The organism is Roseivirga ehrenbergii (assembly GCF_001593005.1).
Taxonomy (GTDB): Bacteria; Bacteroidota; Bacteroidia; order Cytophagales; family Cyclobacteriaceae; genus Roseivirga; species Roseivirga ehrenbergii.
In genome coordinates, this window is the sequence record NZ_LQZQ01000004.1 from 57,672 (window position 1) to 115,342 (window position 57,671).

General features: G+C 38.8%; 55 protein-coding genes and 1 tRNA gene (2 of these 56 cut by a window edge). 27 read left to right on the plus strand and 29 right to left on the minus strand.

The window, feature by feature from the left end:
• Window positions 1-241, minus strand: the beginning of a protein-coding gene (locus MB14_RS05265; RefSeq protein ID WP_062590243.1) for an alkane 1-monooxygenase. Its footprint begins 851 nt before the window's first position; only the first 241 of its 1,092 coding nucleotides appear in the window; its start codon is at window positions 239-241; the stop codon falls past the left edge of the window.
• Between the two features lie 16 nt (window positions 242-257).
• Window positions 258-719 (minus strand): type I restriction enzyme HsdR N-terminal domain-containing protein, encoded by a 462-nt coding sequence (locus tag MB14_RS05270; protein WP_062590246.1) that lies wholly within the window; start codon window positions 717-719, stop codon window positions 258-260.
• Between the two features lie 32 nt (window positions 720-751).
• Between MB14_RS05270 and MB14_RS05275 the strand changes: the two genes are divergently transcribed.
• Entirely contained in the window at window positions 752-1,525 is a 774-nt protein-coding gene (locus MB14_RS05275) for an AMP nucleosidase (protein ID WP_053222791.1), read from the plus strand.
• Window positions 1,525-3,159: an amidohydrolase gene (locus MB14_RS05280; RefSeq protein ID WP_062590248.1), complete on the plus strand. Its 1,635-nt coding sequence runs from the start codon at window positions 1,525-1,527 to the stop codon at window positions 3,157-3,159. The genes MB14_RS05275 and MB14_RS05280 overlap by 1 nt, the downstream gene beginning before the upstream one ends.
• A 266-nt stretch (window positions 3,160-3,425) precedes the next feature.
• Here the strand turns inward: MB14_RS05280 and MB14_RS05285 are convergent, their stop codons facing one another.
• The 12 genes from MB14_RS05285 to MB14_RS05340 form a co-directional block, all read right to left on the minus strand.
• Window positions 3,426-3,890 (minus strand): ExbD/TolR family protein, encoded by a 465-nt coding sequence (locus tag MB14_RS05285; protein WP_062590250.1) that lies wholly within the window; start codon window positions 3,888-3,890, stop codon window positions 3,426-3,428.
• Between the two features lies 1 nt (window position 3,891).
• Window positions 3,892-4,560: an ExbD/TolR family protein gene (locus MB14_RS05290; protein WP_062590253.1), complete on the minus strand. Its 669-nt coding sequence runs from the start codon at window positions 4,558-4,560 to the stop codon at window positions 3,892-3,894.
• Between the two features lie 7 nt (window positions 4,561-4,567).
• Complete coding sequence (locus MB14_RS05295) at window positions 4,568-4,930, minus strand: hypothetical protein (RefSeq protein ID WP_062590255.1); 363 nt, start codon at window positions 4,928-4,930, stop codon at window positions 4,568-4,570.
• Window positions 4,931-4,951: 21 nt separating this feature from the next.
• On the minus strand, window positions 4,952-5,749 hold the full coding sequence (locus MB14_RS05300) for a MotA/TolQ/ExbB proton channel family protein (RefSeq protein WP_062590258.1): 798 nt from the start codon (window positions 5,747-5,749) through the stop codon (window positions 4,952-4,954).
• Window positions 5,750-5,842: 93 nt separating this feature from the next.
• Window positions 5,843-5,929: transfer RNA gene (locus tag MB14_RS05305), tRNA-Ser, on the minus strand.
• A gap of 99 nt (window positions 5,930-6,028) precedes the next feature.
• Window positions 6,029-7,078, minus strand: coding sequence for an asparaginase (locus tag MB14_RS05310; protein ID WP_062590260.1), 1,050 nt, complete (start codon window positions 7,076-7,078; stop codon window positions 6,029-6,031).
• The gene (locus MB14_RS05315; RefSeq protein ID WP_062590262.1) at window positions 7,075-7,845 is read right to left on the minus strand and encodes a TatD family hydrolase; all 771 of its coding nucleotides are present in this window, start codon (window positions 7,843-7,845) and stop codon (window positions 7,075-7,077) included. The genes MB14_RS05310 and MB14_RS05315 overlap by 4 nt, the downstream gene beginning before the upstream one ends.
• On the minus strand, window positions 7,842-8,954 hold the full coding sequence (locus tag MB14_RS05320) for a glycosyltransferase (RefSeq protein ID WP_062590264.1): 1,113 nt from the start codon (window positions 8,952-8,954) through the stop codon (window positions 7,842-7,844). The genes MB14_RS05315 and MB14_RS05320 overlap by 4 nt, the downstream gene beginning before the upstream one ends.
• A complete protein-coding gene (locus MB14_RS05325) occupies window positions 8,951-9,571 on the minus strand; it encodes a polysaccharide deacetylase family protein (protein WP_062590266.1) in 621 nt (206 codons plus the stop codon). Before MB14_RS05325 ends, MB14_RS05320 begins: the two co-directional genes overlap by 4 nt.
• Window positions 9,558-10,778: a GAF domain-containing SpoIIE family protein phosphatase gene (locus MB14_RS05330; protein WP_062590268.1), complete on the minus strand. Its 1,221-nt coding sequence runs from the start codon at window positions 10,776-10,778 to the stop codon at window positions 9,558-9,560. The genes MB14_RS05325 and MB14_RS05330 overlap by 14 nt, the downstream gene beginning before the upstream one ends.
• A gap of 5 nt (window positions 10,779-10,783) precedes the next feature.
• A complete protein-coding gene (locus MB14_RS05335) occupies window positions 10,784-11,038 on the minus strand; it encodes a hypothetical protein (protein WP_062590270.1) in 255 nt (84 codons plus the stop codon).
• Window positions 11,039-11,047: 9 nt separating this feature from the next.
• Window positions 11,048-12,154, minus strand: a complete 1,107-nt coding sequence (locus MB14_RS05340) for a glycosyltransferase (protein ID WP_062590272.1) — start codon at window positions 12,152-12,154, stop codon at window positions 11,048-11,050.
• A gap of 80 nt (window positions 12,155-12,234) precedes the next feature.
• Here MB14_RS05340 and ruvC point away from each other — a divergent pair, with 80 nt between their 5' ends.
• Together ruvC and MB14_RS05350 are read left to right on the plus strand one after the other, a co-directional pair.
• Window positions 12,235-12,798, plus strand: coding sequence for a crossover junction endodeoxyribonuclease RuvC (gene ruvC, locus MB14_RS05345; RefSeq protein ID WP_062300535.1), 564 nt, complete (start codon window positions 12,235-12,237; stop codon window positions 12,796-12,798).
• Between the two features lie 141 nt (window positions 12,799-12,939).
• A complete protein-coding gene (locus MB14_RS05350) occupies window positions 12,940-14,007 on the plus strand; it encodes a PAS domain-containing sensor histidine kinase (RefSeq protein ID WP_062590274.1) in 1,068 nt (355 codons plus the stop codon).
• On the opposite strand, the gene MB14_RS05355 is transcribed toward MB14_RS05350, so the two are convergent.
• The 5 genes from MB14_RS05355 to rsmA all read right to left on the minus strand — a co-directional run bounded on the left by MB14_RS05355 (window position 14,004) and on the right by rsmA (window position 18,211).
• Complete coding sequence (locus MB14_RS05355; protein ID WP_062590276.1) at window positions 14,004-14,402, minus strand: HIT family protein; 399 nt, start codon at window positions 14,400-14,402, stop codon at window positions 14,004-14,006. The genes MB14_RS05350 and MB14_RS05355 overlap by 4 nt on opposite strands.
• Before the next feature lie 2 nt (window positions 14,403-14,404).
• Window positions 14,405-14,881, minus strand: coding sequence for a transcription elongation factor GreA (greA, locus tag MB14_RS05360; RefSeq protein WP_053222807.1), 477 nt, complete (start codon window positions 14,879-14,881; stop codon window positions 14,405-14,407).
• Between the two features lie 240 nt (window positions 14,882-15,121).
• On the minus strand, window positions 15,122-16,081 hold the full coding sequence (locus tag MB14_RS05365; protein WP_062590278.1) for an NAD(P)-dependent oxidoreductase: 960 nt from the start codon (window positions 16,079-16,081) through the stop codon (window positions 15,122-15,124).
• A gap of 4 nt (window positions 16,082-16,085) precedes the next feature.
• Window positions 16,086-17,444, minus strand: coding sequence for a magnesium transporter (gene mgtE, locus MB14_RS05370; RefSeq protein ID WP_062590280.1), 1,359 nt, complete (start codon window positions 17,442-17,444; stop codon window positions 16,086-16,088).
• Window positions 17,432-18,211: a 16S rRNA (adenine(1518)-N(6)/adenine(1519)-N(6))-dimethyltransferase RsmA gene (gene rsmA, locus MB14_RS05375; protein ID WP_062590282.1), complete on the minus strand. Its 780-nt coding sequence runs from the start codon at window positions 18,209-18,211 to the stop codon at window positions 17,432-17,434. Before rsmA ends, mgtE begins: the two co-directional genes overlap by 13 nt.
• 146 nt (window positions 18,212-18,357) lie before the next feature.
• On the opposite strand from rsmA, the gene pdxA reads away from it, so the two are divergent.
• From pdxA to MB14_RS05425, 10 genes are all read left to right on the plus strand, one after another.
• On the plus strand, window positions 18,358-19,380 hold the full coding sequence (gene pdxA, locus MB14_RS05380; protein ID WP_062590285.1) for a 4-hydroxythreonine-4-phosphate dehydrogenase PdxA: 1,023 nt from the start codon (window positions 18,358-18,360) through the stop codon (window positions 19,378-19,380).
• A gap of 161 nt (window positions 19,381-19,541) precedes the next feature.
• Window positions 19,542-20,096: a YceD family protein gene (locus tag MB14_RS05385; RefSeq protein ID WP_062590287.1), complete on the plus strand. Its 555-nt coding sequence runs from the start codon at window positions 19,542-19,544 to the stop codon at window positions 20,094-20,096.
• 24 nt (window positions 20,097-20,120) lie between these two features.
• The gene (gene rpmF, locus MB14_RS05390; protein WP_053222813.1) at window positions 20,121-20,312 is read left to right on the plus strand and encodes a 50S ribosomal protein L32; all 192 of its coding nucleotides are present in this window, start codon (window positions 20,121-20,123) and stop codon (window positions 20,310-20,312) included.
• A gap of 187 nt (window positions 20,313-20,499) precedes the next feature.
• Window positions 20,500-21,498 carry a beta-ketoacyl-ACP synthase III gene (locus tag MB14_RS05395; RefSeq protein ID WP_062590290.1) on the plus strand — a complete coding sequence of 333 codons (999 nt, stop codon included), beginning with the start codon at window positions 20,500-20,502 and terminating at the stop codon, window positions 21,496-21,498.
• 52 nt (window positions 21,499-21,550) lie between these two features.
• The gene (gene efp, locus MB14_RS05400) at window positions 21,551-22,114 is read left to right on the plus strand and encodes an elongation factor P (RefSeq protein ID WP_062590292.1); all 564 of its coding nucleotides are present in this window, start codon (window positions 21,551-21,553) and stop codon (window positions 22,112-22,114) included.
• A gap of 30 nt (window positions 22,115-22,144) precedes the next feature.
• On the plus strand, window positions 22,145-22,615 hold the full coding sequence (gene accB, locus MB14_RS05405; RefSeq protein WP_062590295.1) for an acetyl-CoA carboxylase biotin carboxyl carrier protein: 471 nt from the start codon (window positions 22,145-22,147) through the stop codon (window positions 22,613-22,615).
• A gap of 65 nt (window positions 22,616-22,680) precedes the next feature.
• A complete protein-coding gene (accC, locus tag MB14_RS05410) occupies window positions 22,681-24,024 on the plus strand; it encodes an acetyl-CoA carboxylase biotin carboxylase subunit (protein ID WP_062590297.1) in 1,344 nt (447 codons plus the stop codon).
• 249 nt (window positions 24,025-24,273) lie between these two features.
• Window positions 24,274-25,569: a glycosyltransferase family 87 protein gene (locus MB14_RS05415; protein WP_084375969.1), complete on the plus strand. Its 1,296-nt coding sequence runs from the start codon at window positions 24,274-24,276 to the stop codon at window positions 25,567-25,569.
• A 3-nt stretch (window positions 25,570-25,572) separates the two neighbouring features.
• Window positions 25,573-26,556, plus strand: a complete 984-nt coding sequence (locus MB14_RS05420; protein ID WP_062590302.1) for a glycosyltransferase family 2 protein — start codon at window positions 25,573-25,575, stop codon at window positions 26,554-26,556.
• Window positions 26,546-27,286 carry a class I SAM-dependent methyltransferase gene (locus MB14_RS05425; protein ID WP_062590304.1) on the plus strand — a complete coding sequence of 247 codons (741 nt, stop codon included), beginning with the start codon at window positions 26,546-26,548 and terminating at the stop codon, window positions 27,284-27,286. Before MB14_RS05420 ends, MB14_RS05425 begins: the two co-directional genes overlap by 11 nt.
• 14 nt (window positions 27,287-27,300) lie before the next feature.
• Here MB14_RS05425 and MB14_RS05430 read toward each other — a convergent pair whose 3' ends face one another.
• Together MB14_RS05430 and MB14_RS05435 are read right to left on the minus strand one after the other, a co-directional pair.
• Window positions 27,301-27,864, minus strand: coding sequence for a DUF3109 family protein (locus MB14_RS05430; RefSeq protein ID WP_062590306.1), 564 nt, complete (start codon window positions 27,862-27,864; stop codon window positions 27,301-27,303).
• Window positions 27,865-27,867: 3 nt separating this feature from the next.
• On the minus strand, window positions 27,868-28,695 hold the full coding sequence (locus MB14_RS05435) for an FkbM family methyltransferase (protein ID WP_062590308.1): 828 nt from the start codon (window positions 28,693-28,695) through the stop codon (window positions 27,868-27,870).
• 248 nt (window positions 28,696-28,943) lie between these two features.
• Between MB14_RS05435 and MB14_RS05440 the strand changes: the two genes are divergently transcribed.
• The 3 genes from MB14_RS05440 to MB14_RS05450 are packed head-to-tail and all read left to right on the plus strand — an operon-like array spanning window position 28,944 to window position 32,486.
• Window positions 28,944-30,044, plus strand: a complete 1,101-nt coding sequence (locus MB14_RS05440) for a glycosyltransferase (RefSeq protein WP_062590311.1) — start codon at window positions 28,944-28,946, stop codon at window positions 30,042-30,044.
• 9 nt (window positions 30,045-30,053) lie between these two features.
• A complete protein-coding gene (locus tag MB14_RS05445; RefSeq protein ID WP_062590313.1) occupies window positions 30,054-30,821 on the plus strand; it encodes a glycosyltransferase family 2 protein in 768 nt (255 codons plus the stop codon).
• The gene (locus MB14_RS05450) at window positions 30,822-32,486 is read left to right on the plus strand and encodes an ArnT family glycosyltransferase (protein ID WP_062590314.1); all 1,665 of its coding nucleotides are present in this window, start codon (window positions 30,822-30,824) and stop codon (window positions 32,484-32,486) included.
• Between the two features lie 13 nt (window positions 32,487-32,499).
• Here the strand turns inward: MB14_RS05450 and MB14_RS05455 are convergent, their stop codons facing one another.
• The 3 genes from MB14_RS05455 to MB14_RS05465 form a co-directional block, all read right to left on the minus strand.
• Entirely contained in the window at window positions 32,500-33,279 is a 780-nt protein-coding gene (locus MB14_RS05455; RefSeq protein ID WP_084375970.1) for an FkbM family methyltransferase, read from the minus strand.
• 75 nt (window positions 33,280-33,354) lie between these two features.
• A complete protein-coding gene (gene ahcY, locus MB14_RS05460; RefSeq protein ID WP_062590328.1) occupies window positions 33,355-34,662 on the minus strand; it encodes an adenosylhomocysteinase in 1,308 nt (435 codons plus the stop codon).
• Window positions 34,663-34,726: 64 nt separating this feature from the next.
• Window positions 34,727-35,656 (minus strand): biotin--[acetyl-CoA-carboxylase] ligase, encoded by a 930-nt coding sequence (locus MB14_RS05465; RefSeq protein ID WP_311316237.1) that lies wholly within the window; start codon window positions 35,654-35,656, stop codon window positions 34,727-34,729.
• Here MB14_RS05465 and rsfS point away from each other — a divergent pair.
• From rsfS to MB14_RS05485, 4 genes are all read left to right on the plus strand, one after another.
• Entirely contained in the window at window positions 35,541-35,888 is a 348-nt protein-coding gene (rsfS, locus tag MB14_RS05470) for a ribosome silencing factor (RefSeq protein WP_062590332.1), read from the plus strand. The two genes, MB14_RS05465 and rsfS, sit on opposite strands and share 116 nt — an antisense overlap.
• 70 nt (window positions 35,889-35,958) lie before the next feature.
• Window positions 35,959-38,034, plus strand: coding sequence for an ATP-dependent zinc metalloprotease FtsH (gene ftsH / locus MB14_RS05475; RefSeq protein ID WP_062590334.1), 2,076 nt, complete (start codon window positions 35,959-35,961; stop codon window positions 38,032-38,034).
• Between the two features lie 96 nt (window positions 38,035-38,130).
• Window positions 38,131-38,892: a UDP-2,3-diacylglucosamine diphosphatase gene (locus tag MB14_RS05480; RefSeq protein ID WP_172796101.1), complete on the plus strand. Its 762-nt coding sequence runs from the start codon at window positions 38,131-38,133 to the stop codon at window positions 38,890-38,892.
• The gene (locus tag MB14_RS05485) at window positions 38,882-39,685 is read left to right on the plus strand and encodes a hypothetical protein (RefSeq protein ID WP_132644080.1); all 804 of its coding nucleotides are present in this window, start codon (window positions 38,882-38,884) and stop codon (window positions 39,683-39,685) included. Before MB14_RS05480 ends, MB14_RS05485 begins: the two co-directional genes overlap by 11 nt.
• Here the strand turns inward: MB14_RS05485 and MB14_RS05490 are convergent.
• The 3 genes from MB14_RS05490 to MB14_RS05500 form a co-directional block, all read right to left on the minus strand.
• Complete coding sequence (locus MB14_RS05490; RefSeq protein ID WP_062590339.1) at window positions 39,682-41,043, minus strand: TolC family protein; 1,362 nt, start codon at window positions 41,041-41,043, stop codon at window positions 39,682-39,684. The genes MB14_RS05485 and MB14_RS05490 overlap by 4 nt on opposite strands.
• Before the next feature lie 111 nt (window positions 41,044-41,154).
• Window positions 41,155-41,868, minus strand: coding sequence for an ABC transporter ATP-binding protein (locus MB14_RS05495; protein WP_053222831.1), 714 nt, complete (start codon window positions 41,866-41,868; stop codon window positions 41,155-41,157).
• Between the two features lie 38 nt (window positions 41,869-41,906).
• Entirely contained in the window at window positions 41,907-43,160 is a 1,254-nt protein-coding gene (locus MB14_RS05500; protein ID WP_157716544.1) for an efflux RND transporter periplasmic adaptor subunit, read from the minus strand.
• A 585-nt stretch (window positions 43,161-43,745) separates the two neighbouring features.
• Between MB14_RS05500 and MB14_RS05505 the strand changes: the two genes are divergently transcribed.
• From MB14_RS05505 to MB14_RS05530, 6 genes are all read left to right on the plus strand, one after another.
• Window positions 43,746-45,122: a sigma-54-dependent transcriptional regulator gene (locus tag MB14_RS05505; protein ID WP_053222833.1), complete on the plus strand. Its 1,377-nt coding sequence runs from the start codon at window positions 43,746-43,748 to the stop codon at window positions 45,120-45,122.
• Window positions 45,112-46,461, plus strand: coding sequence for a sensor histidine kinase (locus MB14_RS05510; protein ID WP_062590341.1), 1,350 nt, complete (start codon window positions 45,112-45,114; stop codon window positions 46,459-46,461). Before MB14_RS05505 ends, MB14_RS05510 begins: the two co-directional genes overlap by 11 nt.
• Before the next feature lie 52 nt (window positions 46,462-46,513).
• Window positions 46,514-46,756 (plus strand): acyl carrier protein, encoded by a 243-nt coding sequence (locus MB14_RS05515; RefSeq protein ID WP_053222977.1) that lies wholly within the window; start codon window positions 46,514-46,516, stop codon window positions 46,754-46,756.
• A 127-nt stretch (window positions 46,757-46,883) separates the two neighbouring features.
• Window positions 46,884-47,729 carry a UDP-2,3-diacylglucosamine diphosphatase gene (locus tag MB14_RS05520; protein WP_062590342.1) on the plus strand — a complete coding sequence of 282 codons (846 nt, stop codon included), beginning with the start codon at window positions 46,884-46,886 and terminating at the stop codon, window positions 47,727-47,729.
• Window positions 47,730-48,881, plus strand: coding sequence for a glycosyltransferase family protein (locus tag MB14_RS05525; protein ID WP_062590347.1), 1,152 nt, complete (start codon window positions 47,730-47,732; stop codon window positions 48,879-48,881).
• A 74-nt stretch (window positions 48,882-48,955) separates the two neighbouring features.
• Window positions 48,956-49,939 (plus strand): bifunctional methionine sulfoxide reductase B/A protein, encoded by a 984-nt coding sequence (locus MB14_RS05530; RefSeq protein ID WP_062590350.1) that lies wholly within the window; start codon window positions 48,956-48,958, stop codon window positions 49,937-49,939.
• Between the two features lie 35 nt (window positions 49,940-49,974).
• Here the strand turns inward: MB14_RS05530 and pbpC are convergent, their stop codons facing one another.
• On the minus strand, window positions 49,975-52,401 hold the full coding sequence (gene pbpC, locus MB14_RS05535; RefSeq protein WP_062590352.1) for a penicillin-binding protein 1C: 2,427 nt from the start codon (window positions 52,399-52,401) through the stop codon (window positions 49,975-49,977).
• Window positions 52,402-52,455: 54 nt separating this feature from the next.
• On the minus strand, window positions 52,456-57,671 hold the 3' portion of the coding sequence (locus MB14_RS05540; RefSeq protein ID WP_062590355.1) for an alpha-2-macroglobulin family protein. Its footprint extends 340 nt past the window's final position; 5,216 of the gene's 5,556 nt are visible here — the last part of the coding sequence; its start codon lies beyond the right edge, outside the window; its stop codon occupies window positions 52,456-52,458.

The window sequence follows — 57,671 nt, forward strand, 5'->3', positions numbered from 1 at the left end:
ATTGAAAAACTGCCCAGATGTAAGTAATAAAGCGATAATAGAATTGTTCCGAAATGATTAGCGCATCAGCGTCCTCCATATTCTCAGGATCTTCCCCAATAAGCGAATCAGCTAGAGGGATTATGATGAACACAAAGCCAATGGTAAGGTAATTCCACCAACCGCCAAGGTAAAAACCGAGAATGGCAAGTAATGGAATTATAAAAGCAGTAAGAAAGCCGATTCGTTTGATCCAACTCATATTGAAAAATACGAAATCAAATCATGGCTTTCAACTCCTGAAGGCTAGGTATTTTCTCTAAGAAACTTACTTTCTGATTTACTTCATCAAACCAACAAGCATAATGCGCCATACCATTGGTAACAATCAACAATTTGGCTTTGAGTGTTTTATTATACACCGCAATTTGATCAAATGCATTTTGAGTGATTTTTACCGAAGGTGCCTTACACTCTACAATTACAAGCGGTTTCATGAATTCATCATAAAGCAGAATATCAGAGCGCTTTTGCAATTGATTGTATTTATTCCCCGTCTCCACACTCATTCGGCTCATAGAGTACCCCAAATTACTAGCGAGAAAATGAATAAAGTGCTGACGTACCCATTCTTCTGGGGTAAGTACAACAAATTTCTTCCGTATAGGGTCAAAAATAACTAATTTGCCGTCCCTTTTATCGAGGCGATATTCATAGGCCGGCAGGTTGAGTGAATCCATCGAACAAATGTAACTGAACCCAAAACTTATACATGAAAACTAAGCAAGAAATTGTTGAAAACTGGCTCCCCCGCTATACTGGGGTTCCCAATGAAGACTTCGGAGAGTACATTCTACTAACTAATTTTATTACCTATGTAGAAATGTTTGCCAACAAGTTTGGGGTTGAAATTAAAGGCGTAGGCCGCCCAATGCAATCAGCAACAGCAGAAAACATCACCATTATCAATTTTGGAATGGGAAGTGCCATGGCTGCTACGGTAATGGATTTACTTTCTTCCATTTCGCCTAAAGCAGTTCTATTCCTAGGCAAATGCGGTGGTTTGAAAAAGAAAACTGCCATTGGTGATTTGATTCTACCTATTGCCGCCATTCGTGGCGAGGGAACCAGCGATGACTACATGCCACCTGAAATTCCAGCATTACCTTCTTTCCGTTTGCAGAGATCTGTCTCTTCTATGATCAAGAAGCATGAGCGCGATTACTGGACTGGCACCTGCTACACTACTAACCGTAGGGTGTGGGAACATGACAAGGCCTTCAAGAAATACCTTCGTAAAATTAGAGCGATGGCCGTTGATATGGAAACCGCTACGCTTTTCACTGTGGGTTTTGTAAATCAAATTCCTCATGGCGCCCTCCTTTTGGTATCTGACAATCCGATGATTGCAGAAGGGGTCAAAACCGAAGAAAGTGATAAAAAAGTCACTTCAAACTTCGTTAACGACCATTTAGAAATAGGGATTGACGCACTAAGAGAGCTCAGAGACTCTGGTGATTCTGTAAAACACTTAAGATTCGAATAATGAAAAAACTATTAGCAATTGCCGCAGTAATGTCCCTATTGTGGTCGTGTGGAGGAAAACAAAAAGCTGACCTGATTATTCACAACGCTACGGTGTATACCGTAAATGATGAATTCACTGTTGCAACCGCTATCGCAGTGAAGGACGGAAAATTTGTTGGCGTTGGGTCAGACGAAGAAATTCTCAAAGACTTTGAATCTGATGAAACCATTAATTTAGAAGGTGCCCCTGTTTACCCAGGGCTGATTGATGCACATGCACACTTTTACCGTTATGGTTTAGGTTTGAAAAATGCAGATTTAGTTGGCACAAAATCCTTTGATGAAATTCTTGAAATTCTTCAGGCACACCGCAAAAAATACCCAGACGATGAATGGATAGTTGGTCGCGGCTGGGATCAGAATGATTGGGAAAACAAAGAGTTTCCGAGCAAAGAAAAACTCGATAAATTATTCCCTGATGTGCCTGTCTTCCTTTCTAGGGTTGATGGCCATGCAGCTTTGGCAAATTCCGCTGCCATGAGTCAAAGCGAGATTTTCGGTAAAACAAAGGAAGTAACTGGAGGTAAAATCTACTTCGATCAGAATGGAGAACCAACGGGGCTATTGGTAGACAACGCCATGGATTTGATTGGCAAATACATTCCTGAGCAAACTCGAGCCGATCAAATTGAAGCTCTTATTATGGCGCAACAGAACTGCTTTGAGGTTGGCCTTACTGGCGTTGTAGACGCTGGCTTAGAGGTAAGCACAATTGAGTTAATCGATTCATTGAATAAATCAGGCGAGCTTAAAATGAGGCTTTACGCCATGGTAGCTCCTTCAGAAGAAAGTATTGATTACTTTAAAAAGAAGGGTAAGATCAAAACAGATTACCTCAATGTTCGCTCGTTTAAAGTGTATGGCGATGGCGCCTTAGGTTCTCGCGGTGCAAACTTATTAAGTGATTACTCTGATGACCCAGGAAACGCTGGCTTTCTATTAGAGAAAGAATCGACTTACGATGAACTGGCGAAAGTAATTTATGACATGGGCTTTCAAATGAATACTCATTGTATTGGTGATAGAACTGATCGTGTTATTCTCGATATCTATGCCAAATACCTTCCTGAGGATAATGACTTAAGATGGAAGATTGAACACGCACAGGTAGTTTCTAAAGAAGATGTTCCAAAATTCGGAAAGTATAATATCATCCCATCAGTACAGCCTACGCATGCTACTTCAGATATGTATTGGGCTGCAGAAAGATTAGGGGAAGAAAGAGTAAAAACGGCTTATGCCTTTAAAGATTTGCTCGACCAAAACGGTTATATCGCATTGGGTAGCGACTTCCCTGTGGAAGACATTAATCCTATGTATGGTTTTCATGCTGCAGTGGCTCGTCAGGATGCAGAAAACTGGCCAGAAGGCGGATGGCAGGCTGAAAACAAACTTAGCAGAGAAGAAGCGCTTAGAGGCATGACCATCTGGGCAGCTTATTCTAACTTTGAAGAAAACGAGAAAGGAAGTATTGAAGTGGGCAAATTTGCCGATTTCATCTTCACCCAAAAGGACATGATGAAAGCTCCTGAATCAGAACTTCGAAACTTAAAAGTAACCGCCACTTATTTGAATGGCAAGAAGGTGTATTAAGAACACCTTTTACTTATTATTAACAACAGAGGGGCTCTTGCACAAGAGCCCCTCTGTTGTTTTAGAGCGTTCTACTTGAAAACCTCCGACTTATGTATGCTAGGTAATACTCGAAACTTATATTGGTCTCATGAGGCGTCCTATTATAGCTCAAACAGCTTGTTGGCCTCTGAGTAGTAATCTGATTATTAAATATCGAAGTAGACAACCGGAATAAAAAAAGGCTGCCAAATGGCAGCCTTTTATATAATGTAGTTTTATCAAAACTAGTTATCATCTGTTTTTTGAGGTGTAGCATAAATGATCTTACGAGCATTTGCTTCTCTCAATTCAGTTTGAATATCAACAATAATCCCCATCTTGGTTTCCTTATCTACTTTAAGAGAAATTGTGATTTGATCACGCTCAACTTCACTAAGTTGATCTTTCTCTGTGTTCACCCATTGAACAATACCGTCAATTGCAATAAATGCATCGTTGGCTTGGATTAATGATTCTGTACCAAAAATCTCAGGTTCTTTAGGCTCACCTACGTATAGATAGGTTACAAGCTTCTTCTTTTCAAGCTTTACTAATTGCTCAGCTCTTGGAATATCTTGCTTTACCAAAATCTCTGTTTCTCTCATCACAGTAGTTACCATGAAGAAAAACAAAAGCATAAAGATAATATCAGGCAATGCCGCAGTTGGAATGTCCTGACTGGACTCACTTTTCTTCTTAAACTTTGACATATTAACCTCCTACTTTACTTGGTTCTGCAATCGAGATCGACTTAGGAATTCCTGAACGAGCTCTATCATATAAATCCAAATCTCTTGGATCGTTTCTATTCAATTTTCTAAACTCCTCAGCAGTCAAACCTACTCTTTCACCATATACTCGGTTATAAGCAGCGTTTAGCTGATCAAGAATTTCTATGAAAATCTCATAACTACTTCCTCTATCTGCTTTAAGCGATACAATAGCAGCATTTGGTCCATCAGATGATTTATCTGATCTCAACTTACTATTGATGTATGCTTTCATTGAAGCAGGTAAAGATTCATAGGTTTGTCTATCACTCACTTTTTCTCCAGTAGGGCCTTTCTCAACGTCAGACATTTTACCGAAATTCAAAATGAAGTCATAAACCATATCTCCTATCAAAGATGGGTCATCTAGTGTCTCTCCTTCCACCATCAACTTATTCAGAGAGTTTACCTGAATTTTAAAGATATTTCTCTCTTGTTGCTTCACTGGTTCTGGCTCTTCTTCATCCTGTTTAGGAGGAAGTAACAAGGTCAAACCTTTGTTGGTGGCGATTTGAGTAGTTACCAGAAAGAATATCAATAATAGGAAAGCGATGTCGGCCATTGAGCCGGCATTTACCTCCTGACTTCCTCTGTTCTTACTTCTTGCCATAATTAAATTATCTAACGACTCTTGCGATTGACGAATAAACTAAACCTACAACCGCCAATACAAGTAGTACTAAAGTTGTGGTCATTGCTCCACCTATTAATCTATAGGTAGTTAACGTAGATGCTGCATTAGGGTCAACTTTATTAGCTTCAAAAGCTCTTTGGCTAACAAGGTCTATCTCAGCAGGTGCCATTGAATATCCAATAAAGAATATCAATCCCAACACTACTATTCCAATGCCGCTCTTAATTAAACTCTTAGGATTGCCTAAAGAGTTAATTAGGTTCATTACAATAGCAGCAACCGTTGCTACAGCAAGCAGAATGTAGGATGCATATAATCCTAAATCAATTAATTGGTCCTGATCCATAATAATCTATTTACAGGTTAATTACTTAGACAAATTGTGCTTCACTAGCAAATCAACCAAAGAGATTGACGCGTCTTCCATTGAGTTAACAATTGAATCGATTTTTGAAACACAGTAGTTGTAGAACAATTGAAGGATAATCGCAACGATCAAACCAGCAACTGTTGTTAAAAGGGCTACTTTAATACCACCAGCAACCAAAGAAGGAGAAATATCACCTGCTGCTTGGATCGCATCAAAAGCACCAATCATACCGATTACAGTACCCATGAAACCCAACATTGGAGCCAATGAGATAAATAGTGAAATCCAAACTAGACCTCTTTCTAACCTACCCATTTCTACAGAACCATAAGCAATAACAGATTTCTCTACCATTTCAATTCCCTCTGACATTCTCATAAGGCCTTGAGTAAAGATAGATGCTACTGGGCCTCTAGTGCTTTTAGTTACTTCTTTAGCAGCTTCAACCCCACCAGACTCAAGAGCGTCTTCTACTTTGCTCAAAAGCTTGTTTGTGTTAGTTGTTGCCATATTAAGGCTGATAATTCTCTCGATTGCGATAGCAAGACCAAGAATTAAACAGATTAATACAGGAGACATAAAGGTAGGATCTCCTTCAATAAATTTTTGCTTGATAACCTGATCGAATGAGTCAGCAGGAGTGTCTGCAAGTTCATCTGAATAGTCAGGGCTTTCTGGTATTGTGTTTTCTACTTGCTCTGTTGTAGCTCCTTCTTGAGCATCGTCTTGAGCGTAAGCATTGAATCCAATCGACAGAACGCCTAAGATCATCAATAGTGAGAATAACTTTTTCATAGTCTAGTTTTGATTAATAAAGGTTAAAACGGTTTCTAAATTATTAATAATTATTGTTAAAAGAAATTATACTTAAGTTTTTAGTTGATCATGCGGAGAGAGAGGGATTCGAACCCTCGATACCCTTTCGAGTATACACGCTTTCCAAGCGTGCTCCTTCAGCCACTCGGACACCTCTCCTCAACTTTTATCAACAAATGCGCTTATCGCAAGGTGACAAATAAATCAATAAAATAACCTTTATGCAAATTGATTTATGTTTTTGTCAATCAATAAAAATCAGTTCATTTCGCCCGAAATAGCACTGGTCAATTTTTCTCTAAGTTCATCTAATTCAGTGCTTCTACCAAATAAGTGCATCATTTTAGTTGTGGCGGCCTCTGTTGTCAAATCTCCTCCACTAATAACGCCTATTCGATTTAAAGCACTACTGGCCTCATATTTACCTTGAATAACATTCCCTCCATTACATTGTGAAACATTTAACACAACAACTCCCTTGTTTACAGCACTTTCCAATAAGTCTAAAAACCAAGGCTGATGCGGAACGTTACCCGAACCATAGCTCTCCATAACTATCCCTTTAATAGATGGGGTATTCAATAAGTGTCTTACCACATGCTCGTTAATGCCTGGGAACAACTTTAAAATAACAATATCGTCCTTTAATTCCGGGTAAAATATAAGTTTAGAATCGGGTTCATAGGCCTTTAAAACGGCATAATTATAATCTATCACAATGCCAGCCTCCGCCAATGCAGGGTAGTTTTCAGATTCAAAAGCATCGAAATGACGACTTTCAACTTTTTTTGAACGGTTTCCACGCAACAATAAGTGGTTAAAAAAGATGCATACTTCTGAAACCACAGGCGCTCCATTTCTCTTATCAGCGGCAATTTCTAATGCTGTAACAAAGTTTTCCCTCCCATCTGATCTGGGGGAAGCAATAGGCAATTGAGCCCCTGTGAAAATAACTGGCTTGTTCAAACCTTGTAGCATAAAGCTCAAAGCACTAGCAGAATAAGCCATAGTATCTGTGCCATGCAACACGATAAAGCCATCGAAAGCTGTGTAATTATCTTTTATGGTTTGACCAATTTGTACCCAATGCTCGAGTTTTACATTCGAGGAATCAATTGGAGGGTCGAAGGAAATTACCGACAGGTTAATATTTAATTCCTTCAACACCGGTATTCTGGCTACTACGCGTTCAAAATCGCAAGGTACTAGCGAACCGTTTTCGTCATAGTCCATCCCCAAAGTACCACCAGTATATACTATAAGTATAGATGCTTTTGGGTTAGGCGAAAATTCTAGGGTTGAAATCATGACTGCACTTTAAATAATGAATTGGCATTTTTAGTGGTAATGGCTTCAATTTCTTCTACCCCAACTTGCCTTAAATCTGCAATTTTTTGAGCTACCAACTTTAAATAGGAAGGCTCATTCCTTTTTCCTCGATGAGGAACAGGTGCCAAATAAGGGCTGTCGGTTTCTAAAACCACATGATCCATATTTAATTGAGGAATTACCTCATCCATACCACTGTTTTTGAAGGTAACCACTCCACCTAAACCAATATGAAAGCCAAGTTTGTGAATACGTTCTGCTTGCGCTACAGAACCATTAAAGCAATGAAAAACACCTGTAAGGTTATCTTCTTTAAGTTCTTCCACCAAGTCGATGGTCATATCTAATGATTCTCGACAATGGATTATAATCGGTTTTTGATATTGTTTTGCCCAAGCTACTTGAACTTTAAAGGCCTCCACTTGTTGATTGATAAAGGTTTTATCCCAGTATAGATCTGTACCCATTTCACCGATGGCTACAAACTCGCGCTTTCCAAGCCACTCTTCAACAATATAAAGTTCTTTCTGAAAATCGCCCTTTACAGAACACGGGTGAAGCCCCATTGTAGCCACACACAAACCTGGATATTTTTCTTCCAACTCCATCATTCCATCAATTGATGTATGATCAATATTTGGCATGTAGATTTTAGAAACCCCCTCTTCTCTTCCTCTTTCTAATACCTCATCTATGTCCTTTTCAAACTGCTCGGCATAAATATGGGCATGAGTTTCAATCATCATTTAAACTTTCTTTTCTTCCAGCTGACTCTAGGGTTCAGCATTAAAACAACAAGGGCAAATGTATCTAAAAGAGCAATAATAAATGGCTTGAAGATACTAAACTTAACACCAACTTGATCTAGCGTACTCTTAACTTGATACTGTTTAATGTTTTCGATCAGTAGTTTTAATATTATTAAGGAAATCAATACAACGAGCGCTGTTGAGTTTGTGAGAAGTAACAACACCACCAGCATTTCAATCAGCAGCAGGCGATAAAGGATGAACCCGATACCAGAAAGCGTTCTGTAACTTAGAACCCCCTTGAGCCAGCGTTTTCTCTGATCAACATAGTCTAAAATCCTTTTTATAGAAAAAGTAATGCCTGCTCCTTTATCAATAAGTTGTGCTGTTTTCAAGCCAACTTTTCTAGCGGACAATAACAATTTCAGATCCTCTACTTTAGTTTTGCCAAGGGTTTCGAAACCACCAATTGTTTGATATGCCTTTTTCGAAATCAGCATATTATTACCCAAGGCAGTAAGTGTATTTCCGTAATCCGAAAAAACCTTTAGGCTATGAATACTATTTTGCCAATCCATTTTCTGAATGGATGAAAAATAACCTTCGGCTTTCACTTCGGTATAACCACTCACTACATCAAAGCCTTGAACTGCTTGAGCGATCATCGTTTTTAGCCAATGCTGGGTAACTGTGACATCTGCGTCTAAAATAACTAAATAGTCACCTTCCGCCTTGACCGCCAATTGCACCAAAACATTGGATTTAGCAATGAGGCCATTTATATTAGGATGAATAGGAATGGATTTGATATGAGGGTATTTATTGATCCAAATGTCTATTATGCTCTGGGTACCGTCTGTTGACAGATCGTTTCCCACCAATACCTGAAGCCTTTCGAGTGGATAATCAATATTTGCGATAGCGTTAAGGCATACCTCCAAATTCTCTTCTTCATTTCTGGCAGCAATGAGAATGGATACTTTAGGCCAGGTTTGAATGGAATTAATTTCAACAGTTTTAATGAAAAAACGCTTAAATCTCCAGATTAAGACCAGTTCTGAAAGTAAGATAAGCGCAAACGCAACAAGCAAAACTTCACCAATCATAACGGTTTAAAAGTAAAACCTTTCGATTGAAAATGCTCTAAATAGCGAGGTAATGCATATTGAAGGTTATCAAAAGCCTTCAGGCTGTCATGGAATACAATAATACTTCCTGATTTAGAATACTGAATACTCTTTTTCAATACCGTTTCAGCCGATAGTTTTTGTGAGAAATCACCTGAGAGCACATCCCACATAATGATTTTTCGAGAAGACAATTGTTTGATTTGCTTAGAGGTGATCTTACCATAAGGAGGCCTAAACAACCTTCCTCCTTCGCCATACTTTTGAAGTTTTTCTTCACACTTCAAGAAATCTTTAAGGTATTCAGTAGCGTCTGTTCCCCACCCTTTTACGTGATGATAAGTGTGATTACCAACCGAATGCCCTTTGCTGAGCACTTCCTTAAAAATGTCGGGATGCTTGTTTATATTTTCTCCAACACAAAAAAAAGTAGCCTTTGCATCAAACTCACTCAACATTTTCAATACCCAAGGTGTAACTTCTGGAATTGGGCCGTCATCGAAGGTTAAATAAATGACTTTTTCATTACTTGATTGTTTCCAAACTAAGCTAGGGTAAAGCCATCGGGCAAATATGGGTGTTTTATGGAGCAACATTATTTACCCTACAAGATAAGAAAGTAAGGTCATCGGCAAAGGCATTTTCCTTTTTGAATCCCTCTAACTCTGTCATTAAATCATTGTGGGTAGTTTGAAGGTCTTTATTTTTATGATCCACCAAGAATTTCCTTAGTCTTTCTTCGCCAAACTCTTCTCCCGCACTATTAAAAGTTTCGGTAAGGCCATCTGTAAACATGAAAAGTGAGAATTCTTCTACATTTTCGATTTCACCTTTATCCAAAAATGGAAGTGGATCAAATGCTCCTAACACTGTGCTTCCTTCACTCAAAATCACTACCTCGTCTTTTGTAATCAAAACCGGGTGATTATGGCCACAGTTAAAATAGCGAAGGTTCTTTTTATCAAAGTCGTACACGGCTAAAAAGAAGGTTATAAAGTTTTCACCCTTAGCGTTGTGCCATGTCTGATGATTCAATTCATGTATTACCTGCTCTGGATTTTCAGCATTACGGCTTAAAGTTCTTAATACTGCCTGAAAATTAGACATTAATATAGCCGCAGGCATTCCCTTTCCCGATACATCGGCAATACAAACTAGAAATTGATTTTCGTTGGGAATAGGAATATAATCGTAATAATCTCCACCCACAGTTTTACAAGGCTGGTAGAAGGCCTTGATTTCTAATTTTTCAGAATTGGGCAAAACATCAGGAAAAAGATAGTTCTGAACATTTCTAGCAATTTCCATTTCGCGCTGAATGGCCTGTTGCTCAAGTTGTTTTCTGGCCAATCGCTTATTTTCAATCGCCACGAGAATGACATTACTCAAGGCTTGTATAAAAGTAGTATCGGCTCCTTTTTCTTCTTCTGAAGTTTTAATAAATACAAAAGCGAGCAGTTTCTCTTTATGAGTAACAGGAATTATGATATCAAATTCACTAAAACATGAAATCGAGAGTTTTGCGTCAGCCACTGCTACAATCTTCTTCAGATCAAAACATCCCGTATCGAGTGGTATTTTAGCGAAATCCTTTTTTGTGCCGAACTGCACCTTACAATCCCAGTCTAGGTCCTTTACATACAATACCATTTTAGATAATTGCAGATTGGCCCTAAGGGTAAATTCATAAATTTTATAGAGGTCATCTTCCGGAAGGTTATCGTTCACTGCTTGGGTAATTTCCAAGAGTGCGCTTACCTCCATTTCCTTTCTATAAAACTTACGTTGAAGTGTATCTTGCATAGTGCTTAACGACCGTTGTGAACTAATAAGCCTTCTTTGGTAGCCAAATAAAAATATGAAGTGAGATCATTCCCCAACTCACTCAATGCAATTGGCATTTCTGCTTGGCGGTCACCATAGCATTTCACCCAACCCTTGCTCAACAGCCCTGAGAGTACTTCTTTAAGTTCGCTTTCTGCCAACTGCGTTTCTTCCAAAACAGCATTGAAAGGCTGAACGAAGTAAAGCTCATCCAAAACATCAAACTCATTGTCGGTCATATTATTGTACTAGATTTTGAAACTTCTTTCCTTCCATTGAAAACGCCCAAAGTTAGATGCCAAACCAACATAAAGCACGTAAAAAGGATAAAAGGTTTGTAACAGAAGGAAGTGGGAAAGCGAATAGGCTTGTTTTAAATCTCGGAAGTAGTTTCTAATTAACAATAACTCCAGAATCATCTTTATTGACCAAAGTGCAACCACAGCTATTAATGACATTTCCCCAAAAAGAAATAAGAACACCAATCCTAGAGAAGCCATTTGCACTAAATAAACAAACAAGGCCGATATTATTGTAGACCATCGCATGCCGACTTTCCATTTGCTTGCCCATCGCTTTCGCTGCTGCAAAAAATCAGACCATTTGGTATGTGCTAAAGTATGTACCACAGCTTCGGTGTCCTTTGCAAAGACTACACCCTTAGGATACTTCTTCGCAATTTTCATCATCAGCAATTCGTCATCTCCTGAAGGTGTTTGTTCTATTCCTGAAAAGCCCTCCACTTCGTTAAACACCGATTTCCTATAGGCTAAATTCGCCCCGTTGGCCATGGTGGGTTTACCTAAACCAATCAACGCTGCGGAAGAAGCCAGCACTGCACCAAATTCAATCCGTTGTAATTTTTGAAAGAAACCGCCTCCTTCTAAAACCACAGGTCCGGTGACCATTTGTGTTTGGGAGTTGTTAAAACCAGAAGTCATAGCTAATAGCCAGTTTCTATCAAACCAGCAATCTGCATCTGTAGTCACTATAATCTCACCAGTAGCCTGAGCAGTACCCGCAGCTATAGCGGCTTTCTTTCCTTGGGTTCCTTCTAATGAAATAATACTGAAAGAGAATGGGATATCTTTCTCAACCAGCCGTCTTAACACATTCAGGGAATCATCGGTAGAGTGGTCGTTTACGAAAAGTACTTCAAACCATGGGTATGTTTGAACCTTCAGTGCCTCCACTAATCGCTTCAGATTTGCTTCTTCATTTCTGAAAGGAATAATCACAGACACTTTCCCTTTATACTTTTCAGCACTGGTAAAGGGCATCTGTTGCCAAGCAACAATGGAAAAAAACAGAAGTAGCAAGTAACTAAAAACAATACCTGCGACAAATAGAACCATATGCGAATTACGCGGAAAGCATTTGGATTTAAAACCTTGTTTTGAATTACAGAAATAGAAGGTTTATTTATCTTGCGCCTATGCCATTAGCCAAAGCTCCTATTAAAGAGAAAATCATTCTCGGTATCGACCCTGGTACCAGTATTATGGGCTATGGACTAATCTTGGTTTCTGGCAAAAAAATCACGCTCCTTCAGTTTGGCGTTATTCACCTTAGCAAATACACTGGGCACGAACTAAAACTGAAGAAGATCTTTGAAAGGGTTACTTCTGTTATTGAAGAATTTCAACCCGATGAAATGGCGCTGGAAGCTCCCTTCTTTGGAAAGAACGTTCAATCCATGCTCAAACTAGGAAGAGCGCAAGGCGTAGCCATGTCCGCTGCTTTGGCCAGAGAAATCCCAATTACTGAATATGCTCCTAAAAAAGTGAAGCAATCTGTAACTGGCAATGGTAATGCCTCCAAAGAGCAAGTTGCAGCTATGCTGAAAACATTATTAAAAATTGAAACCCTCCCTAAGCTGTTCGATGCAACAGATGCTTTAGCAGTAGCGCTTTGCCATCATTTTCAAGGCGGAAGTCAACAAAGCGGCAACAAAAGCTGGAAGTCATTTATCTCTGACAATCCCGGCCGAGTTAAATAAGGATAACCAATTTCTTTATTATTTTATATCATCATTCAATTATAATACATATAATTACCTAATCAGCATACATCCTAAAACAGTCCTTTATGTATAATTCGCTCGGGATTTTTGGGCATTTACTGAAAGGATAAACCTTATATGAATAAACTTAGATTGAACTCGGATTATTTCTTCAAGTTTTCGCCAGACTTACTTTGCATTGCTGGGTTCGATGGATTCTTCAAAAGGATAAATCCTGCCGTTTCAAACCTTTTAGGTTACACCGAAGAAGAACTATTGTCACGGCCTATTAACAGCTTTATCCACCCACTTGATAGAAATCTAACCGCTGAATATCGAGAGAGCATTAAAAAAGGCAAGCCTCTTATGAATTATGAAAACCGCTATTTAAAAAAAAGCGGAGAAACAGTGTGGTTATCATGGACATCAATGCCTTTAAATGAAGACAACTTGGTTTATGCTATTGCCAAAGACATAACTCATAAAAAGAAACTAGAAGAAGAGCGGAATGCTTTATTGGCCAACCTTTCAATGATGAATAAGAAGTTGAAAGACTTATCATTCACCACTTCACACGACTTGAGAGAGCCTGTGAATAATCTATTTGGCATTCTCCACCTTTTAGATACCTCTGAAATTAAAAATCCAGAAACCTTAAATTTGATTGAGCTTCTGAAAAAAACGGCCGAAAAACTTGAGCTTAAAATGAACAAGCACCTTAATGAGCTGAGTGAAAACGCTAAAGTTTCAGTGAAGATTGAAGATGTATCATTGGCAGAGGTATTAAAAACCGTGCAAGACTCTATTGGCGCATTAATAAGTAATTCAAAAGTGGTTTTTCAGATTGATTTCACCGCCTTTCAGACCATAAGTTTTAACAGGGATTATTTGGAAAGCATTTTCCTGAATCTCATTACCAATTCAATCAAATATGCCAAACCAAGTACCACTCCCATTATAACCATAAAAGCTAAAATGGTGGGGGAAGTTAAACGTCTGACATTTACCGACAATGGTATTGGCTTTGACAAAGATGCCGTAAAAGATAGAATTTTTGGTTTGAGCCAAACCTTCAACACCCGCCCAGAAAGTAAAGGCATAGGCCTCTACCTTGTTCATACCCACATGACCAACCTAGGCGGTCATATTTCAGTAGAAAGTAAAATTAATGAAGGAACAGAGTTTACGCTTTCCTTTAAAGGTTAGGCTTGATACTTTGCCTTTATCTTTTCAGCCATTTCGGCCAATTCTTCTTGACTTAAACTTAGCTTGGGTTTGCTAAAGTCGATATCAGAAATATTCTGAAGCGGAATTAAATGAATGTGAACATGGGGTACTTCAAGACCAATCACAGCCACGCCAATTCTTTTGCAAGGTACAGCAGCTTCCACTGCCTTAGCTACCTTTTTAGTGAAGCTATGTAGGTTCATGTAAGCATCTTCACCCATATCAAAAATATAATTCACCTCCTCTTTAGGAACGCATAATACATGACCTCTTTTCAATGGATTAACATCCAGAAATGCAATATTATTATCGTCTTCTGCCACTATATGGCCGGGAATTTCTCTGTTAATGATTCGAGTGAAGATACTTGGCATAATTATTCTAATGTAATGTCTAATATTTCGAATTGCATAGTGCCAGCAGGAGCCTTTACTTCTGCAATCTCACCAATTTTTTTATTCAAGAGTCCCTTGCCGATTGGTGATTCATAAGATATTTTTCCGGCCTTCAGGTCCGCTTCTTTTTCGGATACCAAAGTGTATTTTACTACCATGCCGTTTTTAACGTTTTTGATTTTAGCTGTTGAAAGGATTGAAACTTTAGAGAGGTCTACGTTTTCATCTTTCATGATTCTCGCATCACCCACAACTGTTTCTAGCTCAGCAATTCTCATTTCCATGAGACCTTGAGCATCTTTTGCAGCATCATATTCAGCATTTTCACTCAAATCACCTTTGTCGCGCGCCTCAGCAATCTGCTTCGACATGTCCGCTCTCCCTTTGGTTTTAAGGTGATGAAGCTCATCCTTCAATTTCTGCAAGCCTTCTTCCGTGTAATATGAAATTCCAGCCATAGTTTTAATTGTTTAATTTGTTATGCTATAAAAAACAAAGAACGGCTCCTAACAGAAACCGTTGCTTTAAATACAAAAATCGCCCGCAAAGGCGATGTATGCTCCAAATTTAAGCAAAATATATATACTCTCCTACTAACAGCAAGTTTACTCTGGTAATTGAAAAGGGCTTAAAATTAGATTTGAGGTATATTTATCAGCTTTCAAATAACTCAAAATGGTAATTAACCACCTCCTAAGTCAAGCCTTATTTGATTCTGACATTATGTGATAATGTGAAGCGATTTTCCCTACCAATACTTCGTTAATTCTTTTGTAAGAAGAGAATGTCCAGCCGCCTACATGCGGAGAAAAGACTATATTTTTCCGTGAAAACAAATCGGTAAACTGATTACGCTCATCTTCGGTCAGATTGTCGAACTTCTCCTTATCTAAAACATCAAGGGCAGCACCTTTTATTTTGCCTGAGTCCAACAATTCCAAAAGGTCTTTTGTTGGTAAAATCTCTCCTCGGGCGGTATTCAAAAGGTAAATATCCTTTCTGAAATTCTGAATAAAGTCTTTATTCACCCAAGCTCGAGTTTCTTCATTTAAAGGAATATGAAGACTAAGTATATCAGATTTGTCAAACAATTTCGCCAAGCTTACTTCCTCTACGTTTTTGGTTCCAAAACCCTTTTTATACTTGTCGTACACCAATACACGGCAATCAAAAGCCCTAAGTCTTTGCACAAAAGCTTGCCCCATGTAGCCATAGCCAATAATACCAATGGTTTTATCGCTAAGTTCGTCACCTCGGTTACCCTCTCTGTCCCAAACCCAATTTCTTACTTCGGCATCTGACTTTATAATATTGTTCAACATGGATAGCAAAAGCCCCATGGCGTGCTCGGCCAATGCATCTCTATTTCCTTCTGGGGCATTCAGAATTTCTATCCCCTTTGATTCCACGTACTGAACGTCAATTTTATCTAAGCCTGCTCCCGCTCGACCTATCACTTCTAATTTAACAGCAGCGTCAATCAGCTCCTGATCTACATCCGTTTTAGAACGAATGAGCAAGCCTTCATAATTACCAATAATACTGAGCAATTCACTTCGCGAAACCTGGGGTTGATAATCGGCATCAATTCCAATTTCTGAAAGCAATCCACAGATGCTCTGATGCATGTCATCTACAATCAAAAACTTCTTCTGCATAAGCTTAGAGTAATAAGTTGGCAATCAATAAATACACGGTTATTCCCAACATATCGTTGGCCGTGGTAATAAACGGTCCGGAAGCCAAAGCCGGGTTAATACCCAACTTATCTAATATCAACGGGGTTGCCGTTCCTGTAAACGAGGCCAGCAAAACTACGGCTTGAAGTGCAATAGCTACCACTAAACCGAGTTTAATTTCTCCATATAAATAGACAACGAAGAAGCTGATTGAGCCTAACACTAAACCTGTAAACATGGCAATAGCTACCATTTTCAAGAGTCGTTTTCCTAAACTATCGGTAAATACTGATTTAGTGGCTAAACTTTGAACTACAAGGGTTGAAGACTGCACTCCTACATTTCCGCCCGTAGCCATAATCAACGGTATAAAAAGGGCCAAGCCTGTAATGGTTTGAATTTGATCTTCAAAACCTCGAATTACATAAGCACCCACAATTCCACCTACCAAACCAATAATCAGCCACGGCAATCGGGCTTTCAGAATCACCCAAATGGTATCATCTTCCTCAACATCCGAAGATATACCCGACATCAACTGTCTGTCTTCTTCGGCCTGATCGGTAATTACATCTACAATATCATCTATGGTAATTCTACCCACTAGTTTTCCTTGAAGGTTGACTACGGGCACCACATCGAGGTCGTATTTTCGCATGATGTCAGCTACTTCTTCTTCATCCATATAGGTTTCAACAGAAATGACATCATCATCATAAATCTCACTGATGTGCGTATTATCATTGGCTAGCAAAATATCCTTCACGGAAACTTTACCCAATAGCTTATATTTATCGTCAACTACATAAACCGAGTAAATACGATCAACATTTTCACGCTGCCTTCTAATTTCTTCAATGGTCTGAACAATGTTCCAATTTAAATTGGCGATGATCATCTCCTTCGCCATTAAACCTCCTGCACAATCCTCATCATAGCGCATTAGCTCATGAATATGGGCAGCAGTATCTGGATCAATAATTTCAGAAATTACTTCTTCTCGTGTTTTGGCCGGAAGTTCATTGATGATATCTACCGCATCATCAGAATCCATTTCAGTAATGTAATCGGCTACTTCTTTAGGCGTAAAGTTTTCTAAGAATTTGGTTCTAGTGTCTTCTTCAAGGTCTTCTATAATTTCTGCCCCAACCTCATTATCCAATATATCTATGACATATTTGGCCATGTCGGCATTCAACTCATCTAGTAAGGCAGAAATATCGGCGGAATTCACCCCTTCCATCGTGTCGCGGATAAAGGCACTATTTTTTTCCTCAATGGCTATTTCCAGCGCACTGAGGTATTCTTTAGAAAGTTCAAAAATGGTTTTTACTTCTGACACGATGATATAAGATTCGTCAGTTCCACATACTGGTCAACAGAAAGCGTTTCTGCCCTTTGATCGAGCACTTTTTCTCCGCTGAGTTCCTCTGGCAAATTTATTGGTTTTAGTGCGTTGCGCAATGTTTTCCTTCTCATTTGAAAACCTGCTTTTACTACTCTTCTGAAAAGCACTTCATCGCAATCCAGGGCTTCTCTTTCGTTTCTTTTTAACCTAATTACCGCGCTATTTACCTTGGGAGGAGGGTTGAAAACATTAGGAGGAACCGTAAATAAATATTCTAGCTCATAATAAGCCTGTAAGAACACACTTAAAATTCCGTAGGCTTTGTTTCCAGGAGGCGAAATAAGCCTATCGGCCACCTCTTTTTGAATCATACAAACTACTTCAGGCACCTGCTGTTTTAAATCCAGCACCTTAAAAAATATTTGTGATGAAATATTATATGGAAAGTTGCCCACTACCCCAAATTTACCTGGGAAACGCTCTTCCATATTCAACTTCAGAAAATCACCTTCAATAATTCTTCCATCAAGCTGAGGGTAATGCTGTTTTAGGTAAGCCACAGACTCTCTGTCAATCTCAATTACTGAGGTTTCTTGTTTGTTTTGTAAGAGAAACTGAGTGAGCACCCCCGTTCCTGGGCCAATCTCTACTACTTTATTATAGCCTCCATGGCCAGTAAGTCCATCGGCAATACTTTTGGCAATGTTCAAATCTTTTAAAAAATGTTGGCCGAGGTGTTTCTTAGGTCTTACTGATGACATAGAAGTAACTTATGGAAAAAACATTAATTTGCGCAAAATGAGAATTCTGTTGAAGATTACTCAGAGCAGAGCTTCATTGTTCTTCTCAGATTCAAACCTACTTCAACTTTTCTTTAAAGATTACAAAAGCAGGAAATTCTTTGATTATGAATCTACATTCGGAAGACGAAACTACATACAAACCAGTAATTGGCATCACCATTGGCGATATTAATGGCATTGGCCCCGAAGTAATTATAAAAACCATTTCGGAACAGAAGCTTTATGATTACGCCACCATCATATTGTATGGTCACGGTAAAGCTTTTTCTCACTATAAGAAAATTCTAGACCTTACTAATTTCTCCTTCTATCAATTTAATAGTGGAGATAGGCTTCATGAAAAAAAAGCCAATGTAATTAACTGTTGGGAAGAAGATTTTGAAATTAAGCCAGGGGAAGAAAATAGCGAAGGAGGAAAATACGCACTAGCTGCATTACAAAAGGCTGTTGAGGATTTACAAAACGGGGTTATAGACGGAGTCGTAACAGCCCCTATTAGTAAAAACAATATTCAAAGTGGTGATTTCAACTTCCCTGGCCACACCGAGTTTTTCACTACCACCTTTGGTGCGAAAGACAGCTTGATGTTTCTCTGCAACGATCGGCTTAGAATAGGCGTAGCCACTGGGCACATTCCTTTAATGAAGATTAAAGAAGAACTAACCACCGAAAGACTGACCAGCAAGATTGATTTGATGTTAAAATCATTGAAAAAGGATTTTGGTATCATTAAGCCTAAAGTCGCTATTTTAGGACTGAACCCTCACGCTGGAGAAGATGGCCTATTGGGTTCAGAAGAAAAAGAACTAATACAGCCAGTAATCAACGAATTCAAAGAAAAAGGGCATTTGGTTTTGGGGCCTTACCCTGCCGATGGTTTCTTTGGCAATAACACCAATTCTCAATTTGACGGCATACTGGCCATGTACCACGACCAAGGTTTAATCCCTTTCAAAACCATAGCTTTTGAAGATGGTGTTAATTTTACCGCTGGTCTTCCGATTGTAAGAACATCTCCCGATCACGGAACCGCATTTGGCATTGCTGGCAAAAACGAAGCCGACCCAAGTAGTATGAGGGCTGCACTTTACATGGCACTTGATATTATACGAAACCGAAGAGAATAAGCTGATTAGTAGCAATTTAAAGCAGTTATTAATAGGACACTAACCGCCCGCAAGTAATTGACTAAGAATTGTTCGATAATTATTAATGAAATAAGTAAACACTATTTTAGGATTCAATTGAATTTTCATACCTTTGCAGTCCTGATTTTGAGAGGGGATAATTGAAACCAATCAGAAAATATGAAATACAGATCTTTAAGCTCAATACTGGGCTGCATGATTTTGAGTTTCTGTTAGATGATAAGTTCTTTGAATTATTTGACAATGATCTAGTTAGAAAAGGAAATCTTACTGCTAACATATCATTGAACAAGTCCGAAACAATGATTCAGACTGTTTTTCACATTAAAGGTTCCGTAGAACTGGAATGTGATAGAAGTCTAGATTTGTTTGATTTTCCGATAGACTTGGAAAGGCCGTTTATATACAAACTCGGAAACGAGTATGAAGAACTGTCGGATGAAGTAGTGGTAATACCACGCGACACCCAACAACTGAACGTAGCATCCATAATGTTTGAATTTATAGGACTTGAAATCCCCATGAAAAAACTTCACCCACGTTTTCAACAAGATGAAGACGATGAAAATGAAGATGAAGTACTCATGATATACTCTTCTGAAGAAGAGAATGATGAGAAAAATGAAGATCAGAAAAATGAAGAATCAATAGACCCAAGATGGGCTTCTTTGAAGAAATTGAAAAATAAAGAATAGCGAAAGCTATAAAATTGTAGAAAAATGGCGCATCCTAAGAGAAAAACCTCGAAAACCAGAAGAGACAAAGGTAGAACTCACAAAAAATTGCATGGCAAGGCTTTGGCTATTTGCCCAACTACCGGAGAAATGCATTTGCCTCACAGAGCTTTCTGGCATGAAGGAAAACTTTACTTCAAAGGTAAAGTAGTAATGGAAAAAGAAGTTTTAGCCTAAGTTTAACTTTTGGCTTCTTGAATATTTGCTCCTGAATCAACATTCAGGAGCAATATTTATTTATAGACACTTCATTTGACCAATATAGGGTTTCGTTCAATCTATTATTTGAATCTGAAGCATGAACCCTTATATTGGCGAATTATTTAGAAATAAGAATGGAGTTTTCCGTTCTATAAAATATTGAATGACTAAAATCAGAGCTAAAATCTCAGGCGTCAACGGTTGGGTGCCAGACTATGTTTTAACCAACAAAGAGTTAGAAACCATAGTAGACACTACTGACGAATGGATAACTTCCCGCACTGGCATTAAGGAAAGAAGAATATTAAAAGGAGAAGGTCAAGGAACCTCTGTTTTGGGTATTGAAGCTGTAAAAGGCTTACTTAAAAAAACCAATACCGATCCTTCTGAAATTGATCTTCTGATCTGCGCCACGACTACCCCCGACATGATGTTTCCTGCCACTGCAAATATTATTGCAGATGCCATTGGAGCAAACAACGCATTCAGTTATGATTTACAAGCAGCCTGTTCAGGGTTTATTTACGCTGTAACTACGGGTAGCCAGTTTATTGAAACAGGTAAATACAAGAAAGTTGTTGTAGTTGGAGCAGACAAAATGTCTTCGATCATAGATTATAATGAAAGAACGACCTGCATTATCTTTGGAGACGGTGGTGGAGCTGTTTTATTAGAACCTACTGAAGAAAATGTGGGAATTATGGACTCCATCCTTCGATCTGACGGATCGGGAGCACAACATTTGCACATGAAAGCAGGAGGAAGCCGAAAGCCAGCTTCGCATGAAACTGTAGACAATCGTGAGCATTACGTTTACCAAGAAGGCTCTGCAGTTTTCAAATTTGCCGTAACCAATATGGCCGATGTTTCTGCTGAAATTATGGCCAAAAACAACTTACAAGGAGAAGATGTTACTTGGTTAGTTCCTCATCAGGCAAACAAAAGAATTATAGACGCTACAGCAAGGCGCATGGAAATTGGTGAAGAAAAGGTGATGTTGAATATCCACAAATATGGAAACACAACCAGCGGAACCATTCCTCTCTGCCTTTGGGATTATGAAAGCCAACTAAAAAAAGGTGACAATCTAATTTTAGCCGCATTCGGTGGTGGATTCACTTGGGGGGCTATATATTTAAAATGGGCATACGACCCATCATAAAAATTCCAAAGGATCAAAATTGAATATTTGTAACTTAGTTTGAAATAAACGCATGGCAAGTACAGCAGATTTTAAAAACGGTCTTGTAATTGAATACAATCACGACCTTTACGCAATCACCGAATTTCAGCACGTTAAGCCTGGAAAAGGACCTGCATTCGTAAGAACAAAACTAAAAAGCATTAGAACAGGAAAAGTGTTGGACAATACTTTCACTTCTGGTGTAAAAGTAGTGACAGCAAGAATTGAAAAAAGACCTCATCAGTTTCTTTTTAAGGATGACTACGGTTATAACCTGATGAACTCAGAAACTTTTGAACAAGTTGCAGTGCCTGAAGAGTTAATTAACGCACCTCAACTTATGAAGGATGGACAAGAAGTAGACGTTCTATTTCATGCAGAAACTGAATCTGTTTTGAGTGTAGAGTTACCGGCATATGTAGAACTTGTTGTAACTTACACCGAGCCTGGCATTAAAGGAGATACGGCCACGAACGCCACAAAACCTGCCACGCTAGAAACTGGTGCTGAAATTCAAGTACCTTTGTTCATCAATCAAGACGACAAAATAAAAGTAGATACTAGAACTAATTCATACGGTGAGCGTGTAAAATAGCCACCATCTCAACGAAATAATCGAATTGTTATGAATGCTAAAGAAATCAAGAATATGATCGACTTCATTGCTAAATCAGGTTTAGCAGAAGTCAACATTGAAACTGAAGAGTTCAAAATCAAAGTTAAAAGAGATAACGAAGGAAAGGTAATTGCTACTGCGCCTTCTATACCTCAACCCGTTGCAGCTGCCCCAGTAGCCGCAGCTCCAGCCCCTCAAGAAGCAGCTAAACCCGCTCCAGCAAATGATGAGTCGAGCAAGTATGTTCAGATTAAATCACCAATGATTGGTACTTTTTATCGCTCACCAAAGCCTGAAGACCCTTCATTTGTAAATGTTGGAGATTCAATATCAGCTGGCGATAAAGTTTGTATCGTAGAAGCCATGAAGTTATTCAACGAAATTGAATCTGAAATTTCTGGCACCATCGTAAAAGTATTGGTTGAAAATGCATCACCAGTAGAGTATGATCAACCATTATTCTTGGTAGATCCTGCGTAAGAATTTGGTTAAGGGGCTTAGCTTTTAAGCCCTCAATTATTTCTCAACCTAAAATATCTATTGTAGTGTTTAAAAAGATATTAATTGCCAACAGAGGCGAAATTGCCCTTCGTATTATAAGAACATGTAAGGAAATGGGCATTAAAACCGTAGCGGTTTACTCTGCGGCCGATAAAGACAGTCTACATGTTAGGTTTGCAGATGAGGCCGTCAATATTGGCCCAGCACCTTCCAATCAGTCTTATCTTAAAATACCTCACATCATCTCTGCTGCAGAAATTACTAACGCAGATGCGATCCACCCTGGATATGGTTTTCTTTCAGAAAACGCTGAATTTTCCAGAGTTTGTCAAGAATACGGCATCAAGTTCATTGGAGCTAGTCCTGAAATGATTGATAAAATGGGTGACAAGGCTACGGCCAAAGACACCATGAAAAAAGCAGGTGTTCCAACTATCCCAGGGTCTGACGGCTTATTAAAGTCTGTAGAAGAAGGACTTAAAATTGCCAACGAAGTTAAATATCCTGTAATTCTAAAAGCCACTGCTGGCGGTGGTGGAAGAGGAATGAGAATTGTAAAAGACGATTCACAATTCCAAAAAGCTTGGGACGATGCCAGAATGGAATCTGCTGCAGCCTTCGGAAACGATGGACTCTATCTTGAAAAATTTGTTGAGGAGCCGCGTCACGTTGAAATTCAAATTGTAGGTGACAGTACTGGACGCGCTTGTCACCTTTCTGAAAGAGACTGCTCTATTCAAAGAAGGCATCAGAAACTTGTAGAAGAAACCCCTTCTCCTGCCGTTAGCCAAGACCTAAGAGAAAGAATGGGAGCAGCCGCAGTTAAAGCTGCTGAATCTATTGGTTATGAAGGCGCTGGAACTGTAGAATTCCTTTTGGATAAACATGGTGATTTCTACTTCATGGAAATGAATACGCGTATTCAAGTGGAGCACCCTATTACAGAAGAAGTAACCGATTTCGACTTAATCAAAGAACAAATTAAGGTTGCAGCAGGCGAGAAAATTTCTGGTAAAAACTACTTCCCTAAACTCTACGCAATGGAGTGTAGAATCAATGCTGAAGACCCTGCGCATGGCTTTAGACCGAGCCCTGGTAAAATCACAAACCTACACACCCCTGGTGGACACGGAGTAAGAATTGACAGTCACATTTACGCTGGCTACACTATTCCGCCAAACTACGATTCAATGATTGCGAAGTTAATTGTAACAGCTCAATCACGTGAAGAAGTATTGGTAAGAATGAAGAGAGCTTTAGAAGAATATGTAATTGAAGGTATAAAAACCACTATCCCTTTCCATATCAAGCTAATGGACGACCCTAAATTTAAGTCGGGCCAGTTCACAACAAGCTTCTTAGAAGGTTTCGATTTTTCTGGAATGTAGAAAACTGTTACATATAATATTTAGAGAAGGTCACTTTTGTTTAGAAGTGACCTTTTTTTATGATGAATAAAATGAATTACAAAGGTATTGAGGTATATAATGAAGTACAGGAGTAGAAAGCGCAATAATGGTTGCACATATAAAATATTTTAAAGTATTTCGCTGTATTGTTCACAAGAGATTACACTAAATTATAGTTTGAAGTTTTCTATAAAAGTCGATTCAACCAACCCCCATTCTAACTAAGTAATGATCTTACAATCAAGTCTAAAAACCAAAGTTTGGATATATGGAATCATGGTCTTGATTTCATTGATCTTTACCACACAGCAAGCAGCTGACTATCGCATTTATGTTGCCGCGGGTAGAGTAATGATTGATGAAAAAGCCAACCCATTTTTGGATGAGGATATGGTTGAAACAGAGCCTGATGGAATAGTAACACCTCATGCTCAATATAGGTATGCACCCATTTTCGGCATCGCACTTTATCCTATATCTCTATTGCCAAAACAGGTCTATATATTTCTGTGGTTATTCTTCAATGTATTCCTGCTGTATAAGTCTATCCTATTATTTAGAGAATTCTTCTCGGAGCTCAAATCAGACACTAAGCTTTTCGGAATAACGGCAATACTCACATTAATTCTCGGGATACGTTTTTGGGGACAAAACCTCCAGTTAGGTCAAACTACTATTTTACTCGTTTTTCTATCAGTGTATGCATTACAATTGTCTAGAAAAAATAAGCCCGTTTTGGCTGGTCTAATGTTAGCCCTTGCTATTGTTACTAAAATAATGCCCTTGCTACTGATTGGCTACTTTATTTATAGAAAGGATTTCAAGACACCTGTTTTCACTATAATTTTTACAGTGCTCTTAGTCTACCTACCGGCTTTAATTGTTGGTATTGACTATAATAACTTCTTGATCCAAGAATGGTACAACATTATTAACCCCGCTAACAAAGAGTATACGTTAGAAACTAAAACAGGCATTTACAACCTATCTGCATTCATTTTTGCCTATTTCACTGAAATGCCTGATGATAAAATTACGGGCAACAGAAATATTCTTTCTCTATCATACGAGATTGCAGGTATACTTACCAATATTGCTAGAGGGGCTTTGATACTTTTCACGCTATACTTTGTCAGGAGCCTTCCTTTTAAAGCATGTAAATCAAGCGTACATGCCTTTTGGGAATTCGGTTACATCTGCTTAGCATTTCCATTGGTATTTCCAGCGCAAAATAAGTACTCCTTTTATTATATCTTACCGGCTCTGTTCTTCATGGCGTATTATATGGTTCAGAAGTACAAAGCAGAAGGAGGTTTAAAAGGAATACCCTTAAAAATTTTGATCCCAATGAGCATGTATTTCATCCTTACTACTTTAACATCGTCTAACATTGTTGGTAAGTATTGGTACGATCAGACACAGTTTTACAAAGTAATTACCTTTGGAATCATAGCTCTAATTGTCGCTTATGCACAGATAAAGCCTTCAATGCTCGACACCATTCAATCAGAAAAAAATCAGTAACCTATGCTTGCTCCAGCCATCAATATTGTAATACCGCTCTATAATGAAGAAGAAGTATTTGAAAAACTGATTAGTCGGTTGACCACCTTAATGGATTCATTTCAAAAGACTATTGAGGTTATTTTGGTAGATGATGGCAGTAGTGATAGAACTGCTGAGTTAATGACTGATTTAGCAATGAACGATCAGCGTTTTCAGTCCGTAATTCTTTCTAGAAACTTTGGACATCAAATTGCATTGAGCGCTGGTTTACAACAAATTACTGCCACCGAAGCTGTTTTTATTATTGATGCCGACCTCCAAGATCCGCCAGAGCTACTGGGAGAGTTTTATGAATATTATAAGCAAGGCTACGATGTTGTATATGCCGTAAGAAAAAACCGAAAAGAGAACTTCTTAAAGAAGTTTGCTTACAAATCTTTCTATAGGTTGATGGATAAAATTTCTTATATCCATATCCCTTTAGATACGGGAGATTTCTCTCTCATAAGTGCACGGGTAGCGCATTTGATGAACGAAATGCCCGAACAAAGCCGATTTCTGCGGGGCATGCGTAGTTGGTTAGGTTTTAAACAAATTGGAGTTGAATATAACAGAGAAGAGCGACAATCAGGAGAATCAAAATATACACTCAGAAAACTATTTCAACTCGCTTTTAATGGTGTATTCAACTTTAGTGAACTACCAATCAAGTTGATCACCAACCTTGGACTACTTACTGTATTTTCATCTATTTGCTACTTTCTATACGTAGTTGCAAAAAAATTAATTTATGGAAACGTTCCCGAAGGTTTTACTGGCCTCTTGTTCGTATTAGTTCTATTTGGAGGAATTCAATTATTATCGCTAGGTTTAATTGGTGAATATGTTTTGAGAATTTTCTTTCAAGTAAAACAAAGGCCATTGTTTGTGATAAAAGAAACAATAAAAGACAAGGAAAGAAAAACCACAGGCTTTAACCTAGAACACTCCGCGAATGAAATCTGACTACGAAATCACATATCATGATGTAGAAAGTGAACACTTTTGGTTTAAGGCCCGAAGAAGCTACATTTTACAATTATTAGAAGACTCTCCAAGAGACATTACCATTTTGGATATAGGTTGTTCATCCGGTATTCTATTAAACGAGTTAATAGACAAGGGCTTCGAGAGGGCTAATCTATACGGGATTGACATTAGCGAGAAAGCAATTGCCAATTGTAAGCGAAATAACATCCAAAACTCTTTCGTAATGGATGCTCAGGAAATAACTCTAGACAAAAGGTTTGATGTTATTATTGCCTCCGATTGTTTGGAGCATCTTAAAGACGACAAAAAGGCTTTGATCAACTGGCATAGCTTGCTAAAACCCAACGGCACACTACTAGTTTTTGTGCCAGCGTTTATGTCGTTATGGAGCGCACACGATGTATTTAACATGCACTTTAGGCGCTATACTAAGCCTGAATTAATAACTAAATTAAAAGAAACGGGCTTCAAGGTTCAAAAAGCCAGTTACTGGAATTTCTTCCTTTTTACACCCGTGTTTGTTTTCAGAACTTTAAACAGGCTGAGAAAATCAAAATCAGAAGACGCCAACGGTGACTTATCTCAACCCTCGATGTTCAATGAATCAATTTACAAATTGATAAACTTTGAGAACAAACTGTTGAAAAGAACAAATTTTCCATTTGGAGTAAGTACTTTCTGTATTGCCAAGAAGCTTGAAAGTTAACCTGAACTTATAACTCAACTCCCTTCAATCTCTTTACATAATTCATTATACCAAGCTTCTCCGTATTTACGGATAAGTGCATCTTTGAGAAACTTGTAAACCGGCACACCAAGCCTTTCACCTAAAGTACAGGCAGCAGAGCAAATAGACCAACGATCATAATTCAAGGCTTCGTAATGATCATATTTGGTAATTCTAATTGGATAGAGTTCGCAGGATATAGGTTTTTTGAAAGTGGTTTTACCATCGCGATAAGCCTGTTCTATTCCACATTTCAGAATGCCCTTTTCATCGTAAATAGAAAAAGCACATTCTCTATTGCCAATGGTAGTTGTAGAGTAATCTCCTTCAAAATCTATGATATAGGGACCTTCCTTTTCTATGGCCTTCAAACCTTCTTCACTCAGGTAAGGCTTTACCGCTTCAAGAGCATCTTCTAACTCCTTAAGCTCATGGTCTTCAAGCGGAGCTCCTAAGTCACCTTCCACACAGCAGGCACCTTTGCAAGCTTCAAGGTCGCATACAAAGAGTTGTTCCTTAATATCGTCACTAATTACTGCGTTTTCAACCAGAATCATACCTTATTTTACTTTTGGTATAGCAAGCATTTCAAAATGCTTTTTAAAATTCATTTTATCCTTCGAGAGCAAAATTCGATTGGCATTTGATTCAAAGCCATCTATACAATAGATATCATAATCATGTTTAGCCATGGAGTCATAGAGTTCTTCTCTTTCCACTTGCGTCAACCTTTTGTAGCATTCAGCCATAATATTTGGCCTATAAGTACTGATCAGGTCGGCCATGTCATTCAATATCTCTTTATCATAACCTTCCGCATCTACTTTTAGCAATGACAATTGAGACAATCTATCAGAGTAATTTTCATCAAGAAACCTTTTGAAATTTTTACCAAGCACATTCAGTTCATAATTGTGCTTATGTTTTCGGTTTTTTATTTGAGAGAGGAAACCACCGTTACAAAAAGATGCATCTGAATAATTAAAAACAAATTCGCCATCTTCTTCAGTTGCGGCAAAAGGAAGAGGAACAATATTGGTGTTATCTGGATTCAGCGCTGAATTCTTTTCAAGTATTTTATAAACATAAGGGTTAGGCTCGAGTCCTAACACTATTCCACTTTTACCAACTGCAAGAGCCATAGGCACGGTAGTATCTCCAGTATGTGCGCCTATATCTATGATCATTTCCCCATCTCCCGACAGCTCTTTATAAAAATCAATTTGAGCCTTTGTTACAAATTTTGGTCCTTCAAAAGGGTGGAGCCACTGGGCATACTCTACTTGACCATATCCATCGATGTCGAATTGTTTTATTTCATGGCCATACTCTCTAAATGTAGATTTAATAGCTTTTTTTTCCCTTCTCCTTTTTATAAAATTCAGCATGACAGTTGGTTTATTTCGCTCGCGATAAATTTAGATAAAATTAAACTAACTCTCTTTGTCGTCTCAACCTTTCTCACTCCGATTCCAACTGGTATTTACACCTTGATTTACTATTTTTGCCAAATCAATGTTCTGAAAAAATAATTCATTGATTAAATCTGAAGCTAAAAATTGTTTTCCGTTTCAGCATTTTTACGCTTAAGCTATATTTCAAACAAATCTTCCACTACCATATTTAAAGCTTTCCAATGAAAAACATTTGCTTTTTAAATTCTACCAGGTTTTGGGGTGGTGGGGAAAAAATTCATTTTGACTATGCTATAAAGTTTAGAGATAGAGGGTATAATGTTTGTTTTGCCGCAAGTAAAAGCAATCCTTTAGCGGAGAAAGCGTCCCAAAATAGCTTTCCTGTTTTTCACGTTACATTAAAGAACCTCTCATTCCTTAACCCAATAAAGTATTTAAGGCTAATTAGGTTTTATAAAAAACAGAACATTGATGTTGTAATAATTTCAGCTTCTCATGACACCAAAGTAGGTGCCATAGCTGCAAAGATGGCTGGTGTCAAAAAGATAGTACTGTACAGAGCCCTTGCTGCTCCAGTAAAAAATCGTTTTCTAAATAGACACTTGTATAAGAAAGTTTTTACCCATGTTATTGCCAACTCATTAGAAACCAGGCGAACCATGCTGTTGGAATTAACTAGCATATCGACAGATGATGTCGCTATTGTTTACCAAGGCTTAGATATTCAATCTATTGATCACCAAAATATCAATCGATTAGATTTTGGAAAAGATAAATTCATTATTGGAAACGCTGGACGACTAACCCGACAGAAGGGTCAACACCACCTTATTGACATAGCCAAACAGCTCAAGTCAAAAAACCTCAATTTTAAAATCATTATTGCTGGAGCCGGAGAGCTAGAGTCAACTCTAAAAGAACGAATAAATCATGAGCAGCTGACCAACGAAGTAGAACTCATGGGCTTCACCAATGATGTTAATAGCTTTATGCATAGTATCGATGTATTCGCATTAACTTCAGAGTGGGAAGGGTTTGGTTATGTACTAGCAGAGGCAATGATTGCCAGCAAACCACTTGTAGCATTTAATATTACCAGCAACCCAGAACTGATTCAAGAAGGTAAGAATGGCTTTTTACCGACCTATGGAGACACTAAGGCCTTTTCAGACCAATTACTCTTACTGGCAAACGACAAAGAACTCAGAATGAAAATGGGTATATCGGGCAGAGAAATTGTAGAAAAAAGATTTCAGCTTGATCAAATTATTAGTGACTTTGAAAAGTGCATAAAACAACCTACAACAAAAGTCACAACGTAATTTTTGGTTATGGATAGCATTAAAATAAGTGGCGTTATTATTACCTATAATGAGGAAAGTAATATTGCAAGATGTCTCAATTCCTTGATGGATGTATGTGATGAGATAATTGTGGTTGACTCTTTTTCTACAGATAAGACAAAAGAGATTTGCATTAAATACGATGTGGCATTTATTGAGCATGCTTTCGCAGGGCATATTGAGCAAAAAAACTTTGCTGTTTCTCAAGCTAAAAATAACGTGGTGCTCTCATTAGATGCTGACGAAGAACTTTCGGAAACACTTAAGCAAAGTATTTTAGAAGTAAAACAGAATTGGGCTACCGATGCCTATTATTTCAATAGGTTAACCAATTTTTGCGGTGCCTGGATTAAACATAGTGGATGGTATCCCGATGCCAAAACTAGACTATGGGATAAACGATATGGCACTTGGGGAGGAGAAAATCCGCATGATACAGTTATCATTACTTCCAATAAACCAAGAGTAAAATTAAAAGGTGATCTTTTTCACTACTCATTTCATCGATTAGAAGATCATGCCTTGAGGGCAGCCAAGTATGCGGAAATAGCTGCAAAAGCCATGCATCAACGAGGGAAAAAATCGTCAATAGGAAAGGCTATTGGGAGTGCATCCATACTATTTATTAAAAGCTTCTTCTTCAAGCTAGGGTTTCTTGATGGTTTTTATGGCATTGTTATATGTATAACCAGTGCGCACACTTCATTTCTAAAGTATGTGTACCTTCATGAATTGAATAAAAAATCAAAACATTAAATGAAAAACCTGTTACAATGCTTTCAGATTACAGCGCCTCACAAAATCCAAGTGCGCTATATAATGCTCTTGATTACAGCGTTGTATCTGTTCAATTTTCATGTAAATGACATCTGGACTCCGAATGAAAGCTTTTATGCAGAATCTGTCAGGGAAATGTTTGAAACTGGAAATTTTATTGATATTCAATATAACTACAGACCAAGGTACAATAAGCCTCCACTCACCTATTGGGCTATTGCTTTAAGTTCATCAATTTTCGGTTTAAATGAATTCGGAATTCGACTTCCAATAATACTTATGGCCTTAGGCTCCATTTGGCTTACATACCTTCTAGGAAAAAAACTTTACAGTCCCAAAGCAGGACTTTACGCAATGTGCATAATGGCAGTTAGCGTACAGTTGATTGCCGTCAAACAATATGCTTCACCAGAGGTTCCGCTAACATTTTTCTTTACCCTAACCATGTATTGGTTCATAAGGGCATATACTGAAAATCGAAACAAATACTATTATCTGGCATATATAGCCTTGGGGCTTACAGTACTTACTAAAGGCTACCCATATATCATTGTAATTGGGGGAATAATCGGCTTCTATCTGCTTTTGGATAACCAGTTCAATTTAAAAGTCTGGTTTAAAAAACTGCTCCAAATTAAACTTCATATAGGCCTCCCTATTGTTCTGATTATAGGCCTAAGCTGGGTGATTTATATGTACTTGACCTATGGTCAAGATTTTTGGGAAATTTTCCAACATGAAACATTTGAGCGAGCCTTTACACGAGATGAGAAAAGCATGAGGCCTTTTTTCTATGTTGAAGTAATTTCATGGACAATTCTACCATACTCCTTGGCTTTCTTTGTTGCACTAGGGTATTATCTATTTAATTATAAGAACATTAGAAAAGAACTAGGTTTTGCCTTTTCGTGGTTCCTTGTCATGTTCATTATTTTCACTGCTGCAAAAGGTAAAATACCAACCTATTTCATTCAGGCTCACCCACCAATGGCGCTAATTCTAACTGCCTTTCTAATTAATAAACCCGACATTAGTAAGCCATTTCGATTAATAAAACAGTACTCATTTCTTTTACCCGGACTCATAATTTTAGGAGCTTCTTTTGCTCTAGTTTATATTTTCTCACTTTCAGTTATATGGTATACAGTACCTCTATTATCTTCTGTCCTGATATTCTCTATTTTAAGACATCACAGAAAAAACGAGGTGCAGTCACAAATGATTGCCGTACCGTTCTATGCTATAATTGGGGCTTATATTCTGCTCGGGGCTTACTTAAAACCTTTAGAACAATTTAGACCTTATAAGGGTATTGGTGAAATTATAAATTCAAACGAGAATATTGATAAAGATACCCCCCTTCAAATTGATGGAACACTCATTCACAACATGCCTTTTTATGCCGAGCGCAAGGTAATAAGGCAAGACACTCTTGTTAATATCATTCAATATACCCAACCAACCTTAGCCCTAATAAGGGAAGAGCACATGAATGAATTCAAAGACGTAGAAGTTCTTTGGGAAGGCTATATATATGATTTTGCAAGTGAATCTCAGTTTGCCAAATTTATAAAAGCGAGCCTAAAGGCTGAAAAAGGTGACTACTCTGACTTTGCTGTTTTTAAATTAATCTATCGTCAATAGAGCTAGAAGAATTCTAATTCCAAGCCCAGATGTAACCCGTATCCTTTTTACTTTCCTCTTTCAGGTTCCATCCTTTTAGTTTTAAATACTTAACCAAAGCGTTATGATTTTCTGAAAAGTCATTACCATAATGAGTTTCAATACTTATCATTGAAATTTTCGCCAAGTCATTATCGGGCAGCGTATACAGAATAGCATATTCAGATCCTTCACAATCCAGCTTCAACAAATCTATGTTGTCAATATTGTTGGATCTAATCACATCAGATAAAGTAATAGTTTCAACATTGATTTCACTGGATTTCCCTCCCTCTTTAAAAACACCTGCCATTGTCGAAAATCCATCTATTGTACTAGTATATAAAGTTAACCCATTCGAATGGTCAGCAATTGCTTTATTCTCAATCACCCAATTAACGTCATTATACTCTTGTTGATATTCAAGTAGCTGAGCGTAATTAAAAGGCATTGGCTCAAATGCTATCACTTTAGCTTTAGGGTACTTTGAAAAAATATTAAGACTAAAAAAGCCAACATTTGCTCCAATATCAATTACCATAGGGGAAGCTGTTAGCCTCTTCTCTGGAGGAAATCCATCAAAGTAAATATTATCAAAAAAGCTTTCTTTGAACGGAGGAAGCATTTGGCGCTTAACGTTAATGTGAAAGCCATTTCTCATCTCAAAGTTAAATGCAGGCATTTTTGACGATTTAAAAACTAGGAACTCTTTCCAGTTCTTAAAATTACCGATGAGAGATCTATACCTCCTTACTTTACTCGCTACCTTCCCCATAATCTTAGTTTATAGCCCTTTAAAAACAAAAAAAGTCAGCCTAAACTGACTTTTTTTGTTCTATACCAATTTAAATTAATACCTATAATGCTCTGGCTTGTAAGGGCCTTCTACCGTAACACCAATGTACTCGGCTTGTTCTGGAGTAAGCTCTTCTAATTCCACTCCAATTTTTTCGAGGTGAAGTTTAGCTACTTTCTCATCTAAATGCTTTGGCAAAGTATATACTGCGTTTTCGTATGCGTCTGAATTTGTCCAAAGTTCCAACTGAGCCAAAGTTTGGTTAGTGAATGAATTAGACATTACAAACGAAGGGTGACCCGTTGCGCAACCTAAGTTTACCAAACGACCTTCAGCCAAAACGATAACATCATTACCATTGATGTTATATAAATCAACCTGTGGTTTGATCTCTATTTTGCTATTACCATGGTTTTTATTTAACCAAGCCATATCAATTTCATTATCGAAGTGACCAATGTTACAAACGATAGTTTTGTCTTTCATGGCTTCGAAATGCTTGCCTTGAATAATATTATAATTACCCGTTGCTGTTACCACAATATTAGCTCGAGGAATAGCATTCTCCATTTTTTGAACTTCATAACCGTCCATTGCTGCTTGAAGCGCGCAAATCGGATCTATTTCAGTAACAATTACTCTAACACCAGCGCCACTCAAAGAAGCAGCTGAACCTTTCCCTACGTCACCGTAACCAGCTACAACAGCAACTTTACCTGCAAGCATTACATCAGTAGCACGTCTGATTGCGTCCACTAATGATTCTTTACATCCGTATTTGTTATCGAATTTAGATTTTGTAACAGAGTCATTCACATTAATGGCAGGCATTGGTAATGTACCTTTCTTCATTCTTTCATAAAGCCTGTGAACACCCGTAGTTGTTTCTTCAGAAAGCCCTTTGATGTCTTTTACCAATTCTGGGTATTTATCTAAAACCATGTTGGTCAAATCACCTCCATCGTCAAGAATCATATTTAAAGGTTTACCACCTTCAAATGCAAACAAAGTTTGTTCGATACACCAATCAAACTCTTCATCGTTCATACCTTTCCAAGCAAAAACAGGAATTCCAGCTTTAGCAATTGCTGCAGCTGCATGATCTTGGGTTGAGAAAATATTACAAGAAGACCAGCTTACTTCGGCACCAAGAGCAGTTAAAGTTTCAATCAAAACCGCGGTTTGAATTGTCATATGAAGGCAACCAGCGATTCTAGCTCCTTTGAGTGGCTGTGAAGCACCAAACTCTTCTCTTAAGGACATTAAACCAGGCATTTCAGCCTCAGCTAGTCCAATTTCTTTTCTACCCCAATCACCTAGGGAAATATCTTTTACTTTGTAATCTAGTCCTGTTTCTAACATATCGTTTTTTATTTGCGCTGCAAAGATACTGCTTGTATTTAGAAAGTTCAAAATAAGCTAGTACTCAATACAAAAATTCAACCTCCTTAAAATCAAAGGACTGCACACCCTTTGTGGTTTCCATTATCAACCTACCTGTTTCTGCCACATCTATTATTTTACCACTAAAAACGTACTCTGTTCGATAATTTCTAAATTGCTGAAAACCAAAAAGATGTTGCAGATACTCTTCTCTTAATTCTTCTCTTTTTCCCGATCTCAATCTCAAATAATAGTATTCTATTGACTCAATCAGCTTTTCAAAAAGAATGGACAAATCAAACACCTTATTTACAACTTGAGACATAGAAGTTGCTTTTTCTAAGCCAAAACTCTTTTGGTTAACATTTACTCCAATGCCCAAAACCGCCCATTGAATTGAACTTTTTTGCAATATGTTTTCTATTAAGATTCCGGCTACTTTCTTCTCATTTAGAAGCACATCATTGGGCCACTTCACTTTCATATCTTGCCCATCCACACCGCCTTGTATCGCTCTCTGTACCGCTAATGAGGCAACCATATTCAAATAGAATTGATCAGAGGCTTGAAGGAAATTAGGTTTTAAAATAACACTTAATGTAAGATTAGAATCTGGGTCAGATTTCCAATTATTACCTCTCTGCCCCCGCCCCGAAGTTTGATGTCCAGCAATGATGACCACCCCCTCTCGAATGTCAGGTTTCTTAAGCATTTGCAAGGCAATATCATTCGTTGAATGACAACTTGGCATGTAAATCACTTCTTTCCCTAGAAATAAAGTTTTAGCAAGGATTTTGTACAACAGATTTTCGTAGTTTTGACTACAAATAAATAACAATTTAGACACAAAAAACTGAATGACTTCAGAAGAACTGAGCCAGATTATTATAAAGGGAATGGAAGAGCGTAAAGCAGAGGACATTAAGGTTCTTGACTTACGTGAAGTGAAAGGTTCGATTAGCGATTTTTTCATTATTTGCTCAGGCAACTCTGATACCCAGCTACAAGCCATAGCCGAATCTGTTGAAAAAGAGGTTAAAGAGGCACAAGGCGAACGTCCATGGAGAAAAGAGGGATTTACCAATAGGGAGTGGATTCTTCTCGATTATGTAAGCAACGTAGTACACATTTTCAAACGTGAAAAAAGGGACTTTTATGCCCTTGAAGACCTTTGGGGAGATGCTAAAGTGACCTCCATCGGATAACTCAAAAGTTCTTTAACTTTATGTGTTACTCCGCGTTTAAAGAAAGATTTAAATTTTATAAAAAATAAAAATGCCAGATAGTCCAAGAAAGAAGAACATCCTTCCAAAAGCAGGAGGCAAAAAGCCCAATAATCAAGTATGGATATTCATTTCCTTGATTATTCTTGTATTCTCAATTTCCATTTTCAGTAACCAAAGTACGGGCGTTATCATTACAATGAAGCGCTTTGAGGATATGGTTAAAAGCAATGATGTTCAAAGCGTTGTAGTTATTACCAATCAAAAAACGGTTGAGGTTACTTTAAAAAACGAAGCTCTTCAGAACGCTAAGTATAAAACTGAATTAGAAAACCAAGACTTCTTCAGTTTTGGCAGTCAAGGCCCTCATTATATCATTCAAAATATCTTATCGGCAGAAGATTTCAAAGATGACTATTTGTCTTTTGTTGAAAAGGAAAATATTCCAGAAGAGGAAGTTGTTAGAATCCAGTTTGAAGAAAAAACTACCTTCATTGAGATTCTTGGCTCATATGGTTTCTTAATCATCATCGTGTTGTTCTTTTGGTTAATGATGAGAAGAATGACAGGTAATTCTGGGCCTGGAGGTCAAATATTTAATATTGGCAAGTCAAGAGCCGCGTTATTTGATGCTGAAAATAAAGTGAAAATCACTTTTGACAATGTTGCGGGGCTAGATGAAGCAAAAGAAGAGGTACAAGAAATTGTAGAATTTCTTCGCAACCCTTCAAAATTCACTAAGTTAGGCGGTAAAATTCCGAAAGGAGCATTACTTGTAGGACCTCCAGGAACTGGTAAAACCCTATTAGCAAAAGCTGTGGCTGGTGAAGCTGGTGTACCTTTCTTCTCACTTTCAGGTTCTGATTTTGTTGAAATGTTCGTAGGAGTTGGAGCAGCGAGAGTAAGAGATCTTTTCAAACAAGCGAAAGAAAAAGCACCTTGTATTGTATTTATTGATGAGATTGATGCCATCGGTCGCTCAAGAGGGAAGGGGCAAATGCCAGGATCTAATGATGAAAGAGAAAACACCCTTAACTCGCTTTTGGTTGAAATGGATGGTTTTGCTACCGATTCAGGCGTAATTATTCTAGCCGCCACAAACCGACCTGATGTACTTGATCAAGCGCTTTTAAGACCAGGACGTTTCGATCGACAAATCAGTATTGATAAGCCAGATTTAGTGGGCCGAGAAGCCATCTTTAAGGTGCACTTGGCTCCAATTAAAATGGATAAAGACATTGACGCTAAAAAACTTGCCGCACAAACGCCAGGTTTTGCGGGTGCAGAAATTGCTAATGTTTGTAACGAAGCAGCTTTAATTGCCGCCCGAAGAGACAAAAAAGCGGTTGATATGGATGATTTTCAACATGCGATTGACCGTGTGATTGGAGGTTTAGAAAAGAAAAATAAGCTCATCTCTCCAGAAGAAAAGAAAATTGTGGCTTATCACGAAGCGGGTCATGCAGTGGCAGGCTGGTTCCTAGAGCATGCCGATCCATTGGTAAAAGTAAGTATTGTACCAAGAGGTGTTGCCGCTTTAGGTTATGCACAATACCTACCGAAAGAGCAGTTCTTGTATCAAACAGAACAGCTTATGGACGAAATGTGTATGACTTTAGGAGGTAGAGCAGCGGAAGAAATCATTTTCGGAAAAATATCTACTGGAGCGCTAAGCGATTTAGAACGAGTAACTAAAGTAGCATACAGTATTGTTACTGTATATGGAATGAACGAGAAAATCGGACATATTTCCTACTACGATTCTAAACAATCAGAATACAACTTTAACAAACCTTATTCTGACGCTACCGCGAAGACAATCGATGAAGAGGTTAAGAAGATCATTGACGAGGCTTATCAGCGCGCAATTAAATTATTAACAGAGAAGAAAGACAAGCTTGAAATTATAGCTCAGAAATTGCTCGAAAAGGAAATCATATTCCAATCTGATTTGGAAGGTTTGATTGGTAAAAGGCCTTTCGAAAAGCAAACTACATATGCTGCTTACACTTCTCCTAACGGTCAGAATAAAGAAAAATTAGCACCTGATACGGAAAAAGCTGAAGATATAGTAGATGCCGATTCTGATAAAATGGGTGATACTTCTAGTACAGAAGAAAACAAGTAATCTTTTGTAAAAAGAATAAAATTGAAATCAGGCCAATAGTGCCTGATTTTTTTATTTGTGAATACTTTGCAATTTTGACATTGCACTAACGTAGCCATGAACATCAAATTAGCCGCAGGCAAAAAAGCTTACTTCGCATCAGATTTCCACTTAGGAGTTCCTTCATTTGAAAAGAGCTTAGAAAGAGAACGGAAAATCGTCAGGTGGTTGGATATGGTTTCGGAAGACGCACAGACCATATTTTTAGTTGGCGATCTTTTCGACTTTTGGTTCGAATACAATTCAGTGGTACCAAAAGGCTTTACACGGTTTATGGGCAAATTGGCAGAACTAAGCGATAGAGGAATTGAACTTATTATCTTCACTGGCAACCATGATTTATGGATGTTTGGGTATTTAGAACAAGAACTCAACGCTAAAGTCATTAAGGCTCCAATTGATGTTATCATCAACAACTATTCAATGCTTGTTGGGCATGGTGATGGACTCGGACCTCATGACAAAGGTTATAAATCACTGAAGAAGATATTTACTAACCCCTTCTTTCAATGGTGCTTTCACAGGCTTCACCCCAATTTCGGGATTGGACTGGCCAATTATTGGTCTCGAAAAAGTAGAGCACAAGGGCATGAAAAAGAGCAAGAGTTCTTAGGAGAAGATGAATGGCTTTGGACATACGCTAAAAAGAAGGAAAGCGAAAAGCACAGGGATTTGTATCTATTCGGACATAGACACTTACCACTTGATTTAAAGGTGGGAGAAAACAGTAGATATGTTAACTTGGGGGAATGGATCAACAACTACACATATGGAGAGTTTGATGGCCAAAACTTCTATCTCAATACTTTTGAAGCTTAGACTCACACTATTCATATTGATCATTTGTCAGCTAACGGCATTTGCTCAAGACTGGAAGAGTTTAAAATCTATAAAGCTGAACAACCTTGCACACCAAGTCTCTATCGACCGTCAAGGAAACCTCTATGTATCTTCTCTAAACGGGGCAATAGACAAGTACAGCATAAATGGAGAGCTTCAATCGCATTATTCCCCAACTAAAAAGTCTAGTCCCCACATTATAGAAGCTTGGCAAGGACTCAGGGTTTTTGTCTTCTATAAGGATTTTCAAGAGTACTCATTTTTTGATAGGTTCCTCAGTGAATCTGAACGATACACATTCGGTAATCAGCTAGCAGTTAGTAGTGTAAGCCTTTCTACCATAGCTGCTGATAATAATATTTGGGTATTAAACGCACAAGAACTGAGTTTAAAAAAAATAGATACCAATAGCAATGAGGTAATCTCTGAAACTAATTTAAACCTAATTCTAAAAAACAAGACTCATGATTTTACTTACATTAGAGAATATCAAAATTTAGTCTTTATCAGCGACAGCAAAAATGGGCTTCTTGTTTTCGATAATATTGGTAACTACTTAGAAACACTTCCTCTCTTCAACATCAGCTTTTTCAGCTTTAAAGACTCTTCTTTAATAAGTATTCAAAATGGAAAGATGATTTATTTTGACATCTATACCAAACAAAAAAAAGAGGTCAGTTTACCTGACCCCTCTTACACTTTTGTTTTAATGGAAAACAAGCGAGTATTTCTTTTCAAAAAGGAAACCCTCGATATTTTTGAGTTAAACTAGTTCTGATTGTTCATCTCACCAGTATAAATATCTAGAATTAACTGGCGAAATAGAATCGTATATTTGGCTTGAACAAGCTGTAATTCACCTCGGTTCTTACCATTCAAACTTTGCAAATAAGTTACAAAGTCAATAGTTCCATTTTCATAGCGACTTTTAGCAAACTCAAAAGCCATGTCTAAGTTAATCATACTTTCTTTGGCTGCGGCATAGGAACTTTTGGCATTAGCTAAATTCAAATAAGCTTGTTGTATAAGGTTTGTCAAGTTGTTTTTGGCTTGAGTGAGTCCAATTTCGGAATTTAGCACCTGAATCTTACTTTGTTGAATTTGATTTCGATTCTGAAATCTATTGAATAAAGGAATATTCAAACTAAGGCCCGCAGACTTACTCCTGTTTCGATCGAATTGCGTTCCAACATCCAAAACTTGAACAGGCAAAATAAGATTGTTATTCTCATCTCTCAACTTCACGTTAGAAGACCATCCTGTACCATAACTTGCACTAACAGACAAGCTTGGCATCCAAGAATTTCGGGCAATCTTGAAATTTTTCTCCGATGCATCTAAACTCAACTTAGCCGCTTTCACAGATGGAGAAAAAGTCATGGACTTTTCAAAAATTCCATCATACTCTCCCAGTGCACTTTCTAATTCAGTATCATCCACCGATATTCCTTCAAATTCATAATCTTCTAAAGGGTCTAATAATAGTAGTTGAATCAAAAGCAACTTATTACTCTCAAGAGAGTTCTTTAAATTCACAATATTCAAATCTTGTTGAGCCACTTGTGAGCGGAAATTATAAACTTGTTCCATATTGCCCACTCCGGCTTTTTCTCTTTTCTCCTCTCTCTCCAATTGCTCATTAAGTAATTCTCTTGTCTGTTCCGCAATTTTCAGATTTTCTTCATTTGTAACCACTTGGAGAAACGAAGACACAATACTTGCTTCAACGGATTGGATATTACTCTTAATAGTCTCTTCTGATGCATCGTACAAAATCTTGTCTCTTTGCATACCTAATACATTAGAAAAACCATTAAATAAGGTTAATGATGACGATAGATATCCACTGCCTGATAATGTAGTAGTATTCACTAGAGACCCAGAAGTATTATCGAACTGAAGTCCTTCGTTCCAATTGTGTGAAGCTCCTGCGTTTAAAGACGGAAGAAAATTCATTTTACTTTGATCATAGTTGGCTTTAGCCGCAATCGCATTGTTCCTTGATCTTTTAATATCAAGATTATTATTCAAGGCAATCTGAATACATTCATCTAAAGTAAGTACACGTTGTGCCTTTACCGAAGTGATCAGAAACACTGTCAGAAATAGGGTGTAAAGTAATTTTTTCATTGTTCGAGTTTTCTATCCACAAGGCATTATTGACCATGCACGCTGCCTTAAAGCGTGTTTTAATTAGGCTCCGGAAAATCCGGAGCCCTTTCAGACACTTTGAGTTATATTTTAAACTAGAGAGTTTTCTTTCGAATTGATGTTCTCAGAAACAATCTGACCATCAAAGAGATTGATTACTCTGTGCGCATATTCTGCATCAGTTGCAGAGTGAGTTACCATTATCACGGTAGTTCCGTTTTCATTAAGGTTCGTCAAAAGCGTCATTACTTCCTGACCGTTGGTAGAATCCAAGTTACCAGTAGGCTCATCCGCAAGGATTAGGTTCGGCTTAGCTACAACCGCCCTAGCTACCGCTACCCTTTGTTGCTGACCACCTGATAATTGCTGAGGAAAGTGATCTTTTCTGTGCATGATCTGCATTTGTTCAAGCACTTCTTCAACGCGCTTTTTACGATCTGCGGCAGGGTATTTTAAGTAGATCAAAGGAAGTTCTACGTTTTCAAATACAGTTAGCTCATCAATAAGGTTAAAGCTTTGGAAAACGAAACCAATGTTTCTTTTTCTTAACTCTGCTCTTTGTCTCTCTGAGTATTTAGAAACCTCTTCATCATAGAAGTAAAACTCTCCTTCAGAAGGATTATCTAATAAACCAATAATGTTCAAAAGTGTAGACTTACCACATCCAGAAGGGCCCATTACGGCTACAAATTCGCCTTCTTTGATTTCAAGGTTTACATTACCCAATGCGGTAGTTTCTACTTCATCGGTGTAATAGAATTTTTTTAGACCTTTAGTGGTAATAAGATTCTTACTGTTTTCCATTTTAATAAAAGTTAAAGGTTGTTGTGAATTAATTTATACTATTTTTTGATTATCAGCTTATCTTTGTCTTCATAACCATCATAAGACGAGGTAATTACGCGCTCTCCAACATCTAATCCCTCAAGCACCTCGTATTGTCTTAAATTCTGATTACCAATTCGAATTTTTCTTCTTACTGCAAATTCTCCTGACGGATCGACTACAAAAATCCAGTTGCCACCAGTAGTTTGGAAGAAGGCTCCACGAGGAATCATAACTGCTTGGCGTTCCTCGCTCAATTGAAGTTTAACAGGCACTGTCTGCCCTCTTCTGATATTCTCAGGAATCTCTCCTTCAAACATCATTTCCACCTTAAATTGACCACTATTAATTTCAGGGAAAATTTTACGGATTACCAAACCATAATTTGAGCCTCCGAAATCGAAATTCCCTCTTAGCCCCAAGTAAACCCTGTCTAAATAATGTTGATCTACGCCTGCAACAATCTTAAAACCATCCAAGTCATCAATTTGAGCAATGGTTACTCCTGGGCTAACGTTTTGTCCTACTTCAAAATTTACAGTTGAAAGCAGTCCAGAGATTTTAGCGGTTACCCATAGGTTATTCAAGTTACCCTTTACTATTTCTAAACTCTCTTTTGTAGACTCTAGGCGCTCCTCATTTTGTTTGGTACTTGTTACCGCGTTTAATGAATCAAACCTAGCCGACTCAATTTCATTTACCCTTCTAGCCACTAATCGGTCATAAAGTCTTTTAGAGTTTAAAAATTCCTGTTCCGAAATCACTTTATCCGACCATAATTGCTGATTACGCTCGTAAGCATCTCTTGCCTCATCAATGTCAAAATCTAAATTAATGATAGAGGATTTCGATTGAAACAAACGTTGACGCAAACTAAGGTTTGTATTCTCAATGTCATTCCTTAATAGGTTCGCTTGAGTTTGCTCCCTAATGTAATTCATTTCAAGGTTGTCGTTCTCAAGCTTAAGAATAGTGTCGCCTTCCTCTACTTCAACACCACCATCTAAAAATTTCTCTGCTACATTACCCCCTACTATTGCATCAAGGTATATGGTTGTTTTCGGGTTGACCGTGCCCTCAACAGGAATAAATTCTTGAAATGCACCTTCTGTTACTTCAGCTACATTAATCTTATCTAACTCAACATTGAGTTTTGAGGATTTATCAGCAAAAATGAATACATAGGCAATTAGGGCGACAACCCCAGTAATACCCAGTATTGTAAAAATTCTTTTTGCGGTCCATACCTTCTTTTTAATCTTTCTGTCCATTGCCATTTTGAGTGATGTTTTCTTATCCGGCCAGTTTTTACCAACAAAGATGCCACAAACTCAACCCTCTGAATTACAACAAATTAACAACATTTAACAAATTCAAGTATCCTGAAAGGTGTACAATATTAGAACAAGGCTTGGTCGGAATCGAACAGTTTTGAAATTCTTGAACCCAGAGGATTGGGCATAAAAAAAGGCTCGATTTGGTCAGAATCGAGCCCAAAGGTCAAAAACTCAAAATATCTGAATTAACGTTTAAATTAATTCAAAACAACGAGTGCAATATATGACACATAAATCAATTTCACAACGCCAACACCCCAATAATTTATGTCACTACATAAATTTAGTTTAAGCGGTCTGCTAAGCGCCAGAAAATCAACCTACAAGCTTCCGAAAAAGCGTTTTATCAAATGCTTTAGTTTAAAAGCAAAATCTTACTAGCTTTATACTGTCCGAATTCAGTACATTTTTAGCACGATAACGGACACGTAATAACCTAAAAAGTCGCCTCAGCCATCACATTACTAGTTGGCACTATTATAGGCAGTAAAGAAGGCAAATACATTAAATTAGACACTAGTGGATAACGAACTCGGTAAAATATTAATCATAGATGACGATGAGGATGTACTCATTGCCGCCAAACTCCTACTTAAAAAACACGCCAAAGAAGTTATTATAGAAAAGAATCCTAAGAAGATTCCCTTCTTGATGAATAACGGCACTTATGATGTCATTCTGCTGGACATGAATTTCAGTAAAGACATCACTAGTGGAAAAGAAGGCTATTATTGGTTGGAGCAAATATTAGATGCAGACCCCTCGGCAGTCGTTGTATTAATTACCGCATTTGGTGATGTAGAAATGGCCGTAAAGGCACTGAAAGAAGGAGCTACCGACTTTGTACTAAAGCCTTGGCAAAATGAAAAACTCATTGCTACATTATCTACAGCGGTTAAATTAAAACGCTCTTATGCTGAAGTAGACAAACTAAAGAGTGCTAAAAAACAACTTGAAGACGAAATAAGTAAGCCTTTCAAAGACATTATTGGAAATAGCCCTGCCATGAAAAATGTCTTTTCCATCATAGACAAAGTAGCTGGTACAGATGCCAATGTTTTGATTTTGGGAGAAAATGGAACGGGTAAAGAACTTGTAGCGCGAGCCCTACATCAACGATCACTACGAAAAGACAATGTATTTGTGGGAGTCGATATGGGCGCCATTACCGAAACCCTTTTTGAAAGTGAGCTCTTTGGACATAAAAAAGGAGCATTTACAGACGCCAAAGAAGACAGAGTGGGCCGTTTTGAGGTAGCCAATGGTGGGTCTTTATTTTTAGATGAAATCGGAAATTTGAGCCTACCACTTCAATCAAAACTTCTTACTGCAATTCAACGCAGAGAGGTAACAAAGATTGGTTCGAATAAGTCAATGCCGATCGACATCCGTTTGATTTGCGCTACCAATATGCCACTTTATGATATGGTTCATGAAAATACTTTCCGCCAGGATTTACTTTATAGAATCAACACCGTAGAGGTGCATCTGCCACCGCTTCGTGAAAGACAGGATGATATTATTCTTCTTACGGAACATTTTGTTAAAGTGTATTGCGATAAATACCGCAAGGACAGAAAGAAAGTAGCTTCCTCTACCATGAAAAAGCTTCAGAAATATTCATGGCCAGGCAACATTCGCGAGCTACAGCACGCCATTGAAAGGGCCATTATTATGAGCGAAGGCAATACGCTAATGCCAGATGACTTCTTTTTCTTGGTTCAAAAACAAGACTCAGGAAATGAAACTGCGGAAAACTTCAATCTTGATGAAGTGGAGAAGAATGTTATTCTAAAAGCAGTAAACAAACATTCAGGCAATATTTCGAAGGCTGCTAAAGAGCTAGGACTCACGAGGGCTTCGCTTTATCGCAGATTAGAGAAACATGGGCTTTAAGAATCTAAGGTTTAACATCATAGCCCGAGTTATACTACTTACGGCCAGTGCTTTGTTACTGGCTAATTTAATCTATGGGTCGCAAAATCAGGTCAATATATTCTTTGTTAGCCTAGCAATTGTTGTTCAAGTCTATTTGCTTATTAGAGCAATTGAGAAAACCAATCGCGAGATTTCTGGCTTTCTTAACTCGATAAAATACGATGATTTTACTGCAACCTATCCCACCGAAGGCCACTCGGCTTCGGTTGATCAGTTGTATCAAGAGTTTAATAACGTAATTAAGAAGTTCAGAGAAATTAGGGCAGACAAAGAGGCTAACTACCACTACTTCAGAACTATAGTTCAGCATGTAGGGATTGGCCTTATCACTTTCAATAAAAAAGGAGATATTCAAATCATTAATAGCTCCGCTAAAAAGCTGATTGGGGTTGAAGCCATCCAGAATATTTTTGAACTCAGTAAGGTAAGTCCCAAGTTGGTTGAATCCTTGGTTAAGTTAAAAACGGGGGGAAGTGACCTTATTGAATTTACGCAAGACGGAACTCACATTCAGCTCTCAATTTATGTGATTGAACTCGTGCTTAGAGGCGAAGAATTCAAACTTGTTTCGGTACAAAACATTCAGTCTGAATTGGAGGAAAAAGAAATGGACGCTTGGCAAAATCTGATAAGGGTTTTGACACACGAAATCATGAACTCTGTAACTCCACTTTCTTCTTTAGCCGCAACAGTAAAAGACAATTTAGTGGACAATATCGAAGATGATGTTCCTATAGAAAAAGATGAATTAGAAGACATCTATTTGGCGGTTCAAACCATAGAAAGAAGAAGCCAAGGCTTGATACGGTTTGTTTCTGACTTCAGGAACCTAACCAAAATACCTCAGCCAAAAGTGGCTACTGAAAGCGTAGCCAAAGTTTTAGAGCATATTCAAGTATTGTTTAATCATGAATTGGCTGCAAAAAACATCAAAATCAGTTTTAGCATTGAGCCGGTTAACTTAGCCTTTAGCATAGATAAAGAGCTAATAGATCAGGTGTTGATCAATATTCTTCAGAATGCGGTACATGCCTTGGAAGAATCCACCAATGAAAAGCATATTATGGTTCGTGCTTTTGTCAATGAATATAACCGACCTACCATTGTAATTAGAGATAATGGTTGCGGTATTGACGAAGAAGCTTTGAGCAAAATCTTTATTCCTTTCTTTACTACTAAAAAACAAGGGTCAGGAATTGGCCTAAGTTTATCGAAACAAATCATGAGAAAACACGGAGGCGGTATTACAGTAAAATCTGTTATGAATGAGGGCACTGAATTTACCCTTAGATTTTAAATTTTTGGCTAAATCGACTATCTTCCGAAAATATTCCTTTAGAGACCTACCAATGAGTGAGATTCAAGAAAAAATCACAAAAATTCTAGTCGATAAAATAGGTATAGCGCCTACTGAAGCTACAATTGACGCAAACTTTATTAAAGATTTAGGTATAGACTCGTTGGACTATGCTGAACTCGTAATGGAATTTGAACAGACTTTTGAGATCAGAATTCCGGACAGCGATGCTGAGAAGTTGCAAACGGTTGGGCAAACAGTTGAGTATATCCAAAAAAAGGTAAACCAAAATTAATCCAGGGTCAGGTTAAGCCTGTATTACCAAAAAACATCTCATCCCTCCTTTAAATATTAATTCCATAAAACCACGGTGACAATGGAGTCAAACTCAATTTGTTAATTGAGTCATACCCCTTTAACCCGTGAAGAATAACTGCAAAACCATTGTTATTTCTGATGTTCACCTAGGCACCAAAGGCTCAAAGTCTAAAGAACTTGTCAGATTCCTAAAACAGTATCAATGTGAAAACTTGATACTCAACGGAGACATTATTGACGGCTGGCAACTCAAAAAGTCAGGCCAATGGAAAAGAAAGCACACTCGCTTTTTTACCAGCATTCTTAAAATGATTGAACAAGAAGGGACTAAGGTTACCTACCTTCGTGGCAACCATGACGATTTCCTAGATCAAATTCTCCCCTTCACAATGGGCAACTTGACCATTAAAAGGGAAATGGTGTATGAATCCTGTGGAAAGAAGTTCTTGATTGTTCACGGAGATATTTTTGATTCTATTACACGCCAGTTTAAATGGATAGCTAAGCTTGGAGATGTTGGCTACACTTTTCTTTTATGGCTAAATCGACAATACAACTATCGAAGAGTTAAAAAGGGGCTTCCTTACTTTTCTCTTTCTCAGGCAGTAAAAGGCAAGGTAAAACAGGCCATAAAATACATTGATGATTACGAAGAGCAACTTTCTGCCATGGCCAAATACCGAGAATGTGATGGTATTATCTGTGGACATATTCACCAACCAGCCATAAAAGAAATTGACGGCATTACTTATCTCAACTCTGGAGATTGGGTAGAATCACTCACCGCTTTGGTCGAAGATTTTAATGGAGAATGGAGTCTTGTCTATTATTCTGAAACCCAAAAGGCAGAAAGAAAACAGAAAGATCTAGAAACACTATATACTAAGCCCATCCAGATCACTGGCCTATTCGAACATGGTAAGTTGAGTCCTAAAACTAAAATTGGATAAATGAGAGCACTCTTTATAATACAAGGGGAAGGACGCGGTCATATGACTCAAGCGCTAGCTTTATCACAAATATTGACAGAAGCCGGCCATGAAGTAACTTCCATGATCATTGGCACCAATAAAAGACGCGAAGTACCGGAATATTTCAAGCAAAAATCTAATACAAAAATCCATACGGTGGTTAGCCCAAACTTCTTTTATGATAAAGGAAAAAAGTCTATCAACTTATGGAAAACAGGGCTAGTAAACAGCTTAAATATTCCACAGTTTTTGGGTCAACTCCGAAAGATCAACCAGATTGTAAAAAGTGAACGGCCCGATGTCATTATTAACTTCTATGATATACTCGCAGGCATGTACTTTGGAATCTATAAGCCGAAAGTAAAAAGAATCTGTATTGCCCATCAGTATTTGGCCGAAGACAGTTCTTTCCCATTTGCCGAAGGTTCGCCACTTCAAAAACGGTGTTTTCTGCTTACAAACAAACTAACATCACTCAATACCCATAAGAAAATCGCCTTATCATTTCGCGATATTAAACCTGATTCTAAAACATTAACCATTGCTCCTCCACTACTTAGGGAAGAAATATTCAACCTAACTCCACGCAAAGGAGATTTCATTTTGGCCTATGTAGTAAACCCCGGCTATGCTTATGACTTAATGGAATGGCACAAGCAGAACAAGAAAATTCGACTGCATTGCTTTTGGGATAACTTAGATCAAAAAGACGAATGGTCACCTTGGAAAAACATCACCTTCCATCATATTAATGACCAAAAATTTTTGAGCTTTATGAAAGACTGCTTGGGTTACGTTTCTACGGCAGGCTTTGAGTCCATTTGCGAGGCCATGTATTTAGGTAAGCCAGTAATGATGGTGCCCGTTGAAAACCAATATGAGCAAGCCTGCAATGCACTAGATGCCGTAAAGGCTGGCGCAGGAATTACCAACCATCAGTTTGTGCTGGATCCATTCTTAAAGTACCTCTCAACACACACAACAGAGTCAACTGATTTTAAACATTGGATGGGGCTGAATAAAACTATCATTCTTGAAGCACTTGAAGCACGAGCCGAATTCCCGACAAAAAAATTAACACTAATCGCAAAACCTCTCTTTTCTCAGTTGTCATCCATATTGCATTCGTAAAGCAGAACTTATGAAGTATATTGAAACCTCGAGGTAGACATTTGTGTTCTACCCTCGAAATCAGAAAGGAATATATGCTTACTTGGATTGACGTAATCAAATTTGCCAATAACGGCAGCCCAGCACCCGACAGAAGGGTGGAAAAAACAGAGGACGAATGGAAGGCCATTTTAACTCCATCACAATTTCAAATCGCCAGATTAAAAGGCACCGAAAGGGCTGGAACAGGTGAATTCTGCGAACGTCACGAACCCGGATTATACGGCTGCGTTTGCTGCGACACTCCTCTATTCGACTCAAGATTAAAATTTGAATCAGGCTCTGGCTGGCCAAGTTTTACACAGCCCGTAAAAGAAAATGCCATTAAGTACGAAAAGGACACGTCCTATGGAATGGTGCGCGTAGAAGTAATGTGTAATACTTGCGATGCACACCAAGGCCATGTTTTTCCTGATGGCCCTGAACCAAGCGGGTTGCGCTATTGTATTAATTCAGCTTCAATGAAATTGATAGAAGAAGACAAAACCGAGGCCACAGCCATTTTAGGCGGTGGTTGTTTTTGGTGTACCGAAGCTGTTTTTCAACGGGTAAAAGGAGTAGAAAAGGTAGAATCAGGCTATTCAGGTGGAACCATTAAAAACCCAACTTATAGAGAAATTGGAACGGGAAGAACAGGACATGCGGAAGTGATTAAAATCACTTACAACCCAGAGATTCTACCCTATGCCGATTTACTGCGCATCTTCTTTTCCACCCACGACCCTACTACTTTAAACAGACAGGGGTATGACCAAGGAACACAATATAGGTCGGTAATTTTCCACCAAGACGAAGAAGAAAAGCAAATAGCAGAAGCTGTAAAAGCAGAAATGAAAGATTACTTTGACGACCCTGTGGTGACAGAAATTAGTCCGCTTACGGCCTATTACCCAGCCGAAGGAGATCATCAGAACTATTATAATGAAAACAGGGAACAGCCTTATTGTAGGGCAATCATCGACCCGAAAGTTCAGAAATTACGAAGCATGTTTAAAGACAGGCTGAAAGACGAAATATAAACACCGAGGCTTCACTTTAATAAGTGGAGCCTTTTTTATTCCCCTACCTTCTCCAACACCGTAAAATTTCGTAACAGCCGATGCCCTTCTTCGTCAACTACAGTGATAATGTGTTCTCCGGCTGGTGGTGTTAAGGCGAGAACATGATTCCCTTGAGTGGTTCCTAAATAGACATCATCTAAATGCCAATGCAACTCACTATTGGGTTTACGATGAGCCACTTCAAACACTACTTGTTCCCTTTCGCCTTCTAGATTTATGGGAATATACACCTGCGCATCGGGTTCTGGATATACCATGTCCATCACTTCCATATCCAAGCTTTCACCAAAGCAATCGCTTCGCAAAGGAGGAAGTTCTTGATAGGTTGGGTTACGTTTTTTATAATATAGCGCTTGTTTAGGCGGAAGTACAAACCAGTTGGTGCTGATCATATCCACGACTGGTTCGCAATCTGAATTTACACGGTAATTCTTAGTTTTATCAAGGTGTACCCTTTGGTGAAAAGGGCTTGCCATGGTATTCAGCCCAACTTTCGGAATTAAAACGGTATCCACTTGAATAGAATAAGGTGAGGCCAAATAACCACTTTGACGGTCTACTGGGGCATAAACCATTTCTGCCATAGGCGGATTAAACCAAGTAGTTTCTGGCAGCACATCAAAAATATCGAAGAGAATTGGCGCTGCCGCTTGAATGCCCGTGAGGCCAGGTCGGCCTTCGCCATCGGCATTTCCCACCCAAACGCCTACTACATATTCAGGAGTTACACCTATTGCCCAACCGTCTCGATAGCCAAAGCTTGTTCCTGTTTTCCAAGCAATTTTCTTGGCGCTAGAATACAGTTTCCATTGAGCATCATCACCCGGACGATACACTTCCAGCATGGCTTTAAAAGTAAACCAAATAGAAGAAGCGCTTAACTGTTTATTGTTCTTCAGTTCAATGTTTCCGTTGATCTGTTTTTCCGAAACATCTTTTTTATTCAACAATGAACCTTGAACTTTAAACTTTGTGCCATCATAATTCGCAAATTCAAAATCGCTTTTCTCATAACGCTTTTCGGGAGTCCGCCCATTAAACCGTGTGAGCGTACGCACCATTCCTGCATAAATATTCGTCAAGTCCCAAAGAGTGCCTTCTGAACCACCCAGAATCATTGACAGGCCATAATGACTAGCGGGCTGAGTTAGCGTAGTCATGCCTAAACCTTTCAGCTTTTCATGAAAACGAGGGTAGCCATAATCTTGAAGCATATGAACCGCAGGAATATTGAGCGACCTCGACAAAGCCATATCGGCATGTACTGCGCCATCGTATTCACGTGTAAAATTCTTAGGAACGAAGTTCTTAAAATACACTGGAACATCGGGCAAAAGCGATTTTGGCAACATCAAACCTTCATCCAATAGTGAAGCATAGAGTATGGGTTTGAGTAAACTGCCTGTGCTCCTTGGGGCTTGAATCACATCGACTTGTTGACCAGTTGACGATGCACCTTCCTCATACACATTCCCTATATAGGCCTTTACTGTATTGCTGCGAACGTCCAACACAATTGCCGAAGCGTTTTCAATTCCATCGAGCCTCAATAGTGCATTATGGTTTTTTACCACTCGGTCTACTCGCCTCTGTAAATGTGCATCTAATGTAGTTTGTAATCTTTGGCCTTCCTTTCCATCCTTGACACCTTTGTCCAGCAAGTGCAAAGCTTCAATTGGAACATCATTGGGTTTAGAAGGAATGGGTTCCTCTTTGGCCAATTCAAGGCTGGTTTCGTCAAAAAAACCTTCATCATACATTTTATCCAAAAGGCGATCGCGTTTGGCTTTTAAAGGAGCCGTATTTCTACCTGGATAAAGTAATGAAGGTTGATTGGGAAGTACTGCCAACAGTGCGGCTTCGGCCCAACTTAAATCGTTGGCCCTTCTGCCAAAGTAGCGCCATGAGGCTGCTTCAATTCCCACAGTATTCCCTCCAAAAGGGGCGTGTGAAGCATACAGTTTCAGAATGTTTTTTTTGGAATATCGAAGTTCAAGTCGAGTGGCCAGAATCATCTCCACCAACTTTTCATATACGTTGCGCGACTTCCCTTTTCGGTACATCCGTATCACCTGCATGGATAAGGTACTGCCTCCACTCACCACAGATCTAGCCTTTAAGTTCTGAACCATGGCCCTGCCCATGGCCAAAGGATTTACTCCGGGATGGCTATAGAAATATTGATCTTCGAAAGTAAGTAAAGCCTTCTCGTATTTATCAGAAATGGAATCTACTTCTGGAAACCGCCATTGGCCGTCCCTTGCAATTCGGGCAGAAAGCATTTCTCCATTTTCGGCATTCAGCACCGTTGCGTATGGATCGTTAAAAAGTGTTTTAGGCAAACAGACATAATACGCAGCAGACAATAGTACCAAAAGCACTACGATTGAGTAACGGTATTTCTTGATCTGCTTTTTCATTCGGTGAGGTAAGACCTGACAGGTTTTTGAAACCTGTCAGGTCTGCTTTTCTTTCTAATTTACACGCTTAACCTCCACCCATTGGCCAGGCACGCGTGCATTAATGGTGTTGTCGTACATGGCTTGAGCTCCAACGGCCGGCAGATAGAAACGTCCAGCATAAGTGGCATTTAAGGCTACTTTAAAGAGTTTTCTCTCGTTCGGTTTTAAATCGAAATATGTATAAACCCTATCGTCCCGAATATCTTGATAAGTATAGTTCTGCGAAGTGGCCGCACCCGGAATTTCATTCAGTCGTTCATTCAAAATTTCCCAACCTGAAGGGAATACCTGACTCAAGGCTAAATTTTCATAAACACCTCTCGTTCCAGGATTGAACACTGAAACTTCAGCAAAGAAATCAGTGCCTTGGCTCAAATTGCTTGGCTCTACACTTTGTCCGTTTCTATCTACATAAGTTACCTTAATCGTCAAACCATTCGAGGCAGCAGTTTCGTTTCCAGCTAGGGGCTGACCCGTTTTAATAACTCTGGCAAAGAGCACTCCTTCGCCCTTATTCTCTACTTTAACCGCACCAGCCTTTGCTCCATCCACAGGCACATCAATCAACTTCACTGGCTTGGCCGTCTCTATACTTTGGCTAGCACCTGAGTTCAAAACATAAGCAGCTTCTAAACCCTTTGAAGTTTTATCTACTCCTGAAAACTTGATGACCGAAAGCAGCGAGTAAGCCGTTGTTTGTGTGCTCATCCAACGATCGTCACTTAAATCATCGGCTACAGTCCTTAACAATGTCATGCCCTCGTTTTGCATTTTAAGCAAGCCCAATGTCTCTAAAATCATGGCATTGTCTCGGGTTTGAGAACCGTAATAGTAGTAATTCGATTTTGCTTTAGACACCTTCGGCTCCGAAGCGATTAACTCTTTCGCCACATTTACCTTTCCTGCCACTGCATAAGCGGCAGCCAATCTCCATTTCGCTTCTAGCGAAAGACTATTATCTTCTCTTAAGCGGTTCATTGCCCCCAACTCAGGACTTTGCGCTAAAGCCAAAGTATACAATCGGTAAGCTTGCATTAAATCATCATTGTATCGGCCATGACGCATCCAATTCTTAGCCTTTCTACTTTGAAATTTTGCCCAGTTTCTCAGTAAGTTAGAAGGAATGTTATAGCCCTTATCTTTAGCTTCCATCAAGAAATGACCAGCGTAATTTGTACCCCAATCATTATCATCGCTTTGGCCGGGCCAATAAGAGAAACCTCCTTCACTCGTTTGAAACTTCGACATTCCATCAATGGCCGCTTTGATGTTTCTTTCAATTTCAGCTTTTCTATCAGCCGTCAATTCCATAATGTCTCCTAAAAAGAGTTGAGGAAAAACTGCGGAAGTAGTTTGTTCGATACAGCCATGCGGGTAGCTAATTAAGTAATTCAAGCGTTTTCCAAGGTTGATTGGAGGAATGACGGAAAGTTCGAGCTGTACCTTATTCGTACCTGCCATTCCCATTTGCTCGAAAGACTGATTCCAGCTTTCGCCAGCCTGAAGCGCCTTGGCAATTACATCTGTCGCAGGAGGATTAGGGCTACGCACATCAATTTCCACTTTATAAGTTGCGGTTTCATTACCTGAAGTAGCCACAATTTCAACCGTGCCTATACCTAGCGTTTCACTTACTTCTAGTTCGAAATCGATGATCTGATCTCCAATTTCATTGAAGGTCAAAGTCTGTTGGGCATTGCCCATGGTTTTCAATAGCGCATTTCCTTTTACAGAAACTTTCACCTCTTTCACCGATGGCTCCATGGCAAAAACGCTGACTGGCAATTTCACTTTTTCACCCGGACCAATTACCCTTGGCAGCGTACCCAACACCATCAATGGTTTGCGTACTGGCGTTGCCTTTTCTGCTTTTCCATAAGCACCGTCTTTTCCTGCTACCACCATGGTGCGCACAGAACCTACATAATTCGGCATTTTAAAAGTATGCGAAGCGGTCTTCCCTGCTTCCAACCTGAAAGGCCCTAAGTGTTTGACCACTGGCTTAAATCGATTCGCCTTAGCACTTTCTGGCTTGGCGTTAGAACCATCACCACCGAGGGCTAATAATCGGGTCAGCTCTCCATTGTAGGCATTCGTTACATCATCGAATAAATCCCATGTTTTCACCCCCAAAGCCTGACGTGCATAGAAGTTCGACCAAGGATCTGGTGTGCCAAAACGAGTAATATCAAGCAAACCCTCGTCTACCACTGCGATGGTATAAGTCATCGCTCGACCATCCTTTTCGCTCACCTTAACCGTTACATCCGATTCTGGTTCGAGTACATTTGGTAATGAAATTTCAGGATTCAGTTTGGTTTTTGGGTTGCTTACATTTATTGGCACTACGCCATAAAGCCTGATCGGTAAATCGTTTCTGGTTTGTGCATGTGGTTGTAAAAGCGTAGTGTTCACATAAGCGTTTGGCACCATTTCTTCGGTAGTAGCAAACTCAAATGCCGTTTCTCCTTTACCAGTTTCTACCCAATAGGAGGCAACTACCTTGCTGCCATTCTCCACGCTTACCAATGCTCTTCCTTCTGAGTTTGACGGAATATTGATTTTCACTTTTTCGCCAATATTGTAATCTTCTTTGTCGGTAGAAAAGGCTAAAAGAGAAGCGCCTCCCGGACGGTTATTGTCGTCTGCCCAACCCGGCCAATCGAAGTAGGCGATTGTTCCAGTAGAGTGTTTAGAAACGGGATCGGTTACACGAATGTAATAGCGCCCCCACTCATGGTTGCCAATATTAACATCTACCGTTGCTTTGCCTCCCGTAGTGTTCACCGTTTTGGTCATTACTGGTTTGTTGTAATTGGCACCTATGTAATTGGCTATATCGTTTTGGCCACCGTCCCACCACCAGCGCCAGCCTAATTTGTAAACCTCAAAAGTCAATCCTTTTCTGTCAATCGTATTTCCTTCTGAATCCACCGTCACTACGCTCATTTGATGTGATTTGCCTGTAACCAGTTGCCCTCTTCTGTCACCCTCTGGCTTTTTCACACCCACAAATGAAGTATAGGGATAGAAAGGAATGCTGAATTGATCGATACTGAAATCGCCTCCCGGCTCATACACTTTTCCTTTAAAAGTGGCCATTACAGCCCCCGGAGAATTTAATTCTGAACCAATTTTCAAGTTCACTTTTGAGTGACCTGAAGCGTCTACTTCACCTGAAAATACCTGAGTAGGTTGTTGGTTGAAGTTCTTGGCTTCATCGTCAAATGAATAATTAGGGAAGTTTTTGAAAGTAGTCGTGACAGGGTTCAAATAAAGGTCGAATTCGGCTTTCAAGTTTCTGGCAGCTGCACCGGTGAGCCATTTCACATTCAAGTCGCCCGAAACGAAAGTAGTAGCGGCAGTAAGTCTGTCTACTCCAAAACCTAAGTCAATCTTAAGTCGGTTAGGCTTAACCGTTTCTACCTTTACGCGTTTGGTGAATTCAGCACCGCCTAAACTTACTTTGGCTGTCCAGTTGCCTGTTGGGTCGGTGTCAGCGGTTTGGGTTTTGAAATCGTAAAAGCCATCCACAGACTGGGTTCTCACAATGCGCTGCTTTGTATTTCCAGATGGGTCAATCAGTTCAAAAACCACAGGGTGGTCCTCTGGTAGATGGTCTTCTTTATCTTCTAAAATGAAGTTCAAATAAATATCATCGCCAGGGCGCCAAACGCCCCTTTCGCCATACATAAATCCTTTTAATCCTCTTTCTACTCGAGCGCCACCTGTATTGAAATTACTCATGGAGAGTGATAGACCATCGGAGAGTTTCAAATAACCACGCTCAGCCCCTCGGTTGGCGACCAATAGAAATGGCTTTCTCAATAAGTCGGTTTCTATTTTACCTTGATCATCAGTGGTAACTGTGGCGATTTTTTCTTCCTGAAAATCATAAATATCTACAGAAACACCAGAAATTGGCTTAGTAGTTTTCAAATCCGTAACAAAGGCCGTGAGTTTTCTGTTATTTCCAATTTTTGCAATCATCCCCAAGTCTGACGCCAAAATATTTTTACTTACCATTCTATTGTTACCAACGTAATAGGAATCCGTACATGGATTATCACGGTCCTGCCAGTTGTAGTTTCTACTATAGTTGTAATCGTAATAACTATCGTACTCACCGTCATTGTCGCCAGAATAGGCATCCCAGTTGTCTTCAGCAATTTCACCAGTTAATACTGGTACTTCATTGGTTGGTGCAGCACAGCCAAAAGTAGAATAGGCCCTTTTGAAGTTGATTCGGACTTGGTAAATGGCTCCGGGTTCGGTTTGAATAAGTTCATTCAAGTCAAGCGTAAAACGATTCCATTTCCCTAAATCAAATACTCCTGATTCGTTAAGTGGAATACGCTTTTGTAAAACGGGCTTCCCTACCCTGCGCAATTGCTGATTCCCATCGAATTCGTTTACCTGAAGAAATTGGAGCACATTGCGCTCATATATTTTGATTACTGTTACGTCTACTGCATTTAAATTCACTACTTCGAAAGGAAGAATGAGACCATCGGTACTTGGTAGAATTGTGCCTTTTGCATTGAGTTTTAATGAAGGCTTTAGCTGTTCAAAACTTACCGAGTTTTGAGAGAGCTTTTTCATTTTAAAATCCATGAGGTTACGAATACCTGGAAAGCTCCTGACCATCTTAACACCAGAAATGTCAGGCGCCACATAGACCCTTACATTATTACCATCAATAGTATAACGAAGGTCGTTTTGGCCTTCTACAGTAATTAGCCCCGTTAGGTCTTGGTCTTCTTTTAATGGATCGGAAAAACTGACCAAAACATAAGGGTCGCCTGTTTTTACCACTTTAACATCTAGCACCTCAAAATCACCAAGTACAGCTACGGGCACCACCGTTCGCGAATCGCGATCCACTCCCAAACTACCGCCATCTACTGTCACTTCAACCTCTGAAGCTTGTTCCTTTCTTTCAACTCCTTGTACTTTAAACCTGTGTGTAGTGCCGTTTGCCTTATCAATTTCCCATTGTACTGAAAGGTCACTTCCTGACTGCTTAAACGACACTGCCTTCACCACAGCAGCAGAATCGGCAAAATCAGCAGTATTGAACTGTCCTTCAATAACTTGCTTACGCATTGCATCTTCGGTGTCTGAAGCAATTCGTTCTATCTCGAGATCGAAATTTTGACTGACCGTTTCAAAACCAAAATTGAAATTATTGAGCTCATCCTCCACTTCTTTCAGGCTCCTCAACTTTA

What these genes read in the sequence shown, in the direction of transcription:
- MB14_RS05270 (WP_062590246.1), bottom strand. Translation starts at nt 719, where the DNA reads ATGGATTCACTCAACCTGCCGGCCTATGAATATCGCCTCGATAAAAGG.
- MB14_RS05275 (WP_053222791.1), top strand. Translation starts at nt 752, where the DNA reads ATGAAAACTAAGCAAGAAATTGTTGAAAACTGGCTCCCCCGCTATACT.
- MB14_RS05280 (WP_062590248.1), top strand. Translation starts at nt 1,525, where the DNA reads ATGAAAAAACTATTAGCAATTGCCGCAGTAATGTCCCTATTGTGGTCG.
- MB14_RS05285 (WP_062590250.1), bottom strand. Translation starts at nt 3,890, where the DNA reads ATGTCAAAGTTTAAGAAGAAAAGTGAGTCCAGTCAGGACATTCCAACT.
- MB14_RS05290 (WP_062590253.1), bottom strand. Translation starts at nt 4,560, where the DNA reads ATGGCAAGAAGTAAGAACAGAGGAAGTCAGGAGGTAAATGCCGGCTCA.
- MB14_RS05295 (WP_062590255.1), bottom strand. Translation starts at nt 4,930, where the DNA reads ATGGATCAGGACCAATTAATTGATTTAGGATTATATGCATCCTACATT.
- MB14_RS05300 (WP_062590258.1), bottom strand. Translation starts at nt 5,749, where the DNA reads ATGAAAAAGTTATTCTCACTATTGATGATCTTAGGCGTTCTGTCGATT.
- MB14_RS05310 (WP_062590260.1), bottom strand. Translation starts at nt 7,078, where the DNA reads ATGATTTCAACCCTAGAATTTTCGCCTAACCCAAAAGCATCTATACTT.
- MB14_RS05315 (WP_062590262.1), bottom strand. Translation starts at nt 7,845, where the DNA reads ATGATGATTGAAACTCATGCCCATATTTATGCCGAGCAGTTTGAAAAG.
- MB14_RS05320 (WP_062590264.1), bottom strand. Translation starts at nt 8,954, where the DNA reads ATGATTGGTGAAGTTTTGCTTGTTGCGTTTGCGCTTATCTTACTTTCA.
- MB14_RS05325 (WP_062590266.1), bottom strand. Translation starts at nt 9,571, where the DNA reads ATGTTGCTCCATAAAACACCCATATTTGCCCGATGGCTTTACCCTAGC.
- MB14_RS05330 (WP_062590268.1), bottom strand. Translation starts at nt 10,778, where the DNA reads ATGCAAGATACACTTCAACGTAAGTTTTATAGAAAGGAAATGGAGGTA.
- MB14_RS05335 (WP_062590270.1), bottom strand. Translation starts at nt 11,038, where the DNA reads ATGACCGACAATGAGTTTGATGTTTTGGATGAGCTTTACTTCGTTCAG.
- MB14_RS05340 (WP_062590272.1), bottom strand. Translation starts at nt 12,154, where the DNA reads ATGGTTCTATTTGTCGCAGGTATTGTTTTTAGTTACTTGCTACTTCTG.
- ruvC (WP_062300535.1), top strand. Translation starts at nt 12,235, where the DNA reads ATGCCATTAGCCAAAGCTCCTATTAAAGAGAAAATCATTCTCGGTATC.
- MB14_RS05350 (WP_062590274.1), top strand. Translation starts at nt 12,940, where the DNA reads ATGAATAAACTTAGATTGAACTCGGATTATTTCTTCAAGTTTTCGCCA.
- MB14_RS05355 (WP_062590276.1), bottom strand. Translation starts at nt 14,402, where the DNA reads ATGCCAAGTATCTTCACTCGAATCATTAACAGAGAAATTCCCGGCCAT.
- greA (WP_053222807.1), bottom strand. Translation starts at nt 14,881, where the DNA reads ATGGCTGGAATTTCATATTACACGGAAGAAGGCTTGCAGAAATTGAAG.
- MB14_RS05365 (WP_062590278.1), bottom strand. Translation starts at nt 16,081, where the DNA reads ATGCAGAAGAAGTTTTTGATTGTAGATGACATGCATCAGAGCATCTGT.
- rsmA (WP_062590282.1), bottom strand. Translation starts at nt 18,211, where the DNA reads ATGTCATCAGTAAGACCTAAGAAACACCTCGGCCAACATTTTTTAAAA.
- pdxA (WP_062590285.1), top strand. Translation starts at nt 18,358, where the DNA reads ATGAATCTACATTCGGAAGACGAAACTACATACAAACCAGTAATTGGC.
- rpmF (WP_053222813.1), top strand. Translation starts at nt 20,121, where the DNA reads ATGGCGCATCCTAAGAGAAAAACCTCGAAAACCAGAAGAGACAAAGGT.
- MB14_RS05395 (WP_062590290.1), top strand. Translation starts at nt 20,500, where the DNA reads ATGACTAAAATCAGAGCTAAAATCTCAGGCGTCAACGGTTGGGTGCCA.
- efp (WP_062590292.1), top strand. Translation starts at nt 21,551, where the DNA reads ATGGCAAGTACAGCAGATTTTAAAAACGGTCTTGTAATTGAATACAAT.
- accB (WP_062590295.1), top strand. Translation starts at nt 22,145, where the DNA reads ATGAATGCTAAAGAAATCAAGAATATGATCGACTTCATTGCTAAATCA.
- MB14_RS05415 (WP_084375969.1), top strand. Translation starts at nt 24,274, where the DNA reads ATGATCTTACAATCAAGTCTAAAAACCAAAGTTTGGATATATGGAATC.
- MB14_RS05420 (WP_062590302.1), top strand. Translation starts at nt 25,573, where the DNA reads ATGCTTGCTCCAGCCATCAATATTGTAATACCGCTCTATAATGAAGAA.
- MB14_RS05425 (WP_062590304.1), top strand. Translation starts at nt 26,546, where the DNA reads ATGAAATCTGACTACGAAATCACATATCATGATGTAGAAAGTGAACAC.
- MB14_RS05430 (WP_062590306.1), bottom strand. Translation starts at nt 27,864, where the DNA reads ATGATTCTGGTTGAAAACGCAGTAATTAGTGACGATATTAAGGAACAA.
- MB14_RS05435 (WP_062590308.1), bottom strand. Translation starts at nt 28,695, where the DNA reads ATGCTGAATTTTATAAAAAGGAGAAGGGAAAAAAAAGCTATTAAATCT.
- MB14_RS05440 (WP_062590311.1), top strand. Translation starts at nt 28,944, where the DNA reads ATGAAAAACATTTGCTTTTTAAATTCTACCAGGTTTTGGGGTGGTGGG.
- MB14_RS05445 (WP_062590313.1), top strand. Translation starts at nt 30,054, where the DNA reads ATGGATAGCATTAAAATAAGTGGCGTTATTATTACCTATAATGAGGAA.
- MB14_RS05450 (WP_062590314.1), top strand. Translation starts at nt 30,822, where the DNA reads ATGAAAAACCTGTTACAATGCTTTCAGATTACAGCGCCTCACAAAATC.
- MB14_RS05455 (WP_084375970.1), bottom strand. Translation starts at nt 33,279, where the DNA reads ATGGGGAAGGTAGCGAGTAAAGTAAGGAGGTATAGATCTCTCATCGGT.
- ahcY (WP_062590328.1), bottom strand. Translation starts at nt 34,662, where the DNA reads ATGTTAGAAACAGGACTAGATTACAAAGTAAAAGATATTTCCCTAGGT.
- rsfS (WP_062590332.1), top strand. Translation starts at nt 35,541, where the DNA reads ATGACTTCAGAAGAACTGAGCCAGATTATTATAAAGGGAATGGAAGAG.
- MB14_RS05465 (WP_311316237.1), bottom strand. Translation starts at nt 35,656, where the DNA reads ATGAAAAAATCGCTAATCGAACCTTTCACTTCACGTAAGTCAAGAACC.
- ftsH (WP_062590334.1), top strand. Translation starts at nt 35,959, where the DNA reads ATGCCAGATAGTCCAAGAAAGAAGAACATCCTTCCAAAAGCAGGAGGC.
- MB14_RS05480 (WP_172796101.1), top strand. Translation starts at nt 38,131, where the DNA reads ATGAACATCAAATTAGCCGCAGGCAAAAAAGCTTACTTCGCATCAGAT.
- MB14_RS05490 (WP_062590339.1), bottom strand. Translation starts at nt 41,043, where the DNA reads ATGAAAAAATTACTTTACACCCTATTTCTGACAGTGTTTCTGATCACT.
- MB14_RS05495 (WP_053222831.1), bottom strand. Translation starts at nt 41,868, where the DNA reads ATGGAAAACAGTAAGAATCTTATTACCACTAAAGGTCTAAAAAAATTC.
- MB14_RS05500 (WP_157716544.1), bottom strand. Translation starts at nt 43,160, where the DNA reads ATGGACAGAAAGATTAAAAAGAAGGTATGGACCGCAAAAAGAATTTTT.
- MB14_RS05510 (WP_062590341.1), top strand. Translation starts at nt 45,112, where the DNA reads ATGGGCTTTAAGAATCTAAGGTTTAACATCATAGCCCGAGTTATACTA.
- MB14_RS05515 (WP_053222977.1), top strand. Translation starts at nt 46,514, where the DNA reads ATGAGTGAGATTCAAGAAAAAATCACAAAAATTCTAGTCGATAAAATA.
- MB14_RS05525 (WP_062590347.1), top strand. Translation starts at nt 47,730, where the DNA reads ATGAGAGCACTCTTTATAATACAAGGGGAAGGACGCGGTCATATGACT.
- MB14_RS05530 (WP_062590350.1), top strand. Translation starts at nt 48,956, where the DNA reads ATGCTTACTTGGATTGACGTAATCAAATTTGCCAATAACGGCAGCCCA.
- pbpC (WP_062590352.1), bottom strand. Translation starts at nt 52,401, where the DNA reads ATGAAAAAGCAGATCAAGAAATACCGTTACTCAATCGTAGTGCTTTTG.